The 54,343-nt window shown below is 68.7% G+C and carries 60 protein-coding genes (2 of these 60 cut by a window edge); 37 read left to right on the forward strand and 23 right to left on the reverse strand.

What is annotated here, in order from left to right; translation table 11 throughout:
- A protein-coding gene (locus tag HND91_RS22470; protein WP_210272737.1) for a flagellar biosynthetic protein FliO crosses the window boundary here: on the reverse strand, positions 1–84 show its 5' end (the start). The gene continues 1,653 nt to the left of window position 1, outside the view; the window shows 84 of its 1,737 coding nt (coding positions 1–84); its start codon is at positions 82–84; its stop codon lies beyond the left edge, outside the window.
- A gap of 327 nt (positions 85–411) precedes the next feature.
- Between HND91_RS22470 and flgB the strand changes: the two genes are divergently transcribed.
- The 9 genes from flgB (at position 412) to HND91_RS15515 (ending at position 8,747) form a co-directional block, all read left to right on the forward strand.
- Positions 412–819, forward strand: a complete 408-nt coding sequence (flgB, locus tag HND91_RS15475; protein ID WP_181707504.1) for a flagellar basal body rod protein FlgB — start codon at positions 412–414, stop codon at positions 817–819.
- Between the two features lie 14 nt (positions 820–833).
- Positions 834–1,244, forward strand: coding sequence for a flagellar basal body rod protein FlgC (gene flgC, locus HND91_RS15480; RefSeq protein WP_181707505.1), 411 nt, complete (start codon positions 834–836; stop codon positions 1,242–1,244).
- A 67-nt stretch (positions 1,245–1,311) separates the two neighbouring features.
- A complete protein-coding gene (gene fliE / locus HND91_RS15485; RefSeq protein ID WP_181707506.1) occupies positions 1,312–1,641 on the forward strand; it encodes a flagellar hook-basal body complex protein FliE in 330 nt (109 codons plus the stop codon).
- A gap of 73 nt (positions 1,642–1,714) precedes the next feature.
- Positions 1,715–1,978, forward strand: a complete 264-nt coding sequence (gene fliQ, locus HND91_RS15490; protein WP_181707507.1) for a flagellar biosynthesis protein FliQ — start codon at positions 1,715–1,717, stop codon at positions 1,976–1,978.
- A gap of 1 nt (position 1,979) precedes the next feature.
- Positions 1,980–2,744, forward strand: coding sequence for a flagellar biosynthetic protein FliR (gene fliR / locus HND91_RS15495; RefSeq protein ID WP_181707508.1), 765 nt, complete (start codon positions 1,980–1,982; stop codon positions 2,742–2,744).
- Positions 2,745–2,759: 15 nt separating this feature from the next.
- On the forward strand, positions 2,760–3,833 hold the full coding sequence (flhB, locus tag HND91_RS15500) for a flagellar biosynthesis protein FlhB (RefSeq protein ID WP_181707509.1): 1,074 nt from the start codon (positions 2,760–2,762) through the stop codon (positions 3,831–3,833).
- A 166-nt stretch (positions 3,834–3,999) separates the two neighbouring features.
- Entirely contained in the window at positions 4,000–6,540 is a 2,541-nt protein-coding gene (gene cckA / locus HND91_RS15505) for a cell cycle histidine kinase CckA (protein ID WP_181707510.1), read from the forward strand.
- Between the two features lie 121 nt (positions 6,541–6,661).
- On the forward strand, positions 6,662–7,882 hold the full coding sequence (locus HND91_RS15510; protein ID WP_181707511.1) for a cytochrome P450: 1,221 nt from the start codon (positions 6,662–6,664) through the stop codon (positions 7,880–7,882).
- A gap of 121 nt (positions 7,883–8,003) precedes the next feature.
- A complete protein-coding gene (locus HND91_RS15515) occupies positions 8,004–8,747 on the forward strand; it encodes a sulfite exporter TauE/SafE family protein (protein ID WP_181707512.1) in 744 nt (247 codons plus the stop codon).
- Between the two features lie 81 nt (positions 8,748–8,828).
- Here the strand turns inward: HND91_RS15515 and HND91_RS15520 are convergent, their stop codons facing one another.
- Together HND91_RS15520 and HND91_RS15525 are read right to left on the reverse strand one after the other, a co-directional pair.
- On the reverse strand, positions 8,829–9,746 hold the full coding sequence (locus HND91_RS15520; protein ID WP_181707513.1) for a pseudouridine-5'-phosphate glycosidase: 918 nt from the start codon (positions 9,744–9,746) through the stop codon (positions 8,829–8,831).
- Positions 9,743–10,675 (reverse strand): PfkB family carbohydrate kinase, encoded by a 933-nt coding sequence (locus tag HND91_RS15525; RefSeq protein ID WP_181707514.1) that lies wholly within the window; start codon positions 10,673–10,675, stop codon positions 9,743–9,745. The genes HND91_RS15520 and HND91_RS15525 overlap by 4 nt, the downstream gene beginning before the upstream one ends.
- 237 nt (positions 10,676–10,912) lie before the next feature.
- Here HND91_RS15525 and recA point away from each other — a divergent pair, with 237 nt between their 5' ends.
- Positions 10,913–11,998, forward strand: coding sequence for a recombinase RecA (recA, locus tag HND91_RS15530; RefSeq protein ID WP_181707515.1), 1,086 nt, complete (start codon positions 10,913–10,915; stop codon positions 11,996–11,998).
- A 457-nt stretch (positions 11,999–12,455) separates the two neighbouring features.
- Positions 12,456–15,116: an alanine--tRNA ligase gene (alaS, locus tag HND91_RS15535; protein ID WP_181707516.1), complete on the forward strand. Its 2,661-nt coding sequence runs from the start codon at positions 12,456–12,458 to the stop codon at positions 15,114–15,116.
- Between the two features lie 207 nt (positions 15,117–15,323).
- Here alaS and HND91_RS15540 read toward each other — a convergent pair whose 3' ends face one another.
- Positions 15,324–16,535 carry an NADP-dependent isocitrate dehydrogenase gene (locus tag HND91_RS15540; RefSeq protein ID WP_181707517.1) on the reverse strand — a complete coding sequence of 404 codons (1,212 nt, stop codon included), beginning with the start codon at positions 16,533–16,535 and terminating at the stop codon, positions 15,324–15,326.
- Positions 16,536–16,884: 349 nt separating this feature from the next.
- Here HND91_RS15540 and HND91_RS15545 point away from each other — a divergent pair, with 349 nt between their 5' ends.
- The 4 genes from HND91_RS15545 to HND91_RS15560 all read left to right on the forward strand — a co-directional run bounded on the left by HND91_RS15545 (position 16,885) and on the right by HND91_RS15560 (position 21,313).
- A complete protein-coding gene (locus HND91_RS15545) occupies positions 16,885–17,508 on the forward strand; it encodes a hypothetical protein (RefSeq protein ID WP_181707518.1) in 624 nt (207 codons plus the stop codon).
- Between the two features lie 884 nt (positions 17,509–18,392).
- A complete protein-coding gene (locus tag HND91_RS15550) occupies positions 18,393–19,706 on the forward strand; it encodes an O-antigen ligase family protein (RefSeq protein WP_181707519.1) in 1,314 nt (437 codons plus the stop codon).
- A 170-nt stretch (positions 19,707–19,876) separates the two neighbouring features.
- Positions 19,877–20,485: a transglutaminase-like cysteine peptidase gene (locus tag HND91_RS15555; RefSeq protein ID WP_181707520.1), complete on the forward strand. Its 609-nt coding sequence runs from the start codon at positions 19,877–19,879 to the stop codon at positions 20,483–20,485.
- 99 nt (positions 20,486–20,584) lie between these two features.
- Positions 20,585–21,313 carry a hypothetical protein gene (locus HND91_RS15560; protein WP_181707521.1) on the forward strand — a complete coding sequence of 243 codons (729 nt, stop codon included), beginning with the start codon at positions 20,585–20,587 and terminating at the stop codon, positions 21,311–21,313.
- A 58-nt stretch (positions 21,314–21,371) separates the two neighbouring features.
- Here HND91_RS15560 and HND91_RS15565 read toward each other — a convergent pair whose 3' ends face one another.
- Positions 21,372–21,992 carry a TetR/AcrR family transcriptional regulator gene (locus HND91_RS15565; RefSeq protein WP_343057352.1) on the reverse strand — a complete coding sequence of 207 codons (621 nt, stop codon included), beginning with the start codon at positions 21,990–21,992 and terminating at the stop codon, positions 21,372–21,374.
- 193 nt (positions 21,993–22,185) lie between these two features.
- Between HND91_RS15565 and HND91_RS15570 the strand changes: the two genes are divergently transcribed.
- The 3 genes from HND91_RS15570 (at position 22,186) to rpsD (ending at position 24,808) form a co-directional block, all read left to right on the forward strand.
- Complete coding sequence (locus tag HND91_RS15570; RefSeq protein ID WP_281379117.1) at positions 22,186–23,019, forward strand: RNA methyltransferase; 834 nt, start codon at positions 22,186–22,188, stop codon at positions 23,017–23,019.
- A 9-nt stretch (positions 23,020–23,028) separates the two neighbouring features.
- A complete protein-coding gene (murI, locus tag HND91_RS15575; protein ID WP_181707524.1) occupies positions 23,029–23,802 on the forward strand; it encodes a glutamate racemase in 774 nt (257 codons plus the stop codon).
- Between the two features lie 388 nt (positions 23,803–24,190).
- The gene (gene rpsD, locus HND91_RS15580; RefSeq protein WP_181707526.1) at positions 24,191–24,808 is read left to right on the forward strand and encodes a 30S ribosomal protein S4; all 618 of its coding nucleotides are present in this window, start codon (positions 24,191–24,193) and stop codon (positions 24,806–24,808) included.
- Positions 24,809–25,133: 325 nt separating this feature from the next.
- On the opposite strand, the gene HND91_RS15585 is transcribed toward rpsD, so the two are convergent.
- Positions 25,134–25,355, reverse strand: a complete 222-nt coding sequence (locus tag HND91_RS15585; protein ID WP_181707621.1) for a DUF3072 domain-containing protein — start codon at positions 25,353–25,355, stop codon at positions 25,134–25,136.
- Between the two features lie 289 nt (positions 25,356–25,644).
- Between HND91_RS15585 and HND91_RS15590 the strand changes: the two genes are divergently transcribed.
- Positions 25,645–25,854, forward strand: a complete 210-nt coding sequence (locus HND91_RS15590; protein ID WP_181707528.1) for a DUF2188 domain-containing protein — start codon at positions 25,645–25,647, stop codon at positions 25,852–25,854.
- 459 nt (positions 25,855–26,313) lie between these two features.
- On the opposite strand, the gene grxD is transcribed toward HND91_RS15590, so the two are convergent.
- From grxD to purL, 3 genes are all read right to left on the reverse strand, one after another.
- Positions 26,314–26,652, reverse strand: a complete 339-nt coding sequence (grxD, locus tag HND91_RS15595) for a Grx4 family monothiol glutaredoxin (RefSeq protein WP_181707529.1) — start codon at positions 26,650–26,652, stop codon at positions 26,314–26,316.
- A 91-nt stretch (positions 26,653–26,743) separates the two neighbouring features.
- Positions 26,744–26,977 (reverse strand): BolA family protein, encoded by a 234-nt coding sequence (locus tag HND91_RS15600; protein ID WP_181707530.1) that lies wholly within the window; start codon positions 26,975–26,977, stop codon positions 26,744–26,746.
- A 63-nt stretch (positions 26,978–27,040) separates the two neighbouring features.
- Positions 27,041–29,248 (reverse strand): phosphoribosylformylglycinamidine synthase subunit PurL, encoded by a 2,208-nt coding sequence (purL, locus tag HND91_RS15605; RefSeq protein WP_181707531.1) that lies wholly within the window; start codon positions 29,246–29,248, stop codon positions 27,041–27,043.
- Between the two features lie 148 nt (positions 29,249–29,396).
- Between purL and HND91_RS15610 the strand changes: the two genes are divergently transcribed.
- The gene (locus HND91_RS15610) at positions 29,397–30,005 is read left to right on the forward strand and encodes a Uma2 family endonuclease (RefSeq protein ID WP_181707532.1); all 609 of its coding nucleotides are present in this window, start codon (positions 29,397–29,399) and stop codon (positions 30,003–30,005) included.
- A gap of 15 nt (positions 30,006–30,020) precedes the next feature.
- On the opposite strand, the gene HND91_RS15615 is transcribed toward HND91_RS15610, so the two are convergent.
- The 7 genes from HND91_RS15615 to purC all read right to left on the reverse strand — a co-directional run bounded on the left by HND91_RS15615 (position 30,021) and on the right by purC (position 34,263).
- Positions 30,021–31,439 carry a pyridoxal phosphate-dependent decarboxylase family protein gene (locus tag HND91_RS15615; protein WP_181707533.1) on the reverse strand — a complete coding sequence of 473 codons (1,419 nt, stop codon included), beginning with the start codon at positions 31,437–31,439 and terminating at the stop codon, positions 30,021–30,023.
- 58 nt (positions 31,440–31,497) lie between these two features.
- Entirely contained in the window at positions 31,498–32,169 is a 672-nt protein-coding gene (gene purQ, locus HND91_RS15620; RefSeq protein ID WP_181707534.1) for a phosphoribosylformylglycinamidine synthase subunit PurQ, read from the reverse strand.
- A 98-nt stretch (positions 32,170–32,267) separates the two neighbouring features.
- Positions 32,268–32,387 (reverse strand): phosphoribosylformylglycinamidine synthase-associated small membrane protein, encoded by a 120-nt coding sequence (locus HND91_RS23090; RefSeq protein WP_281379118.1) that lies wholly within the window; start codon positions 32,385–32,387, stop codon positions 32,268–32,270.
- 5 nt (positions 32,388–32,392) lie between these two features.
- Positions 32,393–32,635, reverse strand: a complete 243-nt coding sequence (gene purS / locus HND91_RS15625) for a phosphoribosylformylglycinamidine synthase subunit PurS (RefSeq protein WP_181707535.1) — start codon at positions 32,633–32,635, stop codon at positions 32,393–32,395.
- 16 nt (positions 32,636–32,651) lie between these two features.
- On the reverse strand, positions 32,652–33,071 hold the full coding sequence (locus tag HND91_RS15630; RefSeq protein WP_343057356.1) for a type II toxin-antitoxin system VapC family toxin: 420 nt from the start codon (positions 33,069–33,071) through the stop codon (positions 32,652–32,654).
- 5 nt (positions 33,072–33,076) lie between these two features.
- A complete protein-coding gene (locus tag HND91_RS15635) occupies positions 33,077–33,361 on the reverse strand; it encodes a hypothetical protein (RefSeq protein ID WP_181707537.1) in 285 nt (94 codons plus the stop codon).
- A 104-nt stretch (positions 33,362–33,465) separates the two neighbouring features.
- Positions 33,466–34,263: a phosphoribosylaminoimidazolesuccinocarboxamide synthase gene (gene purC, locus HND91_RS15640; protein WP_181707538.1), complete on the reverse strand. Its 798-nt coding sequence runs from the start codon at positions 34,261–34,263 to the stop codon at positions 33,466–33,468.
- 361 nt (positions 34,264–34,624) lie between these two features.
- Here purC and HND91_RS15645 point away from each other — a divergent pair, with 361 nt between their 5' ends.
- Together HND91_RS15645 and HND91_RS15650 are read left to right on the forward strand one after the other, a co-directional pair.
- Positions 34,625–34,948, forward strand: a complete 324-nt coding sequence (locus HND91_RS15645; protein ID WP_181707539.1) for a DUF1476 domain-containing protein — start codon at positions 34,625–34,627, stop codon at positions 34,946–34,948.
- A 104-nt stretch (positions 34,949–35,052) separates the two neighbouring features.
- Positions 35,053–35,826, forward strand: a complete 774-nt coding sequence (locus tag HND91_RS15650) for an aldolase/citrate lyase family protein (RefSeq protein WP_181707540.1) — start codon at positions 35,053–35,055, stop codon at positions 35,824–35,826.
- Between the two features lie 103 nt (positions 35,827–35,929).
- Here the strand turns inward: HND91_RS15650 and HND91_RS15655 are convergent, their stop codons facing one another.
- Positions 35,930–36,478 (reverse strand): RBBP9/YdeN family alpha/beta hydrolase, encoded by a 549-nt coding sequence (locus tag HND91_RS15655; protein WP_181707541.1) that lies wholly within the window; start codon positions 36,476–36,478, stop codon positions 35,930–35,932.
- A 105-nt stretch (positions 36,479–36,583) separates the two neighbouring features.
- On the opposite strand from HND91_RS15655, the gene HND91_RS15660 reads away from it, so the two are divergent.
- On the forward strand, positions 36,584–36,919 hold the full coding sequence (locus HND91_RS15660) for an ArsR/SmtB family transcription factor (RefSeq protein ID WP_181707542.1): 336 nt from the start codon (positions 36,584–36,586) through the stop codon (positions 36,917–36,919).
- The gene (locus HND91_RS15665; protein WP_181707543.1) at positions 36,916–37,389 is read left to right on the forward strand and encodes an SRPBCC domain-containing protein; all 474 of its coding nucleotides are present in this window, start codon (positions 36,916–36,918) and stop codon (positions 37,387–37,389) included. The genes HND91_RS15660 and HND91_RS15665 overlap by 4 nt, the downstream gene beginning before the upstream one ends.
- Before the next feature lie 74 nt (positions 37,390–37,463).
- Here HND91_RS15665 and HND91_RS15670 read toward each other — a convergent pair whose 3' ends face one another.
- The 5 genes from HND91_RS15670 to HND91_RS15690 all read right to left on the reverse strand — a co-directional run bounded on the left by HND91_RS15670 (position 37,464) and on the right by HND91_RS15690 (position 41,888).
- Positions 37,464–38,198 carry a metallophosphoesterase family protein gene (locus HND91_RS15670; protein WP_181707544.1) on the reverse strand — a complete coding sequence of 245 codons (735 nt, stop codon included), beginning with the start codon at positions 38,196–38,198 and terminating at the stop codon, positions 37,464–37,466.
- 127 nt (positions 38,199–38,325) lie between these two features.
- The gene (gene purB / locus HND91_RS15675; RefSeq protein WP_181707545.1) at positions 38,326–39,654 is read right to left on the reverse strand and encodes an adenylosuccinate lyase; all 1,329 of its coding nucleotides are present in this window, start codon (positions 39,652–39,654) and stop codon (positions 38,326–38,328) included.
- 82 nt (positions 39,655–39,736) lie between these two features.
- The gene (locus HND91_RS15680) at positions 39,737–40,297 is read right to left on the reverse strand and encodes a hypothetical protein (RefSeq protein WP_181707546.1); all 561 of its coding nucleotides are present in this window, start codon (positions 40,295–40,297) and stop codon (positions 39,737–39,739) included.
- Positions 40,294–41,322, reverse strand: a complete 1,029-nt coding sequence (locus tag HND91_RS15685) for a P1 family peptidase (protein WP_181707547.1) — start codon at positions 41,320–41,322, stop codon at positions 40,294–40,296. Before HND91_RS15685 ends, HND91_RS15680 begins: the two co-directional genes overlap by 4 nt.
- Positions 41,319–41,888 carry a flavin reductase family protein gene (locus tag HND91_RS15690; protein WP_181707548.1) on the reverse strand — a complete coding sequence of 190 codons (570 nt, stop codon included), beginning with the start codon at positions 41,886–41,888 and terminating at the stop codon, positions 41,319–41,321. The genes HND91_RS15685 and HND91_RS15690 overlap by 4 nt, the downstream gene beginning before the upstream one ends.
- 360 nt (positions 41,889–42,248) lie before the next feature.
- Between HND91_RS15690 and HND91_RS15695 the strand changes: the two genes are divergently transcribed.
- The 13 genes from HND91_RS15695 (at position 42,249) to cueR (ending at position 53,900) form a co-directional block, all read left to right on the forward strand.
- Entirely contained in the window at positions 42,249–43,166 is a 918-nt protein-coding gene (locus tag HND91_RS15695; RefSeq protein ID WP_181707549.1) for a branched-chain amino acid ABC transporter permease, read from the forward strand.
- Between the two features lie 3 nt (positions 43,167–43,169).
- Positions 43,170–44,555 carry a high-affinity branched-chain amino acid ABC transporter permease LivM gene (livM, locus tag HND91_RS15700; RefSeq protein ID WP_181707550.1) on the forward strand — a complete coding sequence of 462 codons (1,386 nt, stop codon included), beginning with the start codon at positions 43,170–43,172 and terminating at the stop codon, positions 44,553–44,555.
- Between the two features lies 1 nt (position 44,556).
- A complete protein-coding gene (locus HND91_RS15705) occupies positions 44,557–45,426 on the forward strand; it encodes an ABC transporter ATP-binding protein (protein WP_181707551.1) in 870 nt (289 codons plus the stop codon).
- A complete protein-coding gene (locus tag HND91_RS15710) occupies positions 45,423–46,169 on the forward strand; it encodes an ABC transporter ATP-binding protein (protein WP_181707552.1) in 747 nt (248 codons plus the stop codon). The genes HND91_RS15705 and HND91_RS15710 overlap by 4 nt, the downstream gene beginning before the upstream one ends.
- A 12-nt stretch (positions 46,170–46,181) precedes the next feature.
- Entirely contained in the window at positions 46,182–46,535 is a 354-nt protein-coding gene (locus HND91_RS15715; RefSeq protein WP_181707553.1) for a DUF6867 family protein, read from the forward strand.
- Positions 46,536–46,670: 135 nt separating this feature from the next.
- Positions 46,671–47,789 (forward strand): branched-chain amino acid ABC transporter substrate-binding protein, encoded by a 1,119-nt coding sequence (locus tag HND91_RS15720; RefSeq protein WP_181707554.1) that lies wholly within the window; start codon positions 46,671–46,673, stop codon positions 47,787–47,789.
- Between the two features lie 116 nt (positions 47,790–47,905).
- Positions 47,906–48,982 carry a branched-chain amino acid ABC transporter substrate-binding protein gene (locus tag HND91_RS15725; RefSeq protein WP_181707555.1) on the forward strand — a complete coding sequence of 359 codons (1,077 nt, stop codon included), beginning with the start codon at positions 47,906–47,908 and terminating at the stop codon, positions 48,980–48,982.
- A gap of 144 nt (positions 48,983–49,126) precedes the next feature.
- Complete coding sequence (locus HND91_RS15730) at positions 49,127–50,044, forward strand: AAA family ATPase (protein ID WP_181707556.1); 918 nt, start codon at positions 49,127–49,129, stop codon at positions 50,042–50,044.
- A 21-nt stretch (positions 50,045–50,065) separates the two neighbouring features.
- Positions 50,066–51,283 carry a vWA domain-containing protein gene (locus HND91_RS15735; protein ID WP_210272739.1) on the forward strand — a complete coding sequence of 406 codons (1,218 nt, stop codon included), beginning with the start codon at positions 50,066–50,068 and terminating at the stop codon, positions 51,281–51,283.
- A gap of 79 nt (positions 51,284–51,362) precedes the next feature.
- Complete coding sequence (locus HND91_RS15740) at positions 51,363–52,094, forward strand: SDR family NAD(P)-dependent oxidoreductase (protein ID WP_181707557.1); 732 nt, start codon at positions 51,363–51,365, stop codon at positions 52,092–52,094.
- Between the two features lie 231 nt (positions 52,095–52,325).
- Complete coding sequence (locus HND91_RS15745; RefSeq protein ID WP_181707558.1) at positions 52,326–52,769, forward strand: c-type cytochrome; 444 nt, start codon at positions 52,326–52,328, stop codon at positions 52,767–52,769.
- Positions 52,770–53,085: 316 nt separating this feature from the next.
- Positions 53,086–53,355: an usg protein gene (locus tag HND91_RS15750; protein WP_181707559.1), complete on the forward strand. Its 270-nt coding sequence runs from the start codon at positions 53,086–53,088 to the stop codon at positions 53,353–53,355.
- Positions 53,356–53,486: 131 nt separating this feature from the next.
- Entirely contained in the window at positions 53,487–53,900 is a 414-nt protein-coding gene (gene cueR, locus HND91_RS15755; protein ID WP_181707560.1) for a Cu(I)-responsive transcriptional regulator, read from the forward strand.
- On the opposite strand, the gene HND91_RS15760 is transcribed toward cueR, so the two are convergent.
- Positions 53,888–54,343: the 3' portion of a proteasome-type protease gene (locus HND91_RS15760; RefSeq protein ID WP_181707561.1), read on the reverse strand. Its footprint extends 285 nt past the window's final position; the window shows 456 of its 741 coding nt (coding positions 286–741); its start codon lies beyond the right edge, outside the window; it ends in the stop codon at positions 53,888–53,890. The two genes, cueR and HND91_RS15760, sit on opposite strands and share 13 nt — an antisense overlap.

Here is a 54,343-nt window from a genome sequence, read left to right on the forward strand (position 1 = left end):
CACACCGAACAGAACGACGAGGACGATGATGATCGCCCTCCCACCGCCTGTCGATCCAAACCACTCAACGAGCTGATCCTGCATTTCGCTCTCTTGGTCGATTCCTGTGCAGCGACGGGTGCACCCCGGGGCGTCAGCGAATCCTGGACGTATTCCAACATAGTAAACTGTCGGGCAATGTTTGCCGACCCCCCGCCCATTCCGCTGAACGATGGGCCACCCGACCTGTCACAACCGCTACGCCATTACTACGGGATCAAGGTTCCTGCCAATCTGCCCGGCAAGCATTAACGGCTCGTTAACCATGCGCTCGGCAGAATATGCCTACTATAAAATATGTCACGCCCGAGTCGAACGCCCACATCGCGAGCCGATGGAAGGGCCGGCCCGGCGCCAAGGAGCGGCCGGTCCATGGGGATTTCCGACCTGACGGTGATGCGGGCGATCCGCGAGAAGCTGAAGTTCCACGAGCAGCGCCAGACCGTTCTCGCCGACAACGTGGCCAACGCGTCGACCCCGGGCTTCAGGGGGCGGGACCTGAAGGCGCCGGACTTCTTCCGTGTGGCGGCGGCGGGCAATCCGCCGGCCGGGGTCGCGCCGGCGGTGACCAACGCCGCCCACCTGCCGGGGCGGGTGTCGACGGCGAAGGCGTTCAAGGACGAGGCCGTCGCCGGCTACGAGGTGACGCCGGACGGCAACGCGGTGGTGCTCGAAGAGCAGATGATGAAGATCTCGCAGAACCAGATGGACTTCCAGATGGCGACCTCGCTCTACCAGCGCAGCGTCGGCCTCCTGAAGACCGCCATCGGCAAGCGGTGAAGGGGCAGGGGACCATGGACTTCCTGAAGACGCTGATGGTGTCGGCCGCGGGCCTCAAGGTGCAGTCGGGGCGGATGCGGGTGATCGCGGAAAACCTCGCCAACGCGGACAGCGCCGCCCGCACCCCGAACGAGGACCCGTACCGGCGCAAGATCCCGACGGTGACGACCGCCTTCGACAAGGAACTCGGCGCCCAGATCGTGAAGCTCGGCAAGGTCGACGCCGACCGGAGCGACTTCGACAGCCGCTACGAGCCGGGCCACCCGGCCGCCGACGCCAACGGCATGGTGCGCTACCCGAACGTCTCGTCGCTGATCGAGAGCGTGGACATGCGGGAGGCCCAGCGCACCTACGAGGCCAACCTCAACGTGGTGTCGGCGACCCGCTCGATGCTGCAGCGGACGATCGACATCCTGCGCGGCTGATCCGCGCTTACCCGTCCCCACCCGACGCCGCGCCGCCGGACGGCGCCTTTGAGACTGGAACGAACCCATGGCCATCACGACGCCGCTCAACGCCACCAACGCCTACGGAGCCATGGCCCGGATCGCGGGCCGCCTCACGGACACGCAGCAGCCGGCCGGCAAGGCGGCCGGCGCGGATCCGTCGAGCTTCGCCGGCCTCGTCCGCGACCAGATCGACACGTTGGTCCAGCAGGGCAACGCCACGGAAGCCATGCAGCGCGACCTCCTCGCCGGGAAGGCGGACGTGATCGACGTGGTGACGGCGGTGTCCGAGACCGAACTGGCGCTGGAGACCATGGTGTCGGTGCGCGACAAGGTGATCGCCGCCTACGAGGAGATCATGCGGATGCCGATCTGACGGCGGCCGCCGCTCCTCCTCCGCCCGCCAGCTTTCCGCCCACCGTTCGAAGACCACAAGGACCGCTCGCCGCATGACCGGAGCCGACGCCCTCGACATCGCGCGCGACGCCATCTGGGTGACCGTGGAGATCGCCGCGCCGACCATGCTGGTCGGCCTCGTGATCGGCCTGACCGTGGCGCTGTTCCAGGCGCTGACGCAGATCCAGGAGATGACGATCGCCTTCGTGCCGAAGATCCTGGCCATCTTCATCGTGCTGATCCTGGCGCTCCCGTTCATGTCGGACGCGCTCAACGGCTTCATGCTGCGCATCTCCGAGCGGATCGTGGCGGGGTGAGATGACGATCCGCATCCTCCCGGAGGTGACGGTTCTGTTCATCCTGCTGTTCGGGCGGCTCGGCGCCATGGTGATGCTGCTGCCGACGCTGGGCGAGCAGGCGGTGCCGGTGCGCTTCCGGCTGGCGCTCGCCCTGGTGCTGACCCTGATCTTCTACCCGATCGTGTCCACGACCCTGCCGCAGGGCCTGCAGGACAACACCCCGGCGCTTCTGGCTGCCCTCGGCCGGGAGGTGCTGATCGGGCTCGCGCTCGGGCTGGTGGCGCGGCTGGCGCTGTCGGTGGCGCAGATCGCCGGCACGGCGGTGGCGGCGAACATCGGCCTGTCGTTCGCCCAGTCGGTGGACCCGACCATGGGGCAGCAGGGCGCCATCATCGCGAGCTTCCTGTCGGTCACCGGGCTGACGCTGGTGTTCGTGACCGACCTCCACCACGTGGCGATCGCCGGGATCGCGGAGAGCTACCGGATGTTCCCGCCGGGCGGGGCGCTGCCGATCGCCGATTTCCGCGACGCGGCGCTGATGGCGGTGGCGGAGAGCTTCAAGCTCGGCATCCAGATCGCGGCGCCCTTCCTGCTGTTCGGTCTCGTCTTCAACCTGGGGCTCGGCGTGCTGCAGAAGCTGATGCCGCAGCTGCAGGTGTTCTTCCTCGCCATGCCGGTCTCGATCGGCGTCGGCCTCATCCTGTTCGCGCTTCTCATCGGCACCATGACGACCACCTACGTGGAGCACGTCCGGATGGTGCTGATGCGCTTCATCGGTCCGTGACGGAGACGCCCCGCCATGGCCGAGGGAGACGACAGCGACAAGACAGAAGAACCAACCCAGCGAAAACTGGACCAGGCGCTCGAACAGGGCGACGTCGCGAAAAGCCAGGAGGTGGTGACCTTCTTCACCCTGGCGGCGGTGACGCTGATCGTCTGGTCGGTGGGGAACGGCACGGTGACGGGGCTGGTGCCGCCGCTGCGGGGGCTTCTGGAGCACGCGGGCGACATCAGCATGGACGGGGGCGGGCTGCGCCGCCTGTTCCTGGCGGTGATCGCAGCGGTGGGCCTGGCGATCGCCGCGCCGGTGCTGCTGATGATGCTCGCCGGGATCGCCGGGCACGCGATCCAGCACCGGCTGGTGTTCTCGACGAAGACGATCCAGCCGCGCTTCTCCAAGGTGTCGCCGCTGCAGGGCCTGAAGCGGCTGTTCTCGCCGGAGACGCTGGCCAATTTCGTGAAGGGGCTGATCAAGCTCGCCCTCGTCGGCGGCGTCATGCTGTGGGTGCTGTGGCCGGAGCGCCAGCGGCTCGCCGGCATGGTGACCATGGATCCGGCGAGCCTCCTCGGCATCGCCCAGGCCGAGGCGGTGACCATGCTCGCCGCCATGCTGGCGATCGTGTTCCTGATCGGCATCGGCGACCTCATCTGGTCGCGCCAGCGCTGGCACCAGCGGCAGCGGATGTCGATGCAGGAGATCAAGGAGGAGTACAAGCAGACCGAAGGCGACCCGGCGGTGAAGGCGAAGATCAAGCAGATCCGCATGGAACGCTCGCGCCGACGCATGATGGCGGCGGTGCCGACCGCCACGGTGGTGGTCACCAACCCGACCCACTACGCGGTGGCGCTGAAGTACGAGGAAGGCATGCAGGCGCCGGTATGCGTGGCCAAGGGCACGGACGCGGTGGCGCTGAAGATCCGCGAGGTGGCGACCGCACACCAGGTGTCCATCGTGGAGAACCCGCCGCTCGCCCGGGCGCTCTACGCCACGGTGGAGCTCGACGAACTGGTGCCGGAGCAGCACTACAAGGCGGTGGCCGAGGTGATCGGCTTCGTGATGAACCTGAAGAAGAAGGCCAGCTGGCGCGGCTGACGGCGCCCGGCGCCGCCGCCTTTCTCGCCGGTTCGGGGTCCTCGCCGGTTCACCGGGGGCGGGGGAAAGGCTATGGAAGGGCGCGGATCCGGCGATTCCCGGGCTGCGGCGGATCGTCGGTCGTGGTTAATCTCAGATGCTGAACCCGAATCAAGGTTTTGAAGGCATGAGCGACAGCGACGCGGCTCCCTCGGTGGAGGCGGCGGTCATCGACCGGTCGGAGCGGGGCGGCAACGTGGGCCTGCTCGTGGCCCTGGCGCTCGCGCTGGTGACGGCCGCGGCCGTGTTCGCCATGCTCGACCGGTCGTCGGCGGAGCCCTACGTGCTCGGCCTCCTGGGGCTTCTCGCGGTGGTGGGGGTGTTCTCCCTGTTCGCCGGGGCGATCGGCCTGCTGAGGTTCGGCGCGAAGACGGACGGGCAGACGACGCTCGCCAAGCGCTTCCTGGACGGTACGTCGGACGGGGTCTGCGTGACCGACGACGAGGGCCGCATCATCTACGCCAACACCGCCTACGGCCGGCTGATCCGGGCCGAGACGGCGAGCGAGGTGCGCACGGTGGAGCGCGTCTTCTCCGGCGACCCGGACGCGGCGGACGCCATCTTCCGGCTGTCGCACGCCGCCCGGGAGGCCCGGACGGCGGAGGAGGAGGTGCGCGTCGCCCATCCGATCGGCCGCAGCGAGGGATCGGCGCGCTGGTACCGGATCCGGGTGCGCCCGCTCGGCGCCGGCGAGCCGCGCGACCTGACGGTCTGGCGCGTGACCGACGTGACGCGAGACCGGGACGAGCAGGAGGACAGCTTCCAGGCGCTGCAGCGGGCGGTGAACTTCCTCGACCACGCGCCGGCGGGCTTCTTCTCGTCGGACGCGCTCGGCCGCATCGTCTACATGAACGCCACCCTGGCGGACTGGCTGGGCTACGACCTCGCCGAGTTCGAGGTGGGCTCGGTGTCGCTGTCGGAGATGGTGGCGAGCGACGGCGCGGCGCTGCTGGACGGGGTGCGCGGCGCGCCAGGCGAGGTGAAGACCGGCATCGTGGACATCGACCTCGTGAAGCGCAACGGCCAGAGCCTGCCGGTGCGCCTCATCCACCGGGTGCCGGTGGGCACGGACGGCGCCGTGGGCGACAGCCGGACGCTGGTGCTCAACCGCTCGCCGGGGGAGGACATCTCCGAGTCGCTGCGCGCCGCCGAGGTGCGGTTCGCGCGCTTCTTCAACAACACGCCGATCGCCATCGCGTCGATCGACAAGGACGGCCGGATCGGCCGGACCAACGGTCCGTTCATGAAGCTGTTCGGCCCGTTCCTGAAGCAGGACAGCGGCGCGGCCCGCGGCCGGCTCGTCGACGTGGTGAGCCCGCGGGACCGGGACTCGGTCGCGGCGGCCGTGAAGGCGGCGGTGGAAGGGCAGGGGCAGATCCCGCCGATCGACGTGTCGCTCGCAGACGACAAGGGCCGGTCGGCGCGCTTCTTCGTGTCGTCCGTGGAGGAAGGCGCGGGCGACGGCGACGTGGGCGTGCTCTACGCCCTGGAGACGACCGAGCAGCGGGCGCTGGAGGCCCAGTTCGCCCAGGGCCAGAAGATGCAGGCGATCGGCCAGCTGGCCGGCGGCGTGGCGCACGACTTCAACAACGTGCTGACCGCCATCATCGGCTTCTCCGACCTGCTGCTGGCGAACCATCGGCCGACCGACCCGTCCTTCCAGGACATCATGAACATCAAGCAGAACGCCAACCGGGCGGCGGGCCTGGTGCGCCAGCTGCTGGCGTTCTCGCGACGGCAGACGCTGCGCCCGCAGGTGCTGAACCTGTCCGACGTGCTGGCCGACCTCTCGATCCTGCTCGACCGGCTGCTCGGCGAGAAGGTGAAGCTGAAGGTGGTGCACGGGCGCGACCTGTGGCCCGTGATGGCTGATCTCAACCAGCTGGAGCAGGTGGTGATCAACCTCGCGGTGAACGCCCGCGACGCCATGCCGGAGAGCGGGCGGGTGGAGGTCCGCACCCTGAACGTGACGGCGGAGCAGTCGGAGGCCTACGCCCACCAGGGCTTCGTGCCCGGCGACTACGTGATGATCGAGGTGGAGGACACCGGCACCGGCATGCCGCCGGAGATCATGGAGAAGATCTTCGAGCCGTTCTTCTCCACCAAGGAAGTGGGCAAGGGCACCGGCCTCGGCCTCTCGACGGTCTACGGCATCGTCAAGCAGACGGGCGGCTACATCTACCCGATCTCGGAGGTGGGCGTCGGCACCACGTTCCGGATCTTCCTGCCGCGCCATGTGCCGCTGCCCGACGCCCAGCCGAAGAAGAACGTGGAGGCGACGCCCATCGCCGACCTCACCGGCACGGCGACCATCCTGCTGGTCGAGGACGAGGAGGCGGTGCGGGCCTTCGCGGCGCGGGCGCTGAAGTCGCGCGGCTACACGGTGCACGAGGCCTCGTCCGGCACCGAGGCGCTGGAGGTGATGGAGGAGACCGGCGGCACCGTGGATCTCGTCGTCTCCGACGTGGTCATGCCCGAGATGGACGGGCCGTCGCTGCTGCGCGAGCTGCGCAAGACGCGGCCGGACCTGAAGATCATCTTCGTGTCGGGCTACGCGGAGGACGCCTTCAAGAAGAACCTGCCGGAGAACGAGCAGTTCAACTTCCTGCCCAAACCGTTCAGCCTGAAGCAGCTGGCGACCACCGTGAAGGAGACGCTGGCGCAGTGACGGCGGGCGGGGCGACGGCGGCACGCCTGCGCGACACTGTCGCAGGTCGCTCGCAGGGCCGCCCGCCGAGCCGACGAGCGGCGGGCTGGACCGCGCATCGACGTTGGGCCAAACAGGGGGCATGTCCTCGAAGCCCCTCCACTTCGCCCAGCCGCCGGCCGACCACGGGTTCGGCCAGGATCCCTATCCGGCCTACCACCGGATGCGCGCCCTCGGGCCCGCCGTCTTCTGGGAGGACTACGGCTTCTGGTGCTTCCCCGGCTTCGAGGCGGTGAGCGCGCTTCTGCGCGACAAGCGCTTCGGCCGGGCGGTGCTGCACGTGGCGAGCCGGCAGGAGCTGGGCTGGCCGGAGATCCCGGAGCGCCTGAAGCCCTTCTACGACGTGGAGGCGCATTCGCTGCTCGAGACCGAGCCGCCGGTCCACACGCGCCTGCGCACGCTCGTCAACCGTGCCTTCGTGAGCCAGGCGGTGGAGCGGCTGCGGCCGCGCATCACGGCGCTCGCCCACGAGCTGATCGACCGGTTCGAGCCCGCCGGGTCGGCCGACCTGATCGGGGCCTTCGCGACGCCGATCCCGGTGATCGTGATCGCCGATCTCCTCGGCGTGCCGGCCTCCATGGCGGACCAGCTGCTCGACTGGTCGCACCGGATGGTGGCCATGTACCAGTTCAACCGCACGCGGGCGATGGAGGACGACGCCGTGGCGGCGACCGAAGCCTTCGTTGCCTTCATGCGCTCCTACGTGGATGAGCGCCGGTCGCGGCCTGCGGACGACCTGATCAGCCACCTGATCGCCGCGGAGGAGGCGGGCGAACGGCTCTCCACGGACGAACTGATCACCACCTGCATCCTCCTTCTCAACGCAGGCCACGAGGCGACCGTGCACGCCATCGGCAACGGCGTGAAGGCCGTCCTGGAGGCGGGCGCCGACCCGGCCGCGGCCTTCGCGACGGCAAAGGCGACGGAGTCGGCGGTGGAGGAACTGCTGCGGTTCGACGCGCCGCTGCACCTCTTCACGCGCTACGCCCTGGAGGACGCCGAAGTCCACGGCGTGCCGCTGAAGCGCGGCGACCGGATCGGCCTCCTGCTCGGGGCGGCGAACCGGGACCCGGCGCGCTTCGCCGAGCCGGACCGGCTGATCCTCGACCGGACGGACGTCGCCAACGTGTCGTTCGGGGCGGGCATCCACTTCTGCGTCGGCGCGCCGCTCGCCCGGCTGGAGCTGCAGATCGCCCTGCCGGTGCTGTTCCGGCGCCTGCCGGGGCTGCGGCTCGCGGCGCAGCCGGTCTACGCGGACCGCTATCACTTCCACGGACTGAAGCGGCTGGACGTGACCTGGTGACAGTCGCCCTTGCGGTCAGCGCCAGGCTGATTGCCAATTTTTACGATATTCCGAGCCGAACTCTTGCTGATCTCGATCTACTATGTCGAGAATGTGGCATTGACCGCACCAGCGAGGGGCAATGGAACCCACACACCTGCTGATCTTCCTGGCCGGCGTCCTGGCCCAGCTCGTCGACGGCGCCCTCGGCATGGCGTTCGGCGTGACCGCGACGACCGTGCTCCTCAGTTTCGGCGTCGCGCCCGCCGCCGCCAGCACCATGGTGCACGTGGCGGAAATGTTCACCACGGCGGCGTCGGGAGCCTCCCACATCGCCCACCGCAACGTGGACTGGGCGATGCTGAAGCGTCTGGCCCTGCCCGGCATGGTGGGCGGCGTGCTTGGATCCACCCTTCTCGCCAACGTGGACGGAAACCTGATCCGCCCCTACGTGTCGGCCTACATGCTGGTCATGGGGGCGATCATCGTCGCCAAGGCGCTGCGCTGGCGGCCGCGGACGGCGGACATGCGCTGGGCGCCCGGCCTCGGCCTCGTCGGCGGGTTCCTCGACGCGGTGGGCGGCGGGGGCTGGGGTCCGATCGTCACGTCCACGCTGATCGGCCGCGGCGGCGTGCCGCGCAAGGTGATCGGCACGGTGAACACGACCGAATTCCTGGTCACAACGGCGACGTCCGCCGCGCTGGTGAGTCAGGTCGGGCTCGCCGACGTGTGGCCGGTGGTCTTCCTGGTGTTGGGCGGCCTCGTCGCCGCGCCGTTCGCCGGCTGGATCACCCGGGTGATGCCCGAGCGGGTGCTGATGAGCCTCGTCGGCTGCCTCGTGGTGCTGCTCGCCACGATCCAACTCGCCCAGCTGGCGCTCCGGTAGCGGGCGCGGCCCTTGGGCCGCCCCGAGGCCGAACCGGCCCGGGGGCGGGCCATCGGGGCTCACGTCGCCCCAGGTCCCGGCTCAGCCGGCGAGCGCGACGGCGATCTCGGCCGCCACGCGGGCGTTGTTCCTCACGAGAGCGATGTTGGTGGCGAGGCTGGCGCCCTTCGTGCGCTCCAGCATGTCGCCGAGGAGGAAGGGCGTGACCGCCTTGGCGGTGATGCCCCGCGCGGCGGCCGCGGCGAGCGCCGCCTCGATGTGGACGGCGATCTCGCCGGCCGGGATCTCGGCCTCGACCGGAACCGGGTTGGCGACGAGGACGCCGCCCTCGAGCCCGAGGCGGGCGCGGGCCTTCAGGAAGGCTGCGATCTCGCCGGCCGTGTCGGCGCGCAGCGGCGCCTTCAGGCCGGACGAGCGGCTCCAGAAGGCCGGAAACTCGTCCGTCCCGTAGCCGATCACCGGGACGCCCCTGGTCTCCAGCACCTCCAAGGTCTTCGGCAGGTCCAGGATGGCCTTGGCGCCGGCCGCCACCACGGTCACGGACGTGCGGCCGAGTTCCTCCAGGTCGGCGGAGACGTCGAACGTGGTCTCCGCGCCCCGGTGCACGCCGCCGATGCCGCCCGTGGCGAACACCTGGATGCCGGCGAGGCGGGCGGCGATCATGGTGGCCGCCACCGTGGTGGAGCCGGGCCGGCCGGTGGCGACCGCGAAGGCGAGGTCGGCGCGGGAGAGCTTCATGACGCCGACGGACCGGGCGAGCCGATCCAGCGTCCCCGCGTCCAGGCCCACGTGGATGGCGCCGTCCAGCACCGCGATGGTGGCCGGCACGGCGCCGGCTTCGCGGATCACCGTCTCCACGGCGCGGGCGGTCTCCACATTCTGCGGAAACGGCATGCCGTGGGTGACGATGGTGGACTCCAGCGCCACCAGGGGCTTGCCGGCGGCCTTTGCGGCGGCGGCTTCGGCGCCGAAGACGAGGGGAGCGGACGGGGAGATCATCGGTCGGGTGCCTTCATCGCGACATCGCGGGCGCGCCGGAGCACGGACGCCGGCAGGGCGGAAAGAGCGCCCGTGGCGGCGAGCGCCGCTCCGGCGGCTTCTACGCCGACCCCTACAGCATCGGCAAGGCCGCGGCCATGGGCGAGCGACAGGAGCGTGCCGGCGATGAGCGCGTCGCCGGCGCCGGTGACGTCTACCACCGGCGTCGGCGGCACCGCCACCGCGTGGATCTCTCCGTCGAGGAGAAGAGCCAGCGGCTGCGGGCCGGCGGTGACGACGGCGCGGGCGACGCCCATCGACCGGAGGGCCGCGGCCGCCTCCGCCGCCGTGGGGCAGGGCGCCCCGGCGAGCGCTTCCGCCGACGGGCGATTGACGAAAAGGAGCGCCCCGGCGCGCGCGGGCGCGAGCACGCGCGGAGCCTTGGCGCGGGAGACCGCGTCCACCGCGAGGCGCGGGCCGGCAGCCGCGGCGAGAGCGGCGAGCGTTTCGGCCGGCAGGTTGGCGTCGGCGAAGACGAGGCTCGCCTCGGCGAGCGCGGGGGCGAGCGGGGCGAGCCGGTCCGGCGTGAGGCGGTCGTAGACGGAGAGGTCGGACAGGGCGGCGACCAGTTCGCCGTCCTGGTCGTGGAGGGCCACGTAGGTGCCGGTGGCGACGGCCGGATCGCGCATCAGGTGGTCCGTGCCGATGCCGGCGGCGGCCAGGTGGGCGGCCAGCCAGTCCCCGGCCGGATCCGCGCCGAGGAGGGTGGCGAGCTGGACCGCCAACGGCGGGCCGGCCGCCGCGAGGAGGGCTGCCACGTTGCGGGCGACCCCGCCCGGCCGTTCGGCGACACGGCCGGGGCAGGACGTGCCGGGCTCGAACCGGCCGGCGGTGCGGCCCACCAGGTCCCGGTGGCAGCCGCCGATGGCCAGGATGGCGATCCGGCTCATCGGCGGGCCCGTGGGGACGCGGCCGGCGTCATGGCCGGCACCCGTCGGGGAACGGCGCGAGTCGCCTGTGCGCGGCCCGGTGGACGGGCTGGGGAGAGGCTGTGAACATCCCATGAACACATAGCAGAAAAATAATCTGAGTCAGGTGGTTAAGAGGACTCTTGTAAACCAGAACAAAGCGCGTACATTAACCTCAGTTTGAAAGCGTCGCCCGCTCGTGGAATAAGGGTCCGTCACATGTCGCAGAATACGCTACGCCTCGTCGAGGGAAGTTCAATGGACAAGACCAAGGCCCTGGATGCGGCCCTCTCGCAGATCGAGCGGGCGTTCGGCAAGGGCTCCATCATGCGCCTCGGCCAGGGCACGGCGGTGGAGGTGGAGACGATCCCGACCGGGTCGCTCGGCCTCGACATCGCGCTCGGCGTCGGCGGTCTGCCGCGCGGCCGCATCGTGGAGATCTACGGGCCGGAGTCGTCCGGCAAGACCACGCTGGCGCTCCACACCATCGCGGAGGCGCAGAAGCGCGGTGGCGTGTGCGCCTTCGTGGACGCCGAGCACGCGCTCGACCCGATCTACGCCCGCAAGCTCGGCGTGAACCTCGACGACCTGCTCGTCTCGCAGCCGGACGCCGGCGAGCAGGCGCTGGAGATCACCGACACGCTGGTCCGCTCCGGCGCGATCGACGTGCTGGTGGTCGACTCGGTCGCCGCGCTGACGCCGAAGGCGGAGCTCGAGGGCGAGATGGGCGACAGCCTGCCCGGCATGCAGGCCCGCCTGATGAGCCAGGCGCTGCGCAAGCTGACCGCTTCGATCTCCAAGTCGAAGACCATGGTGATCTTCATCAACCAGATCCGCATGAAGATCGGCGTGATGTTCGGCTCGCCGGAGACGACCACGGGCGGCAACGCGCTGAAGTTCTACGCCTCGGTGCGTCTCGACATTCGCCGCATCGGCGCCATCAAGGCGCGCGACGAGATCGTCGGCAACCAGACCCGCGTCAAGGTGGTGAAGAACAAGCTCGCGCCTCCGTTCAAGGAGGTCGAGTTCGACATCATGTACGGCGAGGGCGTGTCCAAGCTCGGCGAGCTGATCGACCTCGGCGTGAAGGCCGGGATCGTGGAGAAGTCCGGCGCCTGGTTCTCCTACAACAGCCAGCGGCTGGGGCAGGGGCGCGAGAACGCCAAGATCTTCCTTAAGGACAATCCGGCCGTCGCCAACGAGATCGAGCAGGCCATCCGCCAGAACGCGGGCGTGATCGCCAACTCGATCCTTCAGGGCGCGCCGGAGCCCGACGGGGACGCCGCCTCTCCCGACTTCGAGTGACCGATGGCCGGCGGAGACCTCTCCGCCGGCCATTCGCCGTCAAGAGACCCGTCTGGTCGGCCGGACGTGAATCGGGGGGCCGCCGGAGATCCCGGCGCCGCGGTGTGAAGGGTCCTGCCCGGGCCCGTGACTGGCGATCGCGGAGTCCGGATGGTCGGACCCGGGTGGCCGTTCGCCCGACGGGGAACCGCGGACGTCGATCCTTTGGAGATCCCGGGACGGCGATCCTGGACAGTGTCGTCGGCCACGGCTAAAACCCGAAGAAATACCGCCGTGAGGCCGTGGGTCTTGCGGCGGTTCCCGTTCGCGGCCGGCAATCGGCCGCCCGTCGGTGGTCGGGGCCGCATCGGCCCGGATCGTACCGGCGACGCCGCGGGCGGGGCGACAATCGGGAGCGGGCGTCCCTGGCTGGTCGGGGAGCGCGTCCGCCGCACACATCCAGGGTGATAAGAGCGTCATGAGCGGCGTCAACGAGATCCGGTCGACCTTCCTCGACTTCTTCGCCAAGAACGGCCACGAGCCGGTGGCGTCCAGCCCGCTCGTTCCGCGCAACGATCCGACGTTGATGTTCACCAACGCCGGCATGGTGCAGTTCAAGAACGTGTTCACGGGCCTGGAGAAGCGGCCTTACGTGCGGGCGGCCACGTCCCAGAAGTGCGTGCGCGCCGGCGGCAAGCACAACGACCTGGACAACGTGGGCTACACCGCCCGGCACCACACCTTCTTCGAGATGCTCGGCAACTTCTCGTTCGGGGACTATTTCAAGGAGCGGGCGATCGAACTCGCCTGGACGCTCGTGACCCGCGAGTTCGGCCTCCCGAAGGATCGCCTGCTGGTCACCGTCTATTCCGAGGACGACGAGGCGGCGGCCTTCTGGAGGAAGATCGCGGGTCTCTCGGACGACCGCATCATCCGCATCTCCACGTCCGACAACTTCTGGGCCATGGGCGACACCGGCCCGTGCGGCCCGTGCTCGGAAATCTTCTTCGACCACGGCGAGGGCATTCCGGGCGGTCCGCCGGGCTCGCCGGACGAGGACGGCGACCGGTTCATCGAGATCTGGAACCTCGTGTTCATGCAGTACGAGCAGGTGTCCAAGACCGAGCGCATCACCCTGCCTCGGCCGTCCATAGACACCGGCATGGGGCTGGAGCGCATCGCCGCCGTGCTCCAGGGCGTCCACAACAACTACGACATCGACCTCTTCAAGGCGCTGATCCGCGCCTCGGTGGAGGCCACCGGCGTTCCGGCCGAGGGCGGCCAGACCGCCAGCCACCGCATCATCGCCGACCACCTTCGGGCGTCATCCTTCCTGATCGCCGACGGCGTGCTGCCGTCGAACGAGGGCCGCGGCTACGTGCTCCGGCGCATCATGCGCCGCGCCATGCGCCACGCTCACCTGCTCGGCGCCGCCGATCCGCTGCTGCACCGGCTTGTGCCGGCGCTGGTGCGCGAGATGGGCCAGGCCTATCCGGAACTGGTGCGGGCCGAATCGCTCATCACCGAGACCCTGCGCCTGGAGGAGACCCGCTTCCGGCGTACGCTGGCGCGCGGCCTCGGCCTCCTCGACGAGGCGACCGCCGGGCTGGCGTCCGGCGGCCGGCTCGACGGCGAAACCGCCTTCAAGCTCTACGACACCTACGGCTTCCCCCTGGACCTGACGCAGGACGCCCTGAAGGCGCGCGGCATCGCGGTCGACACGGACGGCTTCGCCACCGCCATGGAACGGCAGAAGGCGGAGGCGCGCGCCAACTGGGCCGGGTCCGGCGAGGCCGCGACCGAGACGGTGTGGTTCGCGATCCGCGAGCGCGTCGGGGCGACCGAATTCCTCGGCTACGAGACCGAGGCCGCCGAGGGCGTCGTGACGGCGCTCGTCCAGGACGGCAAGGAGGTCGACACCCTGCCCGCCGGCTCCACCGGGGCGGTCATCCTCAACCAGACGCCCTTCTATGGCGAGTCGGGCGGCCAGGTGGGCGACGTGGGCACCATCACGGGTCCCGGGTTCCGGCTCGTCGTGACCGACACGCAGAAGAAGGCCGACGGTCTGTTCGTCCACTCGGTCCGGGTGGAGGAGGGCTCCGTCGCCGTCGGCGCGGCGGTGGAACTGGCCGTCGACCACGGCCGGCGGACGCGAATCCGCGCCAACCATTCCGCTACCCATCTTCTTCATGAGGCGCTGCGGCAGGTGCTCGGCACCCACGTGGCGCAGAAAGGCTCGCTCGTCTCTCCGGATCGCCTGCGCTTCGACTTCTCCCACCCGAAGCCCGTGCTGGACGAGGAGGCCGCCGAAGTGGAGCGCCTCGCCAACAGCATCGTCCTGCAGGACGCGCCCGTCAGCACCCGCCTGATGGCGGTGGACGACGCGATCGCGTCCGGCGCCATGGCGCTCTTCGGCGAGAAGTATGGCGACGAGGTGCGCGTGGTCTCCATGGGCACGGCGATCGAGGGCGAGAAGGCCGGCAGGACCTATTCGGTGGAGCTCTGCGGCGGCACCCACGTGGGCCGCACCGGCGAGATCGGCCTCGTGCACATCGTCAACGAGGGTGCGGTCGCGGCCGGCGTGCGGCGCCTGGAGGCCCTCACCGGCGACGCGGCCCGGCGCTATTTCGCCGATCAGGAGAAGCTCCTGAAGGAGATCGCCGGCACCTTGAAGGTGTCGGTGACCGACGTGGCCGATCGCGTCGCCACCCTGGTGGAGGACCGGCGCAAGCTGGAGCGCGACCTCGCCGATGCGCGCAAGAAGCTCGCCATGGGCGGTGGCGGCGGCGCGGCCGACGCGGTGCGGGAGATCGGCGGCGTGCGCCTCCTTGCCCGCGTGGCGGAGGGCGTCGCCCCGAAGGACCTGAAGGGCCTGGTGGACGAGGGCAAGAAGTCGCTCGGCTCCGGCGTGGTCGTGATGGTGGGCGTGTCGGAGGACGGCAAGGCCGGCGTGGTCGTCGGCGTGACGGACGACCTGACCAGCCGATTCTCGGCCGTGGACCTGGTGCGCCACGCCTCCGAGGCTCTCGGCGGCAAGGGCGGCGGCGGCCGCCCCGACATGGCCCAGGCCGGCGGCCCCGACGGCGCCAAGGCGAACGACGCCATCGCGGCGGTGGAGGCGGCGCTCGCGGCGGCGTGAGAATCGAACACCGGCGGCCGCCGGCGCCCTGGCGGCCGCGCGCGTCCGCGTGCAGGAACGCGTCGTCCCGCTTGCGTCGACAGCCAGAATAGACAGTGCCCAAACACAAAGCGGCGAGCCCGGGAGCTCGCCGCTTCTTGTTTGAGGAGACAAGGAAAAGGCGGCGGATCCGGCTGTTGCCGACCGCTGCCGCCCCTCCGCTTTAGGTCACCCCATGGCCTTCTGGAGGTTTTCGTCGATCTTGTCGAGGAAGCCGGTGGTGGACAGCCAGCCCTGCTCGGCGCCGACGAGGAGCGCGAGGTCCTTGGTCATGAAGCCGGCTTCGACGGTGTCGATGCAGACCTTCTCCAGCGTGCTCGCGAAGCGGGCGAGCTCGGCGTTGTCGTCGAGCTTGGCCCGGTGGGCGAGGCCGCGGGTCCAGGCGAAGATGGACGCGATCGAGTTCGTCGAGGTCTCCTTGCCCTGCTGGTGCGTGCGGTAGTGGCGCGTCACGGTGCCGTGGGCGGCCTCGGCCTCCACGGTCTTGCCGTCGGGCGTCATCAGCACGGAGGTCATGAGGCCGAGCGAGCCGAAGCCCTGGGCGACGGTGTCGGACTGCACGTCGCCGTCATAGTTCTTGCACGCCCAGACATAGCCGCCGGACCACTTCAGCGCCGAGGCGACCATGTCGTCGATCAGCCGGTGCTCGTAGGTGATCTTCGCCTCGGCGAACTTGTCCTTGAACTCGGCGTCGAACACCTCCTGGAAGATGTCCTTGAACCGGCCATCGTAGGCCTTGAGGATCGTGTTCTTGGTGGACAGGTAGACCGGATAGCCGCGCATCAGGCCGTAGTTCATGGACGCGCGGGCGAACTCGCGGATCGACTCGTCGAGGTTGTACATGGCCATGGCGACGCCGCCGGCCGGGAAGTCGTAGACGTCGTGCTCGATCGTCGTGCCGTCCTCGCCGACGAACTTGATGGTCAGCTTGCCCTTGCCCGGCACCACGAAATCGGTGGCACGATACTGGTCGCCGAAGGCATGACGGCCGATGATGACGGGCTTGGTCCAGCCCGGCACCAGGCGCGGCACGTTCTTGGCGATGATCGGCTCGCGGAAGATCACGCCGCCCAGGATGTTGCGGATGGTGCCGTTCGGCGACTTCCACATCTTCTTGAGGTTGAATTCCTTCACGCGCGCCTCGTCGGGCGTGATGGTGGCGCACTTCACGCCGACGCCATGCTTCTTGATCGCCTCGGCGGCGTCGACCGTCACCTTGTCGTCGGTGGCGTCGCGGTGCTCGATGCCGAGGTCGTAGTAGTGGAGGTCGATGTCCAGATAAGGATGGATCAGCTTGTCCTTGATGGCCTGCCAGATGATGCGGGTCATCTCGTCGCCGTCAAGTTCGACGACAGGGTTGGCAACCTTGATCTTGGACATGAGCGAGGGACCTCTCGTGAATGGCGCAAAGCCGGGGCGCGACCGGTCGATCGCGCCGGAGAGCGGCGGCGAGGGACCGCCGCGCGGACGTCGGTTCCATAGCATCGCAGCGCACACGCCGCAAAGGTCGCCGTTCGGATGATGGGAGTTGCCTATGGAGCGGTCGGCGCCGGTCGGGGTTCAGCGCGGCCGAGACATGGGCGAACGCGCTGCCTCAGGCGCCCGCGGACATCCGTGGACGACGGCTCTTGAACAAGCCCATGCCTCGTATTGGAGTCGGATTATACATTGTCAAACTTGACAAATCCGATAACGAGTCGGTAGGGTCGCGTCGACGGATTAACGGGGCTTGATCACATTGGCACATTCTCTTCGCAGTTTGTTCGGGGCAGCGGTCCTCGTCGTTTCGGCCGCGATGCAGACGTCTGTCATCCTCGTGGTCTCCGCCGGTCCGGGCCATGCGCAAGACGCGTTCACCCGGTTCGTTGTGATCATCAACGGGGTGCCGGTGACTGTGACATCACTGGAACAGGTGGCGCAGCTTGCCGCCGCCAACCCGTCGCTGGCAGCGGAGATAGCCACGCAGGCAGCTTCGGCAAACGCGTCATCGGCCGCAGCGATCGCCGCCGAGGTTGCGAAGGTCGTACCCGCCTCGGCGGCGTCCATCGCGGCGGAGGTTGCGAAAGCCGTGCCCGAGGCTGCGGTCTCGATCGCCGCGGAAGTGACGAAGGCTGCACCCGAACAGGCTGCCTCGATCGCCGAAGCGGTGACGAGGTCTGTTCCTGAAAAGGCTGCTTCGATTGCCGCCGCAGTGATCGAAGCGGCACCCGAGTCTGTGGTGTCGGTCTCGCAGGCGGTGACAAGCGTGCCGGGCGTGGACGTCGCATCTGTTGAAACGGCGGTCAACACTTCCGCCGGCGTCGACCAGACGGCGACCTCGGCCCTTCCGACGGGCACAACACCGGTCTATTGATCAGGATTGTTGAAATCGATCCGGTTTCACGGTTGGTCCCGATTCGTGGTTTGTCTGGTTCTATACTGGGTCGCTTGCGAGCCTTGACTGTGATGTGGCGCGCGGCGGCCCAGGTGGATCGGATCGGGCGTTTTGGCGAGTGTGGAGTAATTTGCAAGCTCCGTGAAGATCGGCAACGACTTGGCGGCGGAGCAAGACCGGCGAGTGCGTGAATTTGCCGGTCAATTCGTTCGGTCTGTTGCGCTGACGGCCAGTTTGGTGCCCATCGTAGCCATACGCCCAACTTGCCCAACCCATTCTGTTGGCGCCGTCACTCACAACGGTGGCGACTTTCAATTCGGACGATCGACACATCAGGCGACGGACGAAAAGCTCGCGAGTTGGCTCGGTCAGCCATCATGTCCAGATCGGCCCATTGATCGGAGAGTCGGACGACGCGGGCGGTTCGTCGAGCGTTTCGAGCGAGACAGTTGCGGGCTCGACCAGTCCTGTCCTGTTTGACTGCGATTCTGCACCAGTCAGGTCTTGTGGGAATGAGGTCCCGCAGCTGTCAGGTCCTGCGCCAGTCTGGCGTCAGCCGAGTGATTGAATCAGCCGGATTACGATCTACGATCCTATCGGTCCGTGCGCGGGACTGATGAGGCTTGGGGTTTGGATGACCGGTTGTATGGTTTGAAGCGGGATTGTTCGGGGTCGAATGCTTCGCGGTCGAATGCTCTATGGTTGATGGCTTTGCGGTTGAATGTTTTGCGGTCAATCGCCTTGTGGTCGGATGATGGCGGTGGGATGAGTCGTCGGTCATGGCGTCTGTCTTGTTTCGTTCGACAAATCGCAGGACCTCCAGACCCGGAAACGACGCCTCCGCCGTCGGCCGTCGATACGCAGTGCTGATCACGCTGCTGGTGCTTGTCTCTCCGATCCCGTTCGGGTCGGTGCCGCCGCTGTTCGGATGGCTCTTGGGCGGCGCGGTAGGTCTGACGAGTCTCGCCTATGCGGCCGCGATCCGGTTCGACGCCGACAGGCTCCGAATCCGGCCGTCGGCCGAACCGGTCGTCCTGGGCCTGATGGCGATGACGATCGGCTTGCTGCTGGTGCAAGTTGCTCCGCTACCGCTTCCGGCGAGCGAGGATGTGCGGCTGGCATCGGAGGCCCTGGGGAGGAACGTTCCGTCCCGGATTTCGGTTGATCCGGCCGCGACCGCGCTGCAGGCGGTCCGGTACGGGACCTACGGGCTGTTCACCTTCCTGTGCCTCCAGGTCGCCGCCCGCCAGGACAGAGCCCGTTTGCTCCTGGAGGCCCTGTTCTGGATCGCCGTCGCCCATGGGCTGCTGGCGCTCGTGTCGCTGTACGGGCTCAACGACAGTTTTCTTGGTCTGCCCAAATGGTATTTTCCGGGCGTCGCCACGGGCACCTTTTTCGCGCGCAACACGCTCGCCACCTTCATGGCCCTCGGGGCGGTGGCGGGGGCCGGTCTTCTGGCGCTTGTGGTCAACAAGCGGGGGACGCGGCGGCTGCGGCTCGATGCGGCTCCGGTGATCCTTCTCTACGTCACCGGCCTCGGGATCCTGCTGGCGACGACCTTCGCCACGGTGTCGCGCATGGGAATCGTGGTGGCGATCCTCGGGCCACTGCTGGTTCTCGGCAGTCTCGTCCACCGTACCCTGGTGGGCTTCTGGCAGCGCGTCATCGCCCTGTCGGCGATGTTCGGCGTGGTCCTCGTCGTGACGGCGACCTATGCCGACCGACTGCTCCTGCGAGTGGGGTCGCTCGAGGCGGACGGAGACCTGCGGTGGGCGGCGCAACGGCAGACATGGGAACTCGTCCTTCAGCGGCCCTGGGCCGGCTGGGGCGGCGGGACCTTCCCGATCGCCTTTCCGCTCGTCCGGCACGCACCGCTGGACCCGAACGCGAACTGGACCTACACCCATAGTCTCTACCTGGAACTCTGGTCCGATCTCGGCCTGATCGTAGGCAGCTTTCCGGTCCTTTGCGTGCTTGTGCTCGCCCGGCGCGCTCTGGTGGGAACGGTCCGGAGCGGGACGCGGTGGCCCTATGGCATGGTGGCTATAGCAGCCGTGCTGGTGGCAGGGCTGCATTCCGTCGTGGATTTCAGCCTTCAGGTGCCGTCCGTCGTGCTCTTTTTTCTCGCGCTGCTGGCCATCGGAACGGCGCAGGCGCACAGCCGCTCTCCAAGGTGACCGCATCGTTCGGTCTATGCAGAGCCGTCGGTACCGCGCCGGTCGTTCTCATCGGTGCAATTCGACGCAAATCTGCCGGTCCGCGGCAAGGAAATCCTGCCCAGTCTTCTTGGTCGTTATTTATGACATGGGTGTTCTGATGGGGGTCCTTCGACTGGAGGAGGTCTTCCGTGAAACGTCTCAGCGCTTGTCTGGCTGCTCTCGCCTATCTGTGCGTCACCTCATCGGCCCACGCCTTGACGCCGGCGCTTGGCAAAAACCTGCGAAACCTGCCCAAGGCGGGTCCGATCGCCCTCGGGGGCGTGACACAGCCGCCGCTCGGCTTCGTGTTCTATTGCGCCAGGGACCCCCGCGCCTGCCAGCCGGCGTCCAGCCGATCCGTGGACGTCACCAAGGACGGCCGCGTGGTGATGGGGCCGGAGGTGGCCAGCGCCATCATGGCCGTGAACATGAAGGTCAACCGCGAGATCCGGCCCGTCGCCGAGTCGCCCGGCGCGCCGGACGTCTGGGAGGCGAACGTGGCGGCGGGCGACTGCGAGGATTTCGCGCTGACCAAGCAGCGCAGGCTTCTGAAGGCCGGCTGGCCGTCCTCCGCGCTGCTGATGGCGAAGGTCCGCATGCGGGACGGGAGCTATCACGCCATCCTCGTGACGCGTACCAGCACCGGCGATTACGTGCTCGACAACATGACCGACGAGATCCGGCCTTGGAACGAGGCGCCCTATCGGTTCATCGGGGTGCAGTCGCCCAACGATCCCGCCGTCTGGCGCAAGGTGTGATGCGGCTGGCACAGGCCGGTTCGACGATCGGTAAATCCGACATTGCGGGTGGCGAAATCGTCAGCTAAGCAGGCGCGGTGGTGCGAGGTGGGCCGCGTCATGGGCCAGAGATTCGATCGGGTTTCGATGTGGCTGCTTGGCCTGATGGCGGGCGGAATGGTGGTCGGCGCGGTCGCCCTCGTGCCCGTGGAACTTCGGCCCTATCTGGACCAGCTCGCCGACCACAAGGCTCTCTTCGAGAGATACCGGGCGAGGGCCGGCGACGACCGGCCCTTCGTCAGCCTGAACGCCTGGAAGATGGAGCTCGACCGTTGCGCCAATCTCTCGCCGGCGCTCATCGGCGGATCGGAAGGCGGCGGACCGGAGATGGCGGAGATCCTGGACGTATGCGGGGCGATGGCCGAGGCGGCCGTCGCCGGGTCGCCGAACTTCGCCTACGGTTGGTACATCGCCGGTGGCGCCGCGATGCGGACAGGCAAGCCCGCAGAGGCCTATCGGCGCTATCTCAGGTCCGCGGCCACGAATCCGGCCGAGATCTGGATCGCGTCGCTGCGGTTCCAGGTGTTCGACCGGCCGGGCGTTCAGCTGCCCGCGGACGTGGCCGCGGCGGCCGACCGGGACGTGGCGCTTCTGCTTGCGAACGGGGCCAGCTTGGAGCGCGTCGCCCGCCGCTACGTGGACGATCCGGCGTTCCGCAAGCGCCTGCCCGCCATCGCGGGGGCGCTTTCGGCCGATCGGCAGGCCGACTTCGTCGGGCGCGTCCGACAGTTGATGGCGCGCGATCGTGCCAGGCCTCAGGCCGCGCCGGCCATGCCGTCGCCCGGCTGAACCGGGCCCCGGCGGCCCGGCTGAACCGGGCGGAGACGGACCGGGCCGGGAGCGCCGGTCAGGGGCGCGGCTGATCAGGCAGCAGGGCCGACACGAGGCGCACGGCGTCCCGGGCGTAGGACCCGTCGCGGTGTACGAGCGACTGCACCAGCGCGCCATCGACCACGACGGCGATAAGCCGCGCGTTTTCCGGGTCCCGGCCCTCGGCGGCGAGGAGCTTCGCGAACCAGAGCTCCACCGCCTTCTTGCCGCTGGCCGCCAGCCGGCGCGCCGGATGGTTCGGCAGTGCGCCGAGTTCCGTGGCGAACCGGATGAAGCCGAGGTCCGACCAGGATCCGCTGTCGATCCAGTCGCCGATGTGGAGGAGCAGCCGCTCGGCGCGCTCGCGCACGGTGAGGCTCGGGTCCTCGCCGCCGGCCCATTCCACGAAGCGTTTCAAGGTCGGATGCTGCTCGGCCGTCACGCAGGCGGCGGCGAGGTCGTCCTTCTTGCTGAAGTGGTAGAGAAGACCGCGCTTCGTGATGCCTGCCGATCGGGCGACGTCCTCCAGGCTCACCTGGGAGAGGCCCCGCTCTTCGAACAGACGACCCGCTTCCGCTACGATCCTCTCGCGTGTCGAAGTTCCATCCCGCGGCATTCGATCAGGTCCTTGTCGGTCGACGTATGAAGGCGTGCACATTCACCTCCGGACAGGCGGCCAGGGCCCGGTGACGGGTGCGGGAGGGCGAGTATTTCGGGCGGTCGGTGCGGTCCCCTGATCGCTCTCCGGGCCGGCCGGGCGCACGCATGCGACTCGGCAGGTCTGGACAACGGGAATGGTCGCGCCTAACACCCAGTGAGTCCCTTTCCGTCGCGTCCGGCGAGCAGATCACTTGTCCGAAACTGCATCTTCCTCCCCCGTCGTGGTCCTCGTCGAACCCCAGATGGGTGAAAATATCGGCGCGGCCGCTCGCGCCATGGCGAATTTCGGTCTGACGGACCTGCGCCTGGTGCGGCCGCGGGACGGCTGGCCGAACGAGAAGGCCACCGCGGCAGCGAGCCGGGCCGATCATGTGATCGCCGCCACGCGGGTGTTCGACAGCGTGGAGGCGGCAATCGCCGACCTCGGCTTCGTCTACGCGACCACGGCCCGCGACCGGGACCTGACCAAGGAGGTGGTCGGCCCCGTGGAGGCCGGGCGCCGCCTCAGGGGCTTCGCGGCCCAGTCGGTGAAGACCGGCCTCCTGTTCGGGCGCGAGCGCTGGGGCCTCGACAACGACGAGATCGCGCTCGCCGACCAGATCCTCACTCTCCCGGTGGTGCCGGAGTTCGCGTCGCTGAACATCGCCCAGGCCGTGCTGGTGATCGCCTATGAATGGCGCAAGGCCGGCTTCGAGGCCGAAGACGGCGGCCTGCCGTTCGGCATGCCGGAGCGCTCCCCGCCTGCCACCAAGGAGGAGCTCGTCCACCTGTTCGAGCACCTGGAAAGCGCGCTCGACGAACGGTCCTTCTTCCGCCCTGCGGAGAAGCGGGAACCGATGGTGCGGAACCTCAGGGCCATCTTCCAGCGCGTGCAGCTCACCGCCCAGGAGGTTCGCACGCTGCGCGGCATCATCGCGACGCTCGAGGGGCGGCCGACCCGGCCCACCAAGGTGAAGGGCCCGGCCAAGACTTCGAAGGACGACGAGGCGCCTCTCCCGGACGGAGACGGCGGCGAGCCCGGTTAGGCAGGCGCCATGCGGCTCCTCGTGTTCGACAGCGGCGTGGGCGGGCTCTCGGTGGTGCGGGAGATCCTTCGGTCGCGGCCCGACGCGGACATCGCCTATGTGGCGGACACGGCGGTGTTTCCCTATGGCGATCTCGCCCCGGACGTGCTGGTCGACCGGGTGGTCGCGGTGATGGACGCGGTGCTGCCGGACCTGCGGGCGGACGCGGCGGTGATCGCCTGCAACACGGCCTCGACCCTCGTCCTGCCGCCGCTGAGAGCCCGGTTCGCCGTGCCGTTCGTCGGCACGGTGCCGGCGGTGAAGCCGGCGGCCGCCTCCAGCCGCACGCGCCGGGTGAGCGTGCTGGCGACGCCGGGGACGGTGAAGCGCGACTACACGCGTGACCTGATCCGCGAGCACGGCCAGGACTGCCGGTTCGCCCTGGTGGGCTCGTCCCTGCTGGCGACCCTGGTGGAGCGGCAGCTGGCGGGCGAAGACGTGCCGGACGCGGCCTATGCGGCCGAGATCGCCCCGTGCTTCGTGGACGACGGGGGCGCGCGGACCGACACGGTGGTGCTCGCCTGCACGCACTTCCCGCTCGTGCTCGACCGGCTCCGGGCCGTCGCACCCTGGGCGGTGGACTGGATCGACCCGGCGCCGGCGATCGCCCGCCGGGTGACGACGGTCACCGAGGGTGCAGGGGCGGGAGACGGACGGCGCGCCGTGATGGCGACGGGCCGCCCACCGTCGCCGGTGCTCCTGGAGAGGCTCGGGTTTCCGGCGGCGTCCATGCTCGCCGTCTGATCGGCCGAGGGGGCGGGGTCGCCGGGCGTGTGCCGTGCCGGGACCATGCGGCGACAGGATTCTTCGCCGCAGGGGAGGGCAGACGGCGGAGCCTGCCGGAGGGGGCGGGCCGATGGGCAATGGCTAGGCGCGTTGGCATGCGGCCCGCCGTGGCGGCCGGCGGATTTCAGGCCTTTGGGTTTGACTTGCGGCCGATCCTCGTCTAATCACCCCACCAACGCGCGCGGGTCCCCTGGGCCCGCGTCTGTCGTTCACGCACCCGTGGATCGGACTGCCTCGCGCTCACCCGGTCCTGTCGGCCACCTGTCGGATCCGTTCGCGGATCCAAATGGTGCGCAAAGGAGGGCGTGTGTCCTGAAGAACGATCCTACCAAGAACGGGATACGCGATGTCCAAGCGCCATAGCGCCAAGTACAAGATCGACCGTCGCCTCGGCGAAAACCTCTGGGGCCGCCCCAAGAGCCCGGTCAACAAGCGCGAATACGGCCCGGGCCAGCACGGCCAGCGCCGCAAGGGCAAGCTCAGCGACTTCGGTCAGCAGCTGCGCGCCAAGCAGAAGCTCAAGGGCTACTACGCGAACATTTCCGAGAAGCAATTCTACGGCGTCTACCAGGAAGCGTCCCGCCTGCGCGGCGACACCTCCGAGTCGCTGATCGGCCTCCTGGAGAGCCGCCTCGACGCGGTGGTGTTCCGTGCCAAGTTCGTGCCGACGCCGTTCGCGGCCCGGCAGTTCATCAACCACGGCCACATCAACGTGAACGGCAAGCGGGTCAACATCCCGAGCTACCGGGTGAAGGCCGGCGACGTGATCGAGGTCCGTCAGAAGTCCAAGGAACTGGCGATCGTCCTTGAGTCCGTGTCGCTCGCCGAGCGCGACGTGCCGGAGTACATCGAGGCCGACCACTCCAAGATGACCGCGCGGTTCGTGCGCATGCCGGCTCTCGGCGATGTGCCCTATGCGGTGCAGATGGAGCCGAACCTGGTCGTCGAGTTCTACTCGCGCTGATCCGAACCGTTCAGGTTCGTCGGCATCGTCAAGCCGCCCGGTCCGCCGGGCGGCTTTTATCTTGGGGGCAAAGGGAGCCGGCAGGGGGGCAGCACGCAGGGAGTGGGGCAGGGCGGTGGTCAGCACGCGCGGGGCCGGCGGCGCGCCAGCGCTTCGCCGGGTGCGGCGGGACGTCGCTGATTTGTTCAGCCCTTGAAGTTTATCGGATCGGCCCCGATATCAGCCTCGTCGGCAAGCCGGCCGCCCTCTTGGGCGTATCCTCCCTAGACTCGGGCCGCGCGGTGCGCGGCCTTTTCTTTTGGGGCACCGCGGCCTTGAGCGCGGGTCAGGTTCGGCCCAGCTTTTCCTTCAAGGCGTCGATGCGGCGCGACGCTTCAGCCTTGTCCAGGTCGTCCGCGAAAGCCTCGGCATCGCCGGCCTCCTCGGACAGGGTCTTCAGGTAGGACGCCTGGGCTCCGGTCATCGGATCATGGCCGGAGACCCACTCGTCGGGGTCCTTCTCCAGATTAGAACTCGGATTCGGGTCCTGCTTGGGATTCGACACGATCGTCTCCGTCGTCGTTCATGGTTTGTACTAGAAAAACGCAGCGGCGACGTGGGGGTTCCGAGCTCTCGATGGTGTGGCGGACCCGCGCGGTCAATTGTCACACGAACGTCAGAAAACAGGCTGGAGATGCATCTTGAGGCAGCCTGAATGCCTGTTTCCTGGGCTTTTCCTGGTGCAGCGCAATATGGCCCTCGTCGGACCGTCCCCTGGAACGCGGTTGCCTGCCGAACATTCCTGTCTAACATACCAGGATCGCTCTGCTGCGATGCGTGAATATGGGGCATTGGATATGGCTAGGCATCGATATTATGTCGTCGCCATGGACGAGCAATGGGCCGTCAAGGCGGGGGATGACCACTGCATCCCGTGCGCGACCCAGGACGAGGCCGTGTGCACGGCCAAGCGGGTGGCCAAGCAGCATCACCGCTCCGGCGACCTCTCTGAGATCATCGTTCCGGACCAGCACGGCTATCCGCGCACGGCCTGGAGCTACGGCTGAGCCGTCGTCCGAACTGCCGCCCTCATTCGCCGCACCCGTCCGTGTTTTCGGGCCGGAGCGTTCGTACGCATGAAAAGAGGCCACTCGCTTTCACGAGTGGCCTCTTCATTGCCGTCCACAGGCAACGGGGCGGTGGGGGGCGATAACTCCATCACCTGGTGGACGGCCCCGCCCGCCTTGACGGCGAGCGGATGGACCGAGAGCGAACGACCAACCGGCGAGATCGCCGTCGAACCGAGCACTCGAATGTCGCGGGAAATTCCCCACCCGTAGGCAATAACGGCCCGGACCCAATCCGGTTCCATGGCTCGGGAAAAAATCGTCATTCGCCTGGATGATGTCGCGCGCTGCGACGGCCGGACGGGTAACGGGCGGGCAGTGTGTTCGGCGGGTGCCGAAAACAGAAACGCCGGCCCTGGGGCCGGCGCTCTCGAAAGTCGAACGGTGGGGCGGTCGCGGTCAGACGCTGGTCTTCACCGGCACGCCGGCGCCCGACAGGTGGCTCTGCAACTCGCCGTGCTGGAACATCTCGCGGACGATGTCGCAACCGCCGACGAACTCGCCCTTCACGTAAAGCTGCGGGATGGTGGGCCAGTTGGTGTAGGACTTGATGCCCTCGCGCAGCTGGTCGTTCTCCAGCACGTTGATGCCCTTGTAGGGCACGCCGAGGTGGTTGAGGATCTGGACCACCTGGCCGGAGAAGCCGCACATGGGGAAGTCCGGGGTGCCCTTCATGAACAGCACCACGTCGTTGGACTTCACCTCGTTGTCGATGAAGGCATGAATAGGCTCGGACATTTCGTCATTTCCTCTCATCTCGCCGGGGTCAAGGTCCGGCGGCTTGGAATCCTTGCGCCGGGCGGAGCTCAGGCCGCCCACGCGGGCGGGTTCAGGCGGGCGCGCTCGTCTGGAGGGCCAGGGCGTGGAGCTGGCCGCCCATCTTGCCCTGGAGGGCGTTGTAGACGAGCTGGTGCTGCTTCACCCGCGTCAGCCCCCGGAAGGCCTCCGAGACGACGATCGCCGAATAGTGGTCGCCGTCACCGGCGAGATCGCGAATCTCGATCTTCGCGTCCGGCAGCGCTTCCTTGATCATCGCCTCGATCTCACGGGCCTGCATGGCCATGTCGCTCATCCCCTTCGTGGTTGGGGGCGTTAGCCGCCCCATTCCGTTGCCCCACGCGCGCCGTCAGGCGATCTCGCCGCCCATGAAGCGGGGGAACCAGCCTTCGTGCGCGGTCCGCAGCGTCTCCACCGATATGGCCCCGTGGACGCCGAGGTTCAACGCGTCGCCCTCCACCGTGCCGAGCCGGACGGCCGGCACGCCGGCGGCCTCGGCCTCGGCCACCACCGCGTCCGCCGCGCCGGCCGGGACGGTCACCAGATACCGCGCCTGATCCTCCGCGAAGAGTGCCACGTGCGGGGTGACGCCGTCGAGGGCGACCTTCGCGCCCTTCGAGCCGGCCATGGCCATCTCGGCGAGAGCGACGGCGAGCCCGCCGTCGGAGAGATCGTGACAGGCGGTGACCCGCCGGTCCGCGATGAGGGCGCGGACGAAGTCGCCGTTGCGCTTCTCAACCGCAAGGTCCACCGGGGGCGGGGCGCCTTCCTCGCGGCCGAGCACCTCCCGCAGGTAGAGCGACTGGCCGAGGTGGGCGCCGTGTCCGCCGACGAGCAGGATCTCTTCGCCGGCCGCCTTGAAGGCGACCGTCGCCATCAGGTCGACGTCGGGGAGGAGACCGACGCCGACGATGGTGGGCGTCGGCAGGATCGCCTTGCCGTTGGTCTCGTTGTAGAGCGACACGTTGCCGGACACGACCGGGAAGTCCAGCGCCCGGCAGGCCTCGCCCAGGCCTTTGATGGCGTGGACGAACTGGCCCATGATCTCCGGCTTCTCGGGGTTGCCGAAATTGAGGTTGTCGGTGACCGCGATGGGCGTGGCGCCGACGGCGGTGATGTTGCGCCAGACCTCGGCGATCGCCTGCTTGCCGCCTTCGAACGGGTCCGCCTCGCAGTAGCGCGGCGTCACGTCCGACGACATGGCGAGGCCCTTGCGGGTGCCCTCCACGCGCACGACGCCGGCGTCGCCGCCGGGCACCTGGGCGGAGTTGCCCTGGACGAGCGTGTCGTACTGCTCCCACACCCAGCGGCGCGACGAGGCGTCGGGCGAGCCCAGGATGGCGAGGAGCGCGGACGGAATGTCGTCGGGCGCTTCCACGCTCTCCGGCGCGATCACCACCGGCTTCGCCGGCGGAATCCAGGGGCGGTCGTACTCGGGGGCCTGGTCGCCGAGTTCCTTGATGGGGAGGTCCGCGACCACCTCGCCCTGGTGCTTGATGCGGAAGCGCAGGTCGTCGGTGGTGACGCCGACGACGGCGAAGTCGAGCTCCCACTTGCGGAAGATCGCCTTGGCGACGCCCTCCAGCTCCGGCTTCAGGACCATGAGCATGCGCTCCTGGCTCTCGGAAAGCATCATCTCGTAGGCGGTCATGCGCTCCTCGCGCACGGGCACCTTGTCGAGGTCGAGCTCGATGCCGAGGTCGCCCTTGGCGCCCATCTCCACCGCCGAGCAGGTGAGGCCGGCGGCGCCCATATCCTGGATGGCGATGACGGCGCCGGAGGCCATCAGCTCCAGGCAGGCTTCCAGGAGCCGCTTTTCGGTGAACGGGTCGCCGACCTGCACGGTCGGGCGCTTCTCCTCGATCTGGTCGTCGAACTCGGCCGACGCCATGGTGGCGCCGCCCACGCCGTCGCGTCCGGTCTTGGCGCCGAGATAGACGACCGGCAGGCCGACGCCCTTGGCCTGGCTGAGGAAGATGCCGTCGCGGTTGGCGAGGCCGAGCGCGAAGGCGTTGACGAGGCAGTTGCCGTTGTAGCGCGGGTGGAAGTTCACCTCGCCGCCGACCGTGGGCACGCCGAAGGAGTTGCCGTAGCCGCCGACGCCGGCGACGACACCGGCGACGAGGTGGCGCGTCTTCGGATGGTCCGGCGCGCCGAAGCGCAGGGCGTTCATGGCCGCGATCGGCCGCGCGCCCATGGTGAAGACGTCGCGCAGGATGCCGCCGACGCCCGTCGCCGCGCCCTGGTAGGGCTCGATGTAGGACGGGTGGTTGTGGCTCTCCATCTTGAAGACGGCCACCTGGCCGTCGCCGATGTCGATGACGCCGGCGTTCTCGCCCGGGCCGATGACCACCTTCTCGCCCTTGGTCGGCAGGGTCTTCAGCCACTTCTTCGACGACTTGTAGGAACAGTGCTCGTTCCACATGGCCGAGAAGATGCCGAGTTCGGTGATGGTCGGCTCACGGCCGATCAGGTCCAGGATCCGCTGGTATTCGTCCGGCTTCAGGCCGTGCGAGGCGACGAGGTCGGGCGTGATGGCGATGTCGTTCCGGAGCACGGGGAGGGGCCTCTGAATGGTCTCGCGTATTCAAGCGGGTGGATTAGACCGAGAGGCCTTGAAGCGCAAGGAAGGAGGGGCGGCAGGAGGCGGAAAAGCGCGGGAGATGTGCTACGCTGGCGCGAGCGAGACCGCCGGGGGGCGTACGATGAACAGGCCGACCATGCGCATGCGATCCGATCCGCCGTGGACGCTGGCGGAATTTCATGAACTGCTCCAGGAGATGCCCGAGGGCGAACGCTGGGAACTCATGGGCGGCCGCATCTACAAGATGATGGTCGGCGGCACCATCGGCCACGGCCGGATCGTCGGCAATGTGGGATTCGCGCTGTCGCGTCAGCTTCGGGAGCGGGGATCCCCCTGCAGCGTGTTCCAGGAGGCCGCGCGCGTCGAGATCGAAGCGGCGGAGGCCAGCTTCTTCCCCGATGTCGTCGTGACCTGTCAGGACGTCGATCCGGCTGCGAGAGCGGTGCGCAATCCCGTGGTCCTCGTCGAGGTGCTGTCCCGAACGACCCGGGACAAGGATGAGACCGTAAAGCTGGCCGTCTACCGGACGATCCCGTCCCTGCGGGCCTACATCATGGTCGAGCAGGGTGTGCCGGGGATCCGGGCGGTTCTCCGAGCGGAAGGCGATCGGTGGGATTGGGTCCATCTGGAAGTCGGTGGCCTCACGTCGGTCCATGTCCCGGAGATCGACCTGACGCTCACCCTTGCCGAGACTTACGCGGGTCTTCTGGAGCTGGTGGCCCCGTCTTGACTCCTGGCCCCCGCCTCACCCCAGCCTCAGCCCCGCCGCGACCTCCCGGATCACGCGCCAGCCCTCGCGGGCGTCCTCCTCGGTCATCTCGAAGCTGCCGAACTGGATGCGGATGGCGATGCGGCCGTCGTGGCGGGTCTGGGTGAGGTAGACCCGGCCATCCCGGTTCACGGCCTCGACGAGCGCCAAGTTGGCGGCGTCGAGGTCGGTCGCGCCCGCGGGCGTCCAGCGGAAGGCGAAGAGCGACAGGACGGGGTTGGTGACGAGATCGAATCGCTCCGCGTCGCGGATGGCGGCGGCCATGTCCTCGGCCCAGCGGACGTGATTGCGGATCATGGCGCGCAGGCCCTCAAGACCGTAGGCCCGGAGCAGGAACCAAAGCTTCAGCGCGCGGAAACGGCGGCCGAGCGGCACGCTCCATTCGCTGTAGTTGATCACCCGCTTCTCGCCATAGGTCTTCAGGTATTCCGGCTGGATGGCGAGGGTACGGACGTGGCTCTCGGCGTCGCGGATGAAATGAGCGGCGCACTCGAACGGCGCGCCCAGCCACTTGTGCGGGTTGGTCACCACGCTGTCGGCGTCCTCGACGCCGGCCCAGAGAGAGCGGTACTCCGGACAGATCATCGCCGAGCCGGCCCAGGCCGCGTCCACATGGACGAAGAGCCCGTGCCGGCGGGCGACCGCGACCACCGCCGCCACGTCGTCCGACGCGCCGACGCTGGTTCCACCGACGCAGGCGACGATGCCGGCCGGGAGGCGCGCGGAGTCCCGGTCCGCCACGATGGCGGCCTCGAGCTCGGCGGGGTCCAGCGCCTTGGACGGGCCACGGCCCGGCAGCTTGACGAGATTGTCCTGGCCGATGCCGGAGATCCAGCAGGCCTTGTCGATCGAGGAGTGGACCTGGTCGCTGCAGTAGACGCGCACCGCCGGCTGACCGGACAGGCCACGGGTGTTGCCCTGGAAGGCGAGAGCCCGCTCGCGCATGGTGAGGACGGCGGAGAGGGTCGCCGTGGAGGCGCTGTCCTGCAGGACGCCGGTGAAGGCGGTCGGCAGGCCGAGGGCGTCGCGCAGCCACGCGACGACCGTCATCTCCAGTTCCGTCGCGGCCGGGGAGGTCTGCCAGAGCATGCACTGGGCGGCCATGGCCGAGACGAGGATCTCGGCGACCACGGCGGCGGGTGCGGCATTGGCCGGAAAGTAGGCGAAGAAGCGGGGATGCTGCCAGTGCGTCATCCCGGGGACGATGAGGTCCTGGAAATCGCGCACGATGGCGTCCATCGGCTCCGCCGTCTCGGGCGCCTGGACCGGCAGGCGGGCGGCGATGTCGCCGAAGGCGACGTTCGGGCGGACGGGGAGGTCGCGCAGGGTGCGGCGATACTCGGCCGCCCATTCGGCGGCGCGGACGGCCCAGAGTTCGAATTCTTCGCTGTTCATGGCCGGGCGTATAGCGCAGCCCGGCCAAGGCCGCCAGACAGGGACACTCCGCTCCCGTTCAGGCGGCGAGGGTCTTCACCACGCTTTCGAACACGCCGCGCCCGTCAAGCCCGCCATGCAGCGCCTCGATGAGGTTTTCCGGGTGCGGCATCATGCCAAGCACGTTGCCCTCGGCGTTGAGGACGCCGGCGATGTCGTTGAGCGAACCGTTCGGGTTGGTGCCCTCGGCATAGCGGAACGCGACGCGACCCTCGCCCTCGACCCGCGCGAGGGTTTCCGGATCGGCGAAGTAGTTGCCGTCATGGTGGGCCACCGGGCAGCGGATGATCTGGTCCGGGCCGTAGGCGCGGGTGAAGTCGGTGTCGGCGTTGGCGACCTTCAGCTTCACCTCCTTGCAGATGAAGCGCAGGTTCGCGTTCCGCATCAGGACGCCCGGCAGAAGGCCGGCCTCGGTGAGGATCTGGAAGCCGTTGCAGACCCCGAGCACGCGCACGCCGGCGGCGGCCTTGCGGGCCACGTCCTGCATGGCCGGCGAACGCGCCGCGATGGCGCCGCAGCGCAGGTAGTCGCCGTAGGAGAAGCCGCCCGGCAGGACGATGAGATCGACGTCCGGAATGGTGACGTCCTGGTGCCAGACCACGGCCGGCGCCTGACCGGTGATGGCGGTGAGCGCCTTGATGGCGTCGCGTTCGCGATTGGAGCCGGGGAAAACGACGACGGCCGAGCGCATGGCGGACGATCCTGGTGCAGAAAGGGGGCTGTTGCGCGCCCTTTTCCCTCAAAAATGCGGCGAAGTCCAGGTCGGACGGCGGCTTTCCGCCGACGTCCTCAGGGCATCAGGAACAGGACGGCGAGCACGGACGCGACCACCGGGATGCCGACGAAGATCGCCGCCTTCACGAGAAGGAAGCGGACGATCCGGCCGGTGTCGTCGCGCGGCGCGTCCATGGGCGTCAGCCCAGGATGTCGATGGTGTAGTTCTCGATCACCGTGTTGGCGAGCAGGCGGTCGCACATGGCGGCGATCCTGGTGCGGACGGCGTCGGCGTCGGTATCGGCGAGCACGAGGTCGATCACCTTGCCCTGGCGGGCGCCTTCCACCCCGTCGAACCCGAGCCCCTTCAGGGCGCCCTCGATGGCCTGGCCCTGCGGGTCGAGCACGCCGGACTTCAAGGTGATGATGACGCGGGCTTTCATGTCGATCGGCTCCAGATCACGCCGGGTCGCCGAGGACGACGATCCCTTCCTTCCGGGCGGCGCGTAGCATGGCGCCGTCGAGACTGGCAAGGCGAGATCCGGTGCGGCGTGCGAGATCGACGTAGAGGGCATCGTAGACGGTGAGATTGTGGCGGACGGCGAGGTCCATGACGCGCAGCAATTGGTCCATCCGTGGCACGTCGTCCACCCATGGCGAGACGGTGAACCCGATCTCAAGGAGGCGCGCCCGATCTGACGGTCCGAACCGCAGCCGCCGTTCCGCCGAGAGTATCGAATTCGCCAGTTCCACAGGCCAGAGAGAGGGCACGTATATGGACGCGCCCTGCATCACTACTTTGAACAGTTCTACTGTGGCCCTGGTCTGGGGATCATCTTCGCCAAAACAGAGGGCCGCCACGATCGAGCAGTCGGCCACCAGCTTCAAGCGCGCCGTCCCTCCTTGACGATCTCAAGGATCTCTTCTCGAGTCAGTGGATCGGCAAGGTTTCGCCTGAACTCTTCCATGGCTTGCAGCCCGGCACGCCTGCGCGCGAGCACCTCAGAGTTCGGCGCGCCTTGGCGAGCGTCCGCTTCCGGTAGCGCTGCCTTCGCGGTTCCAAGAACACGACCGCCACGAGTGATGACCACGTCATGACCGCGCTCAAGGTGCTCGGCGATCGCGCTGATCGCCTCGCTGCCGACCTCGATCCGAACGCTCTCCGTCACTGTTCCGCACTCCGTTCAGTGGCCATCAACGAAAACGCCCGCCGGGTTTTCCCGACGGGCGCATCCTAGCACAAATCCGGAGGATCAGTGTCAGCTCGTTGGCGTCACTTCACGAGCGTCGGGCCGCCGGGGCGGGTGGGGCCTTCCTCGTTGAGGATGCCGAGGCGACGGGCGACTTCCTGGTAGCTTTCAAGAAGCCCGCCCATGTCCTTGCGGAAGCGGTCCTTGTCCAGACGGTCGCCGGTGGAGAGGTCCCACAGGCGGCAGTTGTCGGGGCTGATCTCGTCGGCCACCACGATCCGCATCAGATCGCCTTCCCAGAGGCGGCCGCACTCCATCTTGAAGTCGACGAGCTTGATGCCGACGCCAAGGAAGAGGCCGGCCAGGAAATCGTTGACCCGGATGGCGAGCGCCATGATGTCGTCGATCTCCTGGGGCGTCGCCCAGCCGAACGCGGTGATGTGCTCCTCCGACACCATCGGGTCGTTGAGCGCGTCGTTCTTGAAGTAGAACTCGATGATCGAGCGCGGCAGCTGCGTGCCTTCCTCGATCCCGAGCCGCGACGACAGCGATCCGGCGGCGACGTTGCGCACCACCACCTCGAGCGGGATGATCTCCACTTCGCGGATCAACTGCTCGCGCATGTTGAGCCGTTTAATGAAATGGGTGGGGATTCCCATGTTGTTGAGGTGCGTGAAGACGTACTCGGAGATGCGGTTGTTCAGCACCCCCTTGCCGTCGATGATTTCGTGCTTCTTCGCGTTGAACGCCGTGGCGTCGTCCTTGAAGTGCTGGATCAAGGTCCCGGGCTCCGGACCCTCGTAGAGGATCTTGGCTTTACCCTCGTAGATGCGCCGGCGGCGGTTCATGGGGATATACCGTGGTCTGTTGATGAAATCCATTGTACTCGCTCTTGCCAGGCCAAGCGGACCCGGATGGGATCAGACCGTTCGCCTCGGCATAAGCGACGAAAGCGGGCGGAGTCGCTCCGCCCGCTCACTCGCAGTCGCGCGGACACTACTCGATCGGCCCGACGATCACAATCCCGTTGCAGGCGGCTTGCAAACTGGGCTCGGCCGCGGCCGGCGGGCGGGGAGGGATCGGTGTCCAGGGTGCGTGTCGCATCCCGGACCTTCCGGACTACGCTCCCGAAGCCGCAGTCCTTACATAACCGGATGCTCCAGACATCTCATTGATTTGGGGTGGGTCGGGCGATATGCAAGGCACCAACCACCGTCGACGCGGAACCAGGGGAGTTCAGTCATGAGCGGCTTCAACGATCGGGAAAAGGCCTTCGAGGATATGTTCGCCCACGACGAGGCGCTGAAGTTCAAGGCTCTCGCCCGTCGCAACAAGCTGCTCGGCCTGTGGGTCGCCGAGAAGATCGGGCTCTCCGGCGCCGAAGCGGACGACTACGCCAAAAGCGTGGTCCGCGCGGACCTGGAGGAGGCCGGCGACGAGGACGTGTTCCGCAAGATCAGCGGCGATCTGTCGGCCAAGGGCGTCGGCCTGTCCGAACACCAGATCCGCCGCACCATGGACGAACTGCTGGCGACGGCCGTCAGCCAGGTGAAGTCGGAAGCCTGAGCCCGACGACCGTCCGGCCGGGTGTCGGCGGCCGGCGGGTCGTGACGCGATGCCGGGCGCCCGTGCGCCCGGCGTGACGTCTGCCACGAGGAGTGCCCCGAGCAGTGCCCCCATCGAGCCCCGAACTCGCCCGGCGGTTCGCCGCCGGCGACTCCATCCTGACCGGCTGGATCAGCCTGCCGGAGCCTCTCGTCGCCGAAGCCTGCGTGCGCGCCGGCTTCGACGCCCTGGTGGTGGACCTGCAGCACGGCCAGGTGGACGTGGCATCCGCCGGCCGGATCATCAGCGGCATCCGCTATGCGGGCGGTCGCGCGATCCTGCGGATCCCCGTCGGCGATTATGCGACCGCCTCGCGCCTCCTGGACGCCGGCGCCGACGCGGTGATCGCCCCGATGATCGAGACCGTGGCGGACGCCGAGACCTTCGCGAGCTTCATGAAATATCCGCCCCTCGGGTCGCGGTCCTGGGGACCGACCCGGGCGGTCCAGTTGTCCGGCGGCACGCCGGAGGCCTATCGCACGTCGGCGAATGGCTCCACCCTCGCGATCGCCATGATCGAGACGCTGACGGCGCTGGACAACCTCGACGGCATCCTGGCCCTGCCGGGAATCGATGGCGTGTTCGTCGGGCCGTCGGACCTGTCGCTGGCCATCTCCAACGGCGCCAATCTGGACGTGAATGCGCCGGAGGCGGTCGAGGCCTTCAAGCGCATCGCGGACGCGGCGGCCAAGGCCGGCAAGATCGCCGGCATCTACGCGGTGGACCCGGAGCATGCCAGGCGCTGCTTCGCCATGGGGTTCCGCTTCGCCACCCTGATGAGCGACCTCGGCTACATCACCTCGGGCGCCAAGGCCGCCATCGCGGCCGTCGGGCGCTGAGGCGCCGGGACCTTTCTGACGCGGCTCCCAGACAGTGCGGTGACCCGCCCGGAGCGGGCCCCCCGAAGCGTTCGCCGGCGTGTCGCCGGCGTCTTCCTTTCGTTCAGATCCGGCCCAGCAGGGTGGCGAAACGGGTGAGGCCTTCCGGCCAGGGGCCGTGGCCCGACTCGGTGTTGATGTGCCCGGCGTCGCCGGCGTCCACCAGAAGCGAACCCCAGGCCGCCGCCATGTCGTCGGCCGTCTCGTAGCCGCAATAGGGGTCCGTCCGGCTGGCGATCACCATGGAGGGAAAGGGCAGGGGCTCGCGCGGCACCTCCCCGTAGCTGTGGTGGATGGAGGGCGGCATGTCGGGGCGCGCCACGTCGGGCGGGGCGACCAGGAAGGCCGCCTTGACCCGGTCGCCAAACAGGGGCGCCGCCTCGGCCACGGCGATCACGCCCAGCGAATGGGCGACGAGCACCACCGGCCGGGTCGCCGCGGCGACGGCCTCCACGAGGCGGGAGGTCCAGGCCGCCCGGTCGGGGGCGTTCCAGTCCGCCTGCTCCACGCGTCTTGCCGTCGGCAGCTTGCGCTCCCAGCGGCTCTGCCAGTGGTCCGGACCGGAATTGCCAAGCCCGGGGACGATGAGGATGTCGCAATCAGCTGTCTTCATGGGGGGAGAGTGCCGGGAGTCGTCGCCTTCGGACAAGAGGGCGAGGGGAAATGGTGCTGGACGGGGATGCTGGACAGGGAAGGATGGGGTGACTTACCGTAAGCAATGGCTAACGGAGATTCCAGCCTGCGCCTCACCTCATCGCTCGCGGCCCTCGCCGATCCGACCCGGCGGGCGGTGCTCGAACGGCTGGCCGGGGGACCGCTGCCGGTCGGGCGGATCGCCGAGACCCTGCCGGTGAGCCGGCCGGCGGTCTCGCAGCATCTGAAGGTTTTGAAGGCGGCGGGCCTTGTGATCGACGCGGCGGACGGGAACCGGAGGGTCTACCGGATCGATCCTCAGGGACTGGGCCCGATCCACCGGTGGCTGGACGGGTTCCCGGACGAAGCGATCGGCTCGTTCGCCGCCGCGTTCGAGCCGCACCAGGAGGATCCGACGTGACCGACGACAAGACTTCCGCGCCCGCTTCCGTCGCAAAGGTCATCCGGGTGGGCGCGACGCCCAAGGATGCCTTCGACGTGTTCACGAGCCGCATGGCGCGCTGGTGGCCGAAGACGCACTCCATCGTGGGCGAGCCGCAGGCGGACGTGACCATGGAGCCCCAAGCGGGTGGTCGCTGGTTCGAGACCGGTGAAAGTGGCCGGACGTCCGATTGGGGCAAGGTGCTCGTCTGGGAGCCGCCGGTCCGGCTGGTGCTGACTTGGCAGATCGGGCCCGACTGGACCTTCGACCCGGCCCTCCATACGGAGGTCGAGGTGACCTTCACGGCCGACGCGACCGACGGAACCCTCGTGCGGCTGGAGCACAGCGGCCTGGAGGCCTACGGGGACAAGGCCGAGGAGATGGCCGCGGCGTTGGCGGGACCCGACGGCTGGCCGGCTATTCTGCAGCAGTTCTCGCTCCTCGCCTGACGCCGTCGGACGGGATGCACGGGGTCGACCGATGCGGTCCCGCGAGCCTGGAGGGCGCCCGGTCGATCCGGCGGTCAGCGGTTCGCCGTGCCGGTGACGAGCGCGTGCGCCCAGTCCAGGCGGCCACGGTCCCGGGCCACGTCCGCGGCGGCGTTCCAGTCATAGTCGAGGGCGCGGAACTCCACCCGGAACCCGTCGCGACGCCGGTCCAGGATGGCGTAGCGTGCGTGCGGACTGCCGGTCTCCATCACATGCGGCGACGGCATGTCGTCTGCATAGGCCTGGATGCCGACGCTGCCGGGGTTGATCACCGTGGGGCCGCCCGGCACGGAGAAGAGCCTCGGCACGTGGGTGTGACCGCAGAGCACGATCGTCTCCGACACGGTGGAGAGCATCGCGCGCACCTCGAACTGCGGCCGCAGCACCATGGCGTGTCCGCTCACGTGCTCCAGGAGGTAGGTCTCGTCGGACCGGGGCGCGCCGTGGCAGAGCAGGATGTCGTCGATCACCAGGGTCGGCGGCAGAAGCGCCAGCCAGGCGAGCTGGCGCTTGCCGAGCTGCGGCAGCGCGTCGGCGTCCCAGTCGCCGAGGTCGTCGTCGCCCTCCAGGAGGTAGCGGTCGTGGTTGCCGCGCACGGTGGGCCAGCCGAGGTCGTCGAGCCGGTCGATCGTGTCCGCCGCCTCCAGCGGACCCGAGGCGCTGTCGCCGAGGTTGACCACGAGATCGGGCGCCGCGTCGCGAAGGTCCGCCACCACGGCCTCGAGGGCGCGCAGGTTCCCATGGATATCGGCGACGACAGCGATGCGCATGCTCTTACCCGGACGACGCCCCAAGGGTAAGCGGCGGCTGCGCAGGCGGCAAGATGGGAGGGGCTGGAACCGGACGAGCGCCCCGTCCCGAAGGGAAGGATCGGGCGGTTGGTTGTCGGCTGCCGCCTCACGCCCGGCCGAACACCCGGCGGAAGATCGTGTCCACGTGCTTGGTGTGGTAGCCGAGGTCGAACTTGTCGCGGATCTCCTCCTCGGAGAGCGCCGCGCGGACGTCGGCGTCGTTGAGGAGTTCGTCGAGGAAATCCACGTTGGCGGCGCCGGCCTGCTGGTAGCTGTCCCACACCTTCATGGCGTTGCGCTGGACAAGCCGGTAGGCGTCCTCGCGGGAGACGCCCTTCTGGGTGAGGGCAAGCAGGATGCGCTGGGAGTGCACGAGGCCGCCGAGGCGGTCCATGTTGGCGACCATGCGCTCCGGATAGACGAGGAGCTTGTCCACCACGCTGGTCAGCCGGGCGAGGGCGAAGTCCAGCGTCACGGTGGCGTCGGGGCCGATCATGCGCTCCACGGACGAGTGGGAGATGTCGCGCTCGTGCCAGAGCGCCACGTTCTCCATGGCCGGCAGGGCGTAGGCGCGCACCATGCGGGCGAGGCCGGTGAGGTTCTCGGTCAGCACCGGGTTGCGCTTGTGCGGCATCGCGGACGAGCCCTTCTGGCCGGGGGAGAAGTATTCCTCCGCCTCCAGAACCTCGGTGCGCTGCAGGTGGCGGACCTCCACGGCGAGCCGCTCGATCGACGAGGCGATCACGCCGAGGGTGGCGAAGTACATGGCGTGCCGGTCGCGCGGGATCACCTGGGTGGAGACGGGCTCGGGGGCGAGGCCGAGGGCCTTGGCGACGTGCTCCTCCACGCGAGGGTCCACGTTGGCGAAGGTGCCGACGGCGCCGGAAATGGCGCAGGTGGCGATCTCCTCGCGGGCGTGGACGAGGCGCGTGCGGCAGCGGGAGAATTCGGCGTAGGCCTCGGCCATCTTGAGCCCGAAGGTCACCGGCTCGGCGTGGATGCCGTGGCTGCGGCCGATGCAGACCGTGTCCTTGTACTCGAAGGCGCGACGCTCGATGGCGGCGAGAAGCGCGTCCATGTCCTTCAGGAGGAGGTCGGTGGCCCGCACGAGCTGGACGTTGAAGCAGGTGTCGAGCACGTCCGACGACGTCATGCCTTGGTGAACGAAGCGGGCGTCCGGGCCGACGATCTCGGCGAGGTGGGTCAGGAAGGCGATGACGTCGTGCTTGGTGACGCGCTCGATCTCGTCGATGCGGTCCACGTCGAAGACGGCCGGGCCGCCCTTCTCCCAGATCACCCGGGCGGCGTCCTTCGGGACGACGCCGAGCTCCGCAAGCGCGTCGGTGGCGTGCGCCTCGATCTCGAACCAGATGCGGAACTTGGTCTCCTGGCTCCAGATCGCCGTCATTTCGGGGCGGGAATAGCGCGGGATCATGGGTCGTCCTTGGGCAGTCGCAGGAGGCGGAAAAGGTCGGCCGTGCTGTAGCAGACGGGTGCGGCCGCCTCAACCGGCCCGATCAGCGCCGGCGGCTGAAGACGAAGGCCCCAACGAGGAGCGGCACGAGGCCGAGCGGCATGAGGAGGGGAAGGCCCGCGGCCACGAGGAGAAGGGTGGAGTGGATGAAGGTGGCGATGGTCTGAAGCAGCCAGAGCGGATGCGGAAAGGGCTCGTGAAACTCCGCGAAGTACGCGCGAAAGCGCACGAAGGCGATCACGGCGGGGCCGCCGGCCGTGCCTGCCGCAAGGGCGACGAGCATCGCGGCGAAGCGGGCCGTGGCCGGCCGGTGCACAGCCAATGCGGCCGCGGCGATCCAGGCCAGGAACCCGCCGATCATCGCCCCGAGGGCGAGCGTGACGATGACGGCCTCGGCCCGTTCCCCGAAGGCCACCTCCCGCCGGTGCAACGCCAGCACGGTCAGGAGGCCCACGACGGCGCCGTGGACGAGGCCGAACGCAAGAGCGGCGGGCAGGGCCGCCCGGGCTTCGGCCCGGGCCCGCCGCGTGGCCGTGGCGAGCCGGATGCGCAGAGGCGGCGGCGAGAGCGCGTCGGCCTCGCCCGGATGCGGCATGTCGGTCACGGGGCGCCGAACCGGTCGGCCCAGGTGGGGTAGGGGTCGTTTTCGGCCGCGCTCGCCAGGAACACGCCCCGGGCGATGGCGCGTGCGAGGGTGGAGGCGGCGAGGGCGGAGAGCACGATGAGGTCCCGGTCCGGAGCCGGGAGGGCGCGCCGGCCGGTCGCTACGGCGAACACGAGGTCGCCGTCGTAGGGGGTGTGGGCGGGCCAGAGGGCGCGGGCGAGGCCGTCGTGGGCGGCGACGGCGAGGCGCTTGGCCTGCGCCTTGGTCAGGATGGCGTCGGTGGCGACGACCGCGATGGTGGTGGCGGCGAGGGGCTCCGGGGCGAACTTCGTTCGGACGGCCGAAGCCTCCGGCACGAAGATGGGCGGCCAGCCGAGGCCGCCGAACTCGTCGCCGATCTCGAACGGGGCGGCCCAAAAGTGCGCCGTGTCGCCGACGGTGGCCGAGCCCACCGCGTTGACGGCGGCGATGGCCCCGATGGTGACGCCCGAGGGCAGCCGGGTGGACGCGGAGCCGAGGCCGCCCTTGAGGCCGGCCGTGGTGGCGCCGGCCCCGGCGCCGACGCTGCCGAGGGCGAAGTTGCGCGTGGCGGCGGAGAGGGCCTTGCGGCCGAGCGCCCGGTAGGGCGGCTCAACCGGCTCGCCGGGCTTGGTGGCGACGAAGTCCTTCTCGCCGCCGTTGAGGAGATCGAACAGGATGGCGGCGGGCACGATGGGCACGCGCGCCGGTCCGATGGCGAAGCCGCGACCACGCTCGGCGAGGGCATGCATCACGCCGGTGGCGCTCTCCAGGCCGAAGGCGGAGCCGCCGGAGAGGACGAGCGCGTCGACCCGTTCGACGGTCTGTTCCGGCGCCAGGAGGTCGGTCTCGCGCGTGCCGGGCGCCCCGCCCATGACCGACACGGACGCGACCGCCGGCTCCTCGGCGAGCACCACGGTCACGCCCGTCTTGGCGGCGTGGTCGGTGGCGTTGCCGACGAGAAGGCCGGGCACGTCCGTGATCAGGTTGGCGGGGCCGGGAATCATGGGGCGCGCGTCTTGTCGTAGTGGCGGTCCCGGTAGATGAGCACGCCTTCGTCCTCGCGGGCGCCCGGACCGATGCCGCTGACGGCGACCACGCGGCCGAACATCACCGCGTGGGTGCCCATCTCGACGCTGTCGACGAGGTCGCAGTCGAGCGCCATGGGGGCGCCGTCCAGAATGGGCGAGCCGGTGACGAGGCTGGACCAGACGCCGTGCTCGAACCGTGCCTCGCCGACCACGCCGCCGCGGCCGGCGAACACGTCGGCCACCGGCTGGGCCGCCGGCGGGAGCATGTTGACGGCGAACACCGCGTTGCGCCGGAAGGCCTCGTTCTGGGAACTCTTCAGGTTCAGGCAGACCAGGATCGTGGCCGGGTCGTCGGACACGGAGGCGAAGGCGGTGGCGGTGAAGCCGCGCCGGCCGGCGGGCCCGGCGGTGGTGATGATGTGCACCGCCGACGGCACGCGCGCGATCGCGTCGCGGAACGCCTGTCCGGGCACCGCGGGCCTCAGCGGCCCTCCGGCTTCGGGCGCCTCGTCCGGATCGGTCGGCCTTCTGGAGAACGTCATGGATTTCCTTCGCCGATGTCGCGTTGCCGCTGTCGCGCCGCCCACGGTCCGTGGCATAAATCAACTTACCGGCTTTTTCGAACCTAGTCGGCGAATGGTTGACGAGGGGTGAGCGCGACGGCTGCGACCGTATGGCCTCTTTAACAACCGAAAACACTACGCCTTCAGCATCTGGTAGCGCATTTAGCCGGCCAAAGGCAGTTTTCCGAGGTTTCCACCAAATTACGCGGTGCTGTCCGAGATACCTCCGGGCTCCCGTTGTGTCCTGGTTTGCAGGCTGCTAATGGACAGGGAACCGCCCAAAACCAAGCGATGCATCCAAAATAAGGCACGCAAGCGGCCGCAGGGGATCACTCAGAGATGGAAATTTTCCTACAGCAGTTGATCAACGGGATCACCCTCGGGTCGATCTACGGTCTGATCGCCATCGGCTACACGATGGTGTTCGGCATCATCGGCATGGTGAACTTCGCGCACGGCGACGTCTTCATGGTGTCGGCGTTCATCGCGCTCATCTTCTTCCTGGTTCTCACCACCTGGCTCGGCATCGCGTCGGTCGCCCTGGCGCTCTTCCTCGTGCTGATCATCGCCATGGTGCTGACGGGCCTCCTGTCCTGGAGCATCGAGCGCATCGCCTACCGGCCGCTCAGAGGCTCGTTCCGGCTGGCGCCGCTGATCTCGGCGATCGGCATGTCGATCGTGTTGTCGAACTTCATCCAGGTCGCCCAGGGCCCGCGCAACAAGCCGACCCCGCCGATGGTCCGTGACGTCATCGTGCTGACGGACAGCAACGGCTACGCCGTGACGCTCTCCTACAAGCAGATCATCATCATGGTGACCACGGCCGTGCTTCTGGCCGCCTTCTGGTACGTGGTGCAGAAGACGCCGCTCGGTCGCGCCCAGCGGGCGTGCGAGCAGGATCGCAAGATGGCGGCGCTCCTCGGCGTCAACGTCGACCGCACCATCTCGCTCACGTTCGTGATGGGCGCCGCCCTCGCGGCCGTCGCGGGCACCATGTACCTGATGTACTATGGCGTCGTGAACTTCTCCGACGGCTTCGTGCCGGGGGTGAAGGCCTTCACGGCGGCGGTTCTCGGCGGCATCGGCTCGCTGCCGGGCGCGGTGCTGGGCGGCCTCCTGATCGGCCTGATCGAGACCTTCTGGTCCGGCTACTTCTCGATCGACTACAAGGACGTGGCGGCCTTCTCCATCCTCGCCATCGTGCTGATCTTCATGCCGCAGGGCATCCTCGGCCGTCCGGAAGTCGAGAAGGTCTGACCCATGACCGACACCGCACACGCGACTTCCCGTCCGGGCCCGGACTACGCCAAGGCCGCCAAGGACGCGCTCCTTGCCGGCATCATCGCCCTCGGCATCTTCGGGCCGCTCGTCGGCCTGAAGACCGAGCAGAACATGAGCAACGAGCTCATCGTCCGCAACGACATGGCGTCGGCGCTCATCATCGTCGCCATCGTGATGGCCGGGCGTTTCCTGCTGTCCGCCTTCGTGTTCCCGCGCATGGGCGCGCGGGGCAAGAAGCCGACCGTGGCCAACGCCATCGACGAGGGCGTCAAGCCCGACCGCACCAAGCTCTACGCGCGGCTCGGCCTGCTGCTGCTCTTCCTCTACCCGATCATCGTCGTCTCGCTTCTCGGCTTCCAGGGCTCGTTGAAGTGGGTGGACAACTTCGGCATCCAGATCCTCATCTACGTGATGCTCGGATGGGGGCTGAACATCGTGGTCGGCCTCGCCGGTCTCCTCGATCTCGGCTACGTGGCCTTCTACGCGGTGGGCGCCTACTCGTACGCGCTCCTCGCCATCAACTTCGACCTCAGCTTCTGGGTGCTCCTGCCGGTTGCCGGGATTCTCGCCGCCATGTGGGGCGTCATCCTGGGCTTCCCGGTGCTGCGCCTGCGGGGCGACTACCTCGCCATCGTGACGCTCGCCTTCGGCGAGATCATCCGCCTGGTGCTGATCAACTTCCGCGAGCTGACCAACGGCTCCGCGGGCATCTCGTCCATCCCGAAGGTCACCCTGTTCGGCATCCCGTTCGATGCCTCCCCGGACGGCTTCGCCAAGATGTTCGACCTGCCGCTGTCGTCGGCCTACTACAAGATCTTCCTCTATTACCTCATCCTGCTCCTCGCCCTCCTAACCGCCTACGTGACGATCCGGCTGCGCCGGATGCCGATCGGCCGGGCCTGGGAGGCGCTGCGCGAGGACGAGGTGGCGTGCCGGTCGCTCGGCATCAACACCACGAACACCAAGCTGACGGCCTTCGCCATCGGCGCCATGTTCGCGGGCTTCGCCGGCTCGTTCTTCGCGGCCCGGCAGGGTTTCGTGTCGCCGGAGTCCTTCGTGTTCATGGAATCGGCCGTGATCGTGGCCATCGTGGTGCTCGGCGGCATGGGCTCCATGATCGGCGTCGCCGTGGCGGCCGCCGCCATGATCGGCGGCACCGAGCTTCTGCGCGAGCTGACCTTCCTGAAGGCCGTGTTCGGCCCGGAGTTCAATCCGGACCAGTACCGCATGCTGCTCTTCGGTCTCGCCATGGTGGGGATCATGATCTGGCGTCCGCGCGGCTTCGTGTCCGCCCGCCAGCCGACGGCCTTCCTCTTCGAACGCAAGGCGGTCTCCGGCTCGCTGGTGAAGGAAGGGCACGGCTGACATGACGACCGAACGCTGGGACAACGATCCCGTTCTCACCGTCGAACACGTCACCATGCGCTTCGGCGGCCTGGTGGCGGTGAACGATCTGACGTTCAAGGCCGGGCGCGGCGACATCACCGCGCTGATCGGGCCGAACGGCGCCGGCAAGACGACCGTGTTCAACTGCATCACCGGCTTCTACAAGCCGACGATGGGGCGGCTCGACCTCGCCCACCGCGACGGGACGCGGTACATGCTGGAGCGGATGCCGGACTTCAAGATCTCCGGCAAGGCCAAGGTGGCGCGCACCTTCCAGAATATCCGCCTGTTCTCGGGCATGACGCTTCTGGAAAACCTGCTCGTCGCCCAGCACAACGCCCTGATGGTCGCCTCCGGCATGACCGTCGGCGGCATCCTGGGCATCGGCGGCTACAGGGCCAAGGAGAAGGAGGCGATGGAGCGGGCCAAGTACTGGCTCGACAAGATCCGCCTCACCGCCCGCGCCGACGACCCGGCCGGCGACCTGCCGTACGGCGCGCAGCGCCGGCTGGAGATCGCCCGCGCCATGTGCACGGGGCCGGAACTGTTGTGCCTGGACGAGCCGGCGGCGGGCCTCAACCCGCGCGAATCGGCCGAGCTCAACGAACTGCTCCTCGGCATCCGCGACACGGAAAGGACGTCGCTGCTCCTCATCGAGCACGACATGTCGGTGGTCATGGAGATCTCCGACCACGTGGTCGTGCTCGAATACGGCACCAAGATCTCGGACGGCACCCCCGCCTTCGTGCAGAACGATCCGCGCGTGATCGCGGCCTACCTCGGCGTCGACGACGAAGAGGTGGAGAAGGTGGAAAAGCAGCTGGACGTGCTGACGGGAGAGGCCGGATGACGAGCGTGACCAACGGGACAGGATCGCCGCTGCTCGCCGTCCGCGGCGTGAAGACCTTCTACGGCAACATCATCGCCCTCAAGGGCGTGGACGTGGACGTCCATGCCGGCGAGATCGTGACGCTGATCGGCGCCAACGGCGCCGGCAAGTCCACGCTGATGATGACGATCTTCGGCAGCCCGCAGGCGCGGGAAGGCGCCATCCTCTACGAGGGGCGGGACATCACCCGCATGCCGCCGCACGAGATCGCGCGGCTGAGGATCGCCCAGTCGCCGGAAGGGCGGCGCATCTTCCCGCGCATGACCGTACTGGAGAATCTCCAGATGGGCGCGGGCCTCGACGACCTCAAATACTTCGACGAGGACGTGGAGAAGATGTTCACGCTCTTTCCGCGTCTGAAGGAGCGCATCGGCCAGCGGGGGGGCACGCTGTCCGGCGGCGAGCAGCAGATGCTCGCCATCGCCCGCGCCCTGATGGCGCGGCCGAAGCTCCTGATGCTGGACGAGCCGTCGCTCGGCCTCGCGCCGCTGATCGTCAAGCAGATCTTCGACGCCATCAAGGAGCTGAACCGCAGCCAGGGCCTGACGGTCTTCCTGGTGGAGCAGAACGCCTACCACGCGCTGAAGCTCGCCCACCGGGCCTATGTGATGGTCAACGGCGTGATCACCATGTCCGGCTCCGGCCGGGAGCTTCTGGAAAGCCCGGAGGTGCGCGCCGCGTACCTCGAGGGCGGACGGCACTGAGGGGAGGGGTCGATGCAAGGCATTCTGTACGAAGAACCGAACATCTTCCTGTTCGCCCTGGTGACGCTGGTGCTCGGCGGTTGGGCGGCCTGGATGACGGGCCGCGCCTGCGCGCTCACCTGGCGGACCGCCACGACGGTGTTCCTGTATGTGCTGGTGCTGGGGATGGCGGTTCGCTTCATCCACTTCGCCCTCTTCCACGGCACGCTGTTGTCGCTCCACTACTATCTCGTGGACACGATCATCCTCCAGGTCATCGCGTTCGCGGGCTACCGGTTCAACCTCACGCGGCAGATGGTGCGCCAGTACTACTGGCTCTACGAGAGCTCGGGGCCGTTCTCCTGGAAGCCGAAAGCTGCCGCTTGAAGTTATTTTACCATTTAGTCGAATCCGGGTGACAACGCTGAAAAGATAGTCGAAATTCAGCTCCAGCGGGTCAACCGTGTCAAACGGGCCGGACCAATCGGCCCACCTTCCAGAACAGTCGGGAGAGTCTCCACCATGAAGAAGCAGCTTCTGACCGGCGCCGTCTTCGCCGCGAGCTTGATGTTCGCGTCGCAGGCCTTCGCCGAGATCAAGATCGGCGTCGCCGGTCCGCTCACCGGCCCGAACGCCGCTTTCGGCGCGCAGCTGCAGAAGGGCGCCGAGCAGGCCGTCGCGGACATCAACGCGGCGGGCGGCGTCAACGGCGAGATGCTGAGCATCGTGCTCGGCGACGACGTGTCCGACCCGAAGCAGGGCGTGTCGGTCGCGAACAAGTTCGTCGGCGAAGGCGTCCAGTACGTGGTCGGCCACTTCAACTCGGGCGTGTCGATCCCGGCCTCGGAAGTCTATGCCGAGAACGGCATCTTCCAGATCACGCCGGCCTCGACCAACCCGAACTTCACCGAGCGCGGCCTCTGGAACACGTTCCGCACCTGCGGCCGTGACGACCAGCAGGGCGCCGTCGCCGGCAAGTACATCGCCGACAACTACAAGGACACGCCGGTCGCGGTCATTCACGACAAGACCCCGTACGGCCAGGGCCTCGCCGACGAGACCAAGAAGGCCATGAACGGCCTCGGCGTCACCGAAGCCGTCTACGAAGGCATCAACATCGGCGACAAGGACTTCTCGGCCCTCATCTCCAAGCTGAAGGCTGCGAACGTCGGCATCATCTACTACGGCGGCCTGCACACGGAAGCCGGCCTGATCGTCCGCCAGGCGGCCGACCAAGGCCTCAAGGCCGTGCTCATGTCCGGCGACGGCATCACCTCCGACGAGTTCGCCTCGATCGGCGGCCCGGCCGTGGAAGGCACCCTGATGACCTTCCCGCCCGACCCGCGCACCAATGCGGACGCCGCTCCGGTGGTCGAGAAGTTCCGCGCCGCCGGCTTCGAGCCGGAGGCCTACACGCTCTACTCCTACGCGGCCGTGCAGGTCATCGTCGAGGGCATCAAGGCCGCCGGCGAGAACGACCCGCAGAAGGTGGCCGAGGCCCTGAAGGGCGGCACCCAGTATACCACGGTGATCGGTCAGCTCGGCTTCGACGAGAAGGGCGACATCACCCGTCCGGACTACACCATGTACGTCTGGAAGAAGAACGACGCCGGCAAGATCACCTACACGCAGATGCAGTGATCCCGGCGCGGCGGCCTCGAGCCGTCGGCTGATGACGAGGCCCGCTCCGGTTTGCCGGGGCGGGCCGTTTCGTTTCATACTCGCGCCGAATGTCCGCTTCCTCCCGGGGCCCGTCCATGCGTCTCGTCCCTGTCGTCTGCCTGCTCGGCTGCGTTCTCGCCGGACCCGCCCGGGCGGAGGTCCTGATCGGTGTCGCCGGTCCCATGAGCGGCGCGTTCGCCGGGATCGGGGCCGAGATCCGCGCCGGCGTCGAGGCAGCGGTGGCGAGGGTGAACGCCGACGGCGGCATCGGCGGAGAGCCCGCCGCCGTCGTGGTGGTCGACGACAAGTGCGACGCGGAGACCGGCGCCGCCGTCGCCAACCAGCTGATCGGGCGGGGCGTGCGGGCGGTGGTCGGCCATGCCTGCTCGGCGGCGGCCATCCCGGCTGCCAAGGCCTACGCGGCGGCCGGGGTGCCGCTGGCGAGCCCGGCCGTCACCAACCCGCGCTTCACCGACGAGCGGATCGGCCCCCTGGTGTTCCGCGTGGCGCCCCGTTCCGACGAGCAGCCGCAGGCGATCGTGCGCCATCTCCTGAGCGAAGGCCCGGACGTGCGGGTCGCCTTCGTCAATGACGGCGGCATCTTCGGCAAGGGCCTGACCGACGCCGCCATCGCGGGCTTCCGGGCGGGCGGCGGCGAGCCGGTGGCCGACCTGTCGTTCACGCCGGGCGAGAAGAGCCAGAACGCCCTGGTCGGGCAGCTGCAGGATGCGGCGGTGTCCAAGGTGGTGATCGGCGCCTTCCACCCGGACGTGGCCGTGATCGCGTCGGAGATGCGCGCGCGCGGCCTGACTGCCGAGATCGTCGCCGGCGATCCGGTCGGCCTCAACGCCTTCCCGGACGTAGCCGGAGCGGCCGCCGAGGGCGTCGTCGTGGCGCTGCCGGCCGAGGCGCCGGACGCCCCGGGGCGGCAGGAGGCCGTGACGGCGCTTCGGGCGGCAGGCGTGGAGCCGGGCGTCGTGGGCCTCTCCGCCTATGCGGCCGTGGAGATCCTGGCCGCGATCGGCGAGGCGAGCGATCCCGCCGCCGCCGCGCGGGACGCAACCCACGAGACGGTGATCGGTCCGGTGACCTTCGACGAGAAGGGGGACCGGCGCGAACCGGGCTACGCCCTGTTCGTCTGGCGCGGCGGCGCCCTCGTACCGCTGGAGTGAGCGGAGCGGCGGACCTGTACTATCGGCGGTCCCCTTCAGGCCGGAAAGCGATGCTATAACCGGCGCAACAGCCCGCGCCGGGATCGCGTCTCGCGCTTACCGCGGCCACTGCGGGCGGACAAGAAGACCGGACAAGGAGACGCCATGTCGGCACCCGTTCCCGCCACCATCGACGACACCCTGGCGCTCCTCACCGGGGGCGGGTACGTGGCCGACCGGGCCCTCGCGACGGTGCTCTTCCTCAGCCTCCGGATGCGTCGCCCGCTGTTCCTGGAGGGGGAGGCGGGCGTCGGCAAGACGGAGATCGCCAAGGTCCTGTCCGCGACCCTCGGCCGGCCGCTGATCCGGCTGCAGTGCTATGAGGGCCTGGATCTGGCGAGCGCCGTCTACGAGTGGAACTACGCCGCCCAGATGGTGGAGATCCGGATCGCGGAGGCGGCGGGGCTGCAGGACCGCGGCGAGATCGCGTCGGACGTGTTTTCCGAGCGCTTCCTCATCAAGCGCCCCATCCTGCAGGCCCTGGAGCCGACCGTGGACGGGCGCAGCCCGGTGCTTCTCATCGACGAGCTGGACCGGGCGGACGAGGCGTTCGAGGCCTTCCTGCTGGAGGTGCTGGCGGATCATCAGGTGACGATTCCGGAGTTCGGCACGGTGCAGGCGGCTGAGGCGCCGATCGTGATCATCACCACCAACCGGACCCGCGAGATCCACGACGCCCTGAAGCGTCGGTGCCTCTACCATTGGGTCGATTATCCGGACGTGGAGCGGGAGCTCGCCATCGTGCGCACCAAGGTGCCGACCGCGTCCGCCGATCTCGGCCGGCAGGTGGTGGCCTTCGTCCAGACGCTGCGGACCATGGACCTCTTCAAGGTGCCGGGCGTGGCCGAGACGCTGGATTGGGCGACGGCGCTCGCCGAGCTGAACATGCTGGCGCTCGATCCGGAGACGGTGTCCGACACGCTCGGCGTGCTGCTCAAGTACCAGGACGACATCGCCCGGCTGCGCGGGTCGGACCTCGGCCGCATCGTCGAGCAGGCGAAGTCCCGCGCCCTCGCGGGCTGACGGGCGGCAAGGGCGGCTGCGATGAGCGAGATGGAATCGACCGACGAGAGCCGGCTGACCGAGAACGTGATCCATTTCGCGCGGCTCCTCCGCCGGGCCGGCATGCCCGTGGGGCCGTCGTCGGTGGTGGACGCCGTGGAAGCGCTCACGGTGGCGGGCGTCGCTTCGCGGGCGGACGTCTACTGGACGCTCCACGCGATCTTCGTGACCCGGCGCGACCACCACGTGCTCTTCGACGAGGCCTTCCGCACCTTCTGGCGGTCGCGCGGCCTCGTGGAGAAGATGATCGCCATGATGTCGCCGATCGCGCCGCCACGCGCCCCGGCGGATCCGCCCAAGGCCGGCGCGGCGCGTCTCGCCAACGCCTTCTTCGGCGACGCGGCGGCCGACCGGACGGTGGAGCGGCCGGAGATCGAGATCGACGCCAGGCTGACCGTCTCCGACCGGGAGATCCTGCAGAAGAAGGACTTCGCCCAGATGTCGGCGGCGGAGATCGCCGAGGCCATGCGGTCGGTGCGGGACCTGGTGATGCCGCTCGACACGGTGCCGACGCGCCGCCGGGTGCCGAACCGGCGCGGCGGCGAGATCGACCTGCGGCGCACCCTGCAGGCGTCGCTGCGGACCGGCGGCGCCATCATCCCGCTGGCGTTCCGGGAGCCGAAGCGGGTGCACCCGCCGATCGTCGCCATCGTGGACATCTCCGGCTCCATGAGCCAGTACTCCCGGCTGTTCCTGCACTTTCTCCACGCGCTCTCGACCCGGCGGAAGGTGCACACCTTCCTGTTCGGCACGCGGCTCACCAACGTCACCCGCCAGCTGACCATGAAGGATCCGGACGAGGCGCTGATCGCCTGTTCGTCCCACGTCGCCGACTGGTCGGGCGGCACGCGCATCGGCGAGGCGCTGCACCGGTTCAACAAGGACTGGTCGCGGCGGGTGCTGTCGGGCGGGCCTATCGTGCTCCTGATCACCGACGGTCTGGAGCGCGACGACGTCACCGGCCTCGGTCGCGAGATGGACCGGCTGCACCGCTCCTGCCGTCGCCTCGTGTGGCTCAATCCGCTGCTGCGGTTCGAAGGCTTCGAGGCGCGGGCCGCCGGCGTGAAGGCCATGCTGCCGCACGTGGACGAGTTCCGGCCGATCCACAGCCTCGACGCGGTGGCCGACCTCTGCCGCGCCCTGGAGGAGGGCGGATCGTCCGGCAAGGATCCGCGCGCCTGGCTCCGCACCGTCGCGTGACGACCGGCTGTCCGGACGGCTGAACCAATCCATGCACTCCGACGTAGGGGATGGACGGTCCAGCACGGCGGAGAGTTGAATGAGCGATCTCTATCTCATCTACGGCGGAACCGGCGGGCTGGGCGGCGCGATCGCGCGGCGGCTGGCCGGCTCGGGCGCGGCGCTCCATCTGGTGGCCCGCGACGAAGGCCGGCTGTCCGCGCTCGCCGGCGACCTCGGCGGCCGCTACACGGTCGGCGACGTCACGGAGGCCGGCACGGCGGAACGCGTGATGGCGGACGTCGGCGACCAGCCGCTGAAGGGCCTCGTCTACGCGGTCGGCACCATCAACCTGAAGCCGCTCGGGCGGCTGACGGACGAGGACTTTCTCGGCGATTTCACCGTCAACGCGCTTGGCGCGGCGCGGGCGATCCGGGCGGCGGTGGCGCATCTTGCCAAGGGCGAGGGCACGTCGTCGGTGCTGCTCTTCTCCACGGTTGCGGCCCGGCAGGGCTTCGCGGCACATGCCTCCATCGCGGCCGCAAAGGGCGCGGTGAACGGGCTGGTGTTGTCTCTCGCGGCCGAACTCGCGCCGAAGATCCGCGTCAACGCCATCGCGCCGAGCCTCACGGAAACGCCGCTCGCCGCCCCGATGACGGCGAACGAGCCCATGCGCAAGGCGATCGCCGGGCTGCACGCCCTGCCGCGGCTCGGAGCGCCGGACGACGTGGCGGGCCTCGCGGAGGTGCTCTTGACCGACGCGGGCTCGTGGATCACCGGCCAGATCATCGGCGTCGACGGAGGACGCTCCACGCTCCGCACCAAGGGCTGAGCCGGCGGCCGCCGGACGCAACCGGTCGGCGGTGCGGGTCGTTAGGGTAGGCGTCCGCGGAGCTCCGGACCGGGGCATTCTTTGTCCGGGTTGGAAGACCCGGCCGATGACAGAATGCTCCAGACTGTTGATCCTGGAGCGCTTTCTGATCGACCTGACGATACCGCCAGGCCGGAGAGCGTTCTAGGCTCGGGGGCGGCGCAACGAGGCGACTCGGGGAGAGGCATGATGATGCGGACCGGCTTAGGCGTGACGGCGACGATCCTGGCGCTCGCGCTCTCCATCATCACATCGACGGCCCAGACCGGCGATCCGGCCACCCAGCCGTCGGCCGAGACCGCTCCCGAGGCGCCGCCGGACGCCGGCACGGGCGAGGCGGCGCCGGCGGCGGTGCCCGACGAGGTGCCGGTGGCTTCGGCTCGGACCGGCAAGGCCTACCTCGACCAGGTCTGCTCCGGCTGCCACGCCATCGGGGCCACGGGCGACAGCCCCGATGCCAAAGCGCCGGCCTTCCGCGACATCCTGAAGGATTATCCGGCTGAAAGCCTGGAGGAGAGCCTCGCCGAGGGCATCGTCACCGGACATCCGGACATGCCGGAAGTGGTGCTGGACCCGCCGCAGATCGCCAACGTGATCGCCTATCTGGACGCGCTCGCCGTGGTCACCAGCCCTTGAGGGCCTGAATCGTCCGGCGCCGGGGACGGTGCGGCAGGCCTCTGCAGGATGCGGCCGAAACGCCGGACGGGGTTCACGCTTGATGGAAAGCGGTCCGCATGCTCTTCAGGGCTGGTGCTCGCGACACCTTTGAGGTAGGACGAGGTGCCTTCGCCAGCGGCATGCCGGTTTTGGCAGCACTCTTCGGACATTGCTGCTAACTCCTTGTTTTACAAGCAATAAACTCTTTCGCTGTCACTCTCTATCGCGCATCATGGGATGCGCGGCCGGCCCCGTTGCGGCTGACCGCCACCGACGACAGCGAGTGAGGTTCGGTATGGCGAGTGCTGAGTTCCGGCTCCAGTTGATGGGCTACGGGCTGACCACGGCCCACATCCTCTATCGGATGCCCGATCATCCCAAGATCCTGCAGTCCTACGTCTGGCAGAACTACGACATGGCGCCGGACTTCCCGGAGCTGAGCCGGTTCCTGGATTTCTGGAAGGCGAAGATCGACGGCGCGCTCCATTCGGTGGACGTGGCCCACAAGCGCCTGATCGGGCCGAGCGAATGGAAGAAGGTGGACGCGAGCTTCCTCGTCCACTGACCGGCCCGCGACGCGAGCCGCCGGCGGCCTTCGCGGCGGCCGGCGGCGTCGCTATATAGGGTCCGAACGCCCTCATACGGCAGAGAGGCGCGAAGCCCCGGCGTAGCGCCGAAACGGAGCAGTCGACCAGCATGAACATCGGCGACGCAGCGACCCGGTCGGGTCTTCCGGCCAAGACGATCCGCTACTACGAGGAGATCGGGCTGCTACGGCCGCCCCGGTCGGAGAACGGCTACCGCGACTATGGCGAGCGGGAGCTCCACAAGCTGCGCTTCCTGCAGCGCGCCCGGTCGCTCGGCTTCTCCATCGAGGACTGCCGGCACCTCCTGTCGCTCTACGAGGACAGGGCACGGGCGAGCGCCGACGTGCGGGCGCTCGCGGAGGAGCGCATCGCCGACGTGGACGCCAAGATCGCCGAACTGAAGGCCATGCGGGCCACCCTGACGCGGCTCGTCCACGCCTGCCACGGCGACGACCGGCCCGATTGCCCGATCCTCGACGATCTCGCCGCGCCGGCGCGCGAGGGCGCGCGTCAGCCGCTGTAGGGCGGCTTCGGGATCGCCTGATGGGCGGCCCGCAGCGCGGCGGACCAACGCTCCCGAAGGTCGTGGAAGTAGGGCTCGCCCGGTTCGATCCGGTGCAGCACCTCGTGACGGAGCGCATCGCGCGGGACCGTGATGAGGTCGATCGGCATGCCGACGCCGAGGTTGGACCGCATGGTGCTGTCCATCGAGATGAGGCCGAGCTTCAACGCCTCGTCGAGGCCGGTGCGGAACTTGATCGCGCGGTCCAGGATCGGCTTGCCGTACTTGTGCTCGCCGATCTGCAGGAAAGGCGTGTCCTCCGTCGCCTCGATGAAATTGCCCTGGCGGTAGATCATGAACAGCCGCAGGCGCCCGCGGGCGATCTGGCCGCCCACCAGCATGGTGACGTCGAATCCGGCGGACGATTGTTCGAGCGCCGGCCCGTCGATGCGGTAGACCTCCCG

Origin of the sequence: Chthonobacter rhizosphaerae (genome assembly GCF_013839525.1) — a bacterium.
In the GTDB taxonomy this organism is placed as follows: Bacteria; Pseudomonadota; Alphaproteobacteria; order Rhizobiales; family Pleomorphomonadaceae; genus Chthonobacter; species Chthonobacter rhizosphaerae.

What these genes read in the sequence shown, in the direction of transcription:
- HND91_RS15515 (WP_181707512.1), top strand. Translation starts at nt 8,004, where the DNA reads ATGGAACCCACACACCTGCTGATCTTCCTGGCCGGCGTCCTGGCCCAG.
- purB (WP_181707545.1), bottom strand. Translation starts at nt 39,654, where the DNA reads ATGATCCCGCGCTATTCCCGCCCCGAAATGACGGCGATCTGGAGCCAG.
- HND91_RS15730 (WP_181707556.1), top strand. Translation starts at nt 49,127, where the DNA reads ATGTCGGCACCCGTTCCCGCCACCATCGACGACACCCTGGCGCTCCTC.
- HND91_RS15655 (WP_181707541.1), bottom strand. Translation starts at nt 36,478, where the DNA reads ATGAAGACAGCTGATTGCGACATCCTCATCGTCCCCGGGCTTGGCAAT.
- flgB (WP_181707504.1), top strand. Translation starts at nt 412, where the DNA reads ATGGGGATTTCCGACCTGACGGTGATGCGGGCGATCCGCGAGAAGCTG.
- HND91_RS15715 (WP_181707553.1), top strand. Translation starts at nt 46,182, where the DNA reads ATGCAAGGCATTCTGTACGAAGAACCGAACATCTTCCTGTTCGCCCTG.
- HND91_RS15710 (WP_181707552.1), top strand. Translation starts at nt 45,423, where the DNA reads ATGACGAGCGTGACCAACGGGACAGGATCGCCGCTGCTCGCCGTCCGC.
- HND91_RS23090 (WP_281379118.1), bottom strand. Translation starts at nt 32,387, where the DNA reads ATGGACGCGCCGCGCGACGACACCGGCCGGATCGTCCGCTTCCTTCTC.
- HND91_RS15705 (WP_181707551.1), top strand. Translation starts at nt 44,557, where the DNA reads ATGACGACCGAACGCTGGGACAACGATCCCGTTCTCACCGTCGAACAC.
- rpsD (WP_181707526.1), top strand. Translation starts at nt 24,191, where the DNA reads ATGTCCAAGCGCCATAGCGCCAAGTACAAGATCGACCGTCGCCTCGGC.
- purQ (WP_181707534.1), bottom strand. Translation starts at nt 32,169, where the DNA reads ATGCGCTCGGCCGTCGTCGTTTTCCCCGGCTCCAATCGCGAACGCGAC.
- fliR (WP_181707508.1), top strand. Translation starts at nt 1,980, where the DNA reads ATGACGATCCGCATCCTCCCGGAGGTGACGGTTCTGTTCATCCTGCTG.
- HND91_RS15735 (WP_210272739.1), top strand. Translation starts at nt 50,066, where the DNA reads ATGAGCGAGATGGAATCGACCGACGAGAGCCGGCTGACCGAGAACGTG.
- HND91_RS15615 (WP_181707533.1), bottom strand. Translation starts at nt 31,439, where the DNA reads ATGAACAGCGAAGAATTCGAACTCTGGGCCGTCCGCGCCGCCGAATGG.
- livM (WP_181707550.1), top strand. Translation starts at nt 43,170, where the DNA reads ATGACCGACACCGCACACGCGACTTCCCGTCCGGGCCCGGACTACGCC.
- purC (WP_181707538.1), bottom strand. Translation starts at nt 34,263, where the DNA reads ATGGATTTCATCAACAGACCACGGTATATCCCCATGAACCGCCGCCGG.
- HND91_RS15645 (WP_181707539.1), top strand. Translation starts at nt 34,625, where the DNA reads ATGAGCGGCTTCAACGATCGGGAAAAGGCCTTCGAGGATATGTTCGCC.
- HND91_RS15695 (WP_181707549.1), top strand. Translation starts at nt 42,249, where the DNA reads ATGGAAATTTTCCTACAGCAGTTGATCAACGGGATCACCCTCGGGTCG.
- murI (WP_181707524.1), top strand. Translation starts at nt 23,029, where the DNA reads ATGCGGCTCCTCGTGTTCGACAGCGGCGTGGGCGGGCTCTCGGTGGTG.
- HND91_RS15525 (WP_181707514.1), bottom strand. Translation starts at nt 10,675, where the DNA reads ATGAGCCGGATCGCCATCCTGGCCATCGGCGGCTGCCACCGGGACCTG.
- HND91_RS15510 (WP_181707511.1), top strand. Translation starts at nt 6,662, where the DNA reads ATGTCCTCGAAGCCCCTCCACTTCGCCCAGCCGCCGGCCGACCACGGG.
- HND91_RS15740 (WP_181707557.1), top strand. Translation starts at nt 51,363, where the DNA reads ATGAGCGATCTCTATCTCATCTACGGCGGAACCGGCGGGCTGGGCGGC.
- HND91_RS15600 (WP_181707530.1), bottom strand. Translation starts at nt 26,977, where the DNA reads ATGGCCATGCAGGCCCGTGAGATCGAGGCGATGATCAAGGAAGCGCTG.
- HND91_RS15610 (WP_181707532.1), top strand. Translation starts at nt 29,397, where the DNA reads ATGAACAGGCCGACCATGCGCATGCGATCCGATCCGCCGTGGACGCTG.
- grxD (WP_181707529.1), bottom strand. Translation starts at nt 26,652, where the DNA reads ATGTCCGAGCCTATTCATGCCTTCATCGACAACGAGGTGAAGTCCAAC.
- HND91_RS15660 (WP_181707542.1), top strand. Translation starts at nt 36,584, where the DNA reads ATGGCTAACGGAGATTCCAGCCTGCGCCTCACCTCATCGCTCGCGGCC.
- HND91_RS15540 (WP_181707517.1), bottom strand. Translation starts at nt 16,535, where the DNA reads ATGTCCAAGATCAAGGTTGCCAACCCTGTCGTCGAACTTGACGGCGAC.
- fliE (WP_181707506.1), top strand. Translation starts at nt 1,312, where the DNA reads ATGGCCATCACGACGCCGCTCAACGCCACCAACGCCTACGGAGCCATG.
- fliQ (WP_181707507.1), top strand. Translation starts at nt 1,715, where the DNA reads ATGACCGGAGCCGACGCCCTCGACATCGCGCGCGACGCCATCTGGGTG.
- HND91_RS15565 (WP_343057352.1), bottom strand. Translation starts at nt 21,992, where the DNA reads ATGTGCACGCCTTCATACGTCGACCGACAAGGACCTGATCGAATGCCG.
- HND91_RS15685 (WP_181707547.1), bottom strand. Translation starts at nt 41,322, where the DNA reads ATGATTCCCGGCCCCGCCAACCTGATCACGGACGTGCCCGGCCTTCTC.
- HND91_RS15560 (WP_181707521.1), top strand. Translation starts at nt 20,585, where the DNA reads ATGGGCCAGAGATTCGATCGGGTTTCGATGTGGCTGCTTGGCCTGATG.
- purS (WP_181707535.1), bottom strand. Translation starts at nt 32,635, where the DNA reads ATGAAAGCCCGCGTCATCATCACCTTGAAGTCCGGCGTGCTCGACCCG.
- HND91_RS15720 (WP_181707554.1), top strand. Translation starts at nt 46,671, where the DNA reads ATGAAGAAGCAGCTTCTGACCGGCGCCGTCTTCGCCGCGAGCTTGATG.
- HND91_RS15725 (WP_181707555.1), top strand. Translation starts at nt 47,906, where the DNA reads ATGCGTCTCGTCCCTGTCGTCTGCCTGCTCGGCTGCGTTCTCGCCGGA.
- HND91_RS15590 (WP_181707528.1), top strand. Translation starts at nt 25,645, where the DNA reads ATGGCTAGGCATCGATATTATGTCGTCGCCATGGACGAGCAATGGGCC.
- HND91_RS15745 (WP_181707558.1), top strand. Translation starts at nt 52,326, where the DNA reads ATGCGGACCGGCTTAGGCGTGACGGCGACGATCCTGGCGCTCGCGCTC.
- HND91_RS15750 (WP_181707559.1), top strand. Translation starts at nt 53,086, where the DNA reads ATGGCGAGTGCTGAGTTCCGGCTCCAGTTGATGGGCTACGGGCTGACC.
- cckA (WP_181707510.1), top strand. Translation starts at nt 4,000, where the DNA reads ATGAGCGACAGCGACGCGGCTCCCTCGGTGGAGGCGGCGGTCATCGAC.
- HND91_RS15690 (WP_181707548.1), bottom strand. Translation starts at nt 41,888, where the DNA reads ATGACGTTCTCCAGAAGGCCGACCGATCCGGACGAGGCGCCCGAAGCC.
- HND91_RS15670 (WP_181707544.1), bottom strand. Translation starts at nt 38,198, where the DNA reads ATGCGCATCGCTGTCGTCGCCGATATCCATGGGAACCTGCGCGCCCTC.
- alaS (WP_181707516.1), top strand. Translation starts at nt 12,456, where the DNA reads ATGAGCGGCGTCAACGAGATCCGGTCGACCTTCCTCGACTTCTTCGCC.
- HND91_RS15520 (WP_181707513.1), bottom strand. Translation starts at nt 9,746, where the DNA reads ATGATCTCCCCGTCCGCTCCCCTCGTCTTCGGCGCCGAAGCCGCCGCC.
- cueR (WP_181707560.1), top strand. Translation starts at nt 53,487, where the DNA reads ATGAACATCGGCGACGCAGCGACCCGGTCGGGTCTTCCGGCCAAGACG.
- recA (WP_181707515.1), top strand. Translation starts at nt 10,913, where the DNA reads ATGTCGCAGAATACGCTACGCCTCGTCGAGGGAAGTTCAATGGACAAG.
- flgC (WP_181707505.1), top strand. Translation starts at nt 834, where the DNA reads ATGGACTTCCTGAAGACGCTGATGGTGTCGGCCGCGGGCCTCAAGGTG.
- flhB (WP_181707509.1), top strand. Translation starts at nt 2,760, where the DNA reads ATGGCCGAGGGAGACGACAGCGACAAGACAGAAGAACCAACCCAGCGA.